At 68.8% G+C, this 57671-nt stretch carries 55 protein-coding genes and 1 pseudogene (2 of these 56 cut by a window edge); 33 read left to right on the plus strand and 23 right to left on the minus strand.

The features are described from left to right. From ACFT32_RS14910 to kstD, 4 genes are all read left to right on the plus strand, one after another. Window positions 1–194 carry the final stretch of an acetyl-CoA C-acetyltransferase gene (locus ACFT32_RS14910; protein ID WP_382489081.1) on the plus strand. It extends 1102 nt beyond the left edge of the window, so the window shows 194 of its 1296 coding nt (coding positions 1103–1296); its start codon lies beyond the left edge, outside the window; its stop codon occupies window positions 192–194. 232 nt (window positions 195–426) lie between these two features. Beyond that, entirely contained in the window at window positions 427–2346 is a 1920-nt protein-coding gene (locus ACFT32_RS14915) for an AMP-dependent synthetase/ligase (protein WP_382489083.1), read from the plus strand. 124 nt (window positions 2347–2470) lie between these two features. After that, the gene (locus tag ACFT32_RS14920; protein ID WP_382489085.1) at window positions 2471–3592 is read left to right on the plus strand and encodes a sugar ABC transporter substrate-binding protein; all 1122 of its coding nucleotides are present in this window, start codon (window positions 2471–2473) and stop codon (window positions 3590–3592) included. 163 nt (window positions 3593–3755) lie between these two features. Then, the gene (gene kstD / locus ACFT32_RS14925; protein WP_382489087.1) at window positions 3756–5474 is read left to right on the plus strand and encodes a 3-oxosteroid 1-dehydrogenase; all 1719 of its coding nucleotides are present in this window, start codon (window positions 3756–3758) and stop codon (window positions 5472–5474) included. 6 nt (window positions 5475–5480) lie between these two features. Here the strand turns inward: kstD and ACFT32_RS14930 are convergent, their stop codons facing one another. The 3 genes from ACFT32_RS14930 to ACFT32_RS14940 all read right to left on the minus strand — a co-directional run bounded on the left by ACFT32_RS14930 (window position 5481) and on the right by ACFT32_RS14940 (window position 7338). Next, a complete protein-coding gene (locus tag ACFT32_RS14930; protein WP_382489089.1) occupies window positions 5481–6140 on the minus strand; it encodes a class I SAM-dependent methyltransferase in 660 nt (219 codons plus the stop codon). A 541-nt stretch (window positions 6141–6681) separates the two neighbouring features. Beyond that, on the minus strand, window positions 6682–6948 hold the full coding sequence (locus ACFT32_RS14935) for a hypothetical protein (protein WP_382489091.1): 267 nt from the start codon (window positions 6946–6948) through the stop codon (window positions 6682–6684). A 186-nt stretch (window positions 6949–7134) separates the two neighbouring features. Continuing rightward, entirely contained in the window at window positions 7135–7338 is a 204-nt protein-coding gene (locus tag ACFT32_RS14940) for a cold-shock protein (RefSeq protein ID WP_003992177.1), read from the minus strand. Window positions 7339–7658: 320 nt separating this feature from the next. Here ACFT32_RS14940 and ACFT32_RS14945 point away from each other — a divergent pair, with 320 nt between their 5' ends. Then, a complete protein-coding gene (locus ACFT32_RS14945; RefSeq protein WP_382489093.1) occupies window positions 7659–8507 on the plus strand; it encodes a menaquinone biosynthetic enzyme MqnA/MqnD family protein in 849 nt (282 codons plus the stop codon). Window positions 8508–8598: 91 nt separating this feature from the next. Then, the gene (locus ACFT32_RS14950) at window positions 8599–10347 is read left to right on the plus strand and encodes a serine/threonine-protein kinase (RefSeq protein WP_382489094.1); all 1749 of its coding nucleotides are present in this window, start codon (window positions 8599–8601) and stop codon (window positions 10345–10347) included. On the opposite strand, the gene ACFT32_RS14955 is transcribed toward ACFT32_RS14950, so the two are convergent. Further along, window positions 10262–10930 carry a hypothetical protein gene (locus ACFT32_RS14955; RefSeq protein WP_382489096.1) on the minus strand — a complete coding sequence of 223 codons (669 nt, stop codon included), beginning with the start codon at window positions 10928–10930 and terminating at the stop codon, window positions 10262–10264. The two genes, ACFT32_RS14950 and ACFT32_RS14955, sit on opposite strands and share 86 nt — an antisense overlap. Before the next feature lies 1 nt (window position 10931). Then, window positions 10932–15587, minus strand: a complete 4656-nt coding sequence (locus ACFT32_RS14960) for an FtsK/SpoIIIE domain-containing protein (protein ID WP_382489097.1) — start codon at window positions 15585–15587, stop codon at window positions 10932–10934. 378 nt (window positions 15588–15965) lie between these two features. On the opposite strand from ACFT32_RS14960, the gene ACFT32_RS14965 reads away from it, so the two are divergent. After that, the gene (locus ACFT32_RS14965; RefSeq protein WP_328342166.1) at window positions 15966–16268 is read left to right on the plus strand and encodes a WXG100 family type VII secretion target; all 303 of its coding nucleotides are present in this window, start codon (window positions 15966–15968) and stop codon (window positions 16266–16268) included. A 76-nt stretch (window positions 16269–16344) separates the two neighbouring features. On the opposite strand, the gene ACFT32_RS14970 is transcribed toward ACFT32_RS14965, so the two are convergent. Next, window positions 16345–17025 carry a hypothetical protein gene (locus ACFT32_RS14970; protein ID WP_382489098.1) on the minus strand — a complete coding sequence of 227 codons (681 nt, stop codon included), beginning with the start codon at window positions 17023–17025 and terminating at the stop codon, window positions 16345–16347. Between the two features lie 75 nt (window positions 17026–17100). Between ACFT32_RS14970 and ACFT32_RS14975 the strand changes: the two genes are divergently transcribed. The 6 genes from ACFT32_RS14975 to ACFT32_RS15000 are packed head-to-tail and all read left to right on the plus strand — an operon-like array spanning window position 17101 to window position 21170. Next, window positions 17101–17481 carry a WXG100 family type VII secretion target gene (locus ACFT32_RS14975; protein WP_382489100.1) on the plus strand — a complete coding sequence of 127 codons (381 nt, stop codon included), beginning with the start codon at window positions 17101–17103 and terminating at the stop codon, window positions 17479–17481. Continuing rightward, a complete protein-coding gene (locus tag ACFT32_RS14980; protein WP_382489102.1) occupies window positions 17478–18728 on the plus strand; it encodes a putative T7SS-secreted protein in 1251 nt (416 codons plus the stop codon). The genes ACFT32_RS14975 and ACFT32_RS14980 overlap by 4 nt, the downstream gene beginning before the upstream one ends. Before the next feature lie 34 nt (window positions 18729–18762). Further along, on the plus strand, window positions 18763–19356 hold the full coding sequence (locus ACFT32_RS14985; RefSeq protein WP_382489103.1) for a hypothetical protein: 594 nt from the start codon (window positions 18763–18765) through the stop codon (window positions 19354–19356). Further along, entirely contained in the window at window positions 19346–20014 is a 669-nt protein-coding gene (locus ACFT32_RS14990; RefSeq protein ID WP_382489105.1) for a hypothetical protein, read from the plus strand. The genes ACFT32_RS14985 and ACFT32_RS14990 overlap by 11 nt, the downstream gene beginning before the upstream one ends. A gap of 32 nt (window positions 20015–20046) precedes the next feature. Further along, window positions 20047–20589, plus strand: coding sequence for a hypothetical protein (locus tag ACFT32_RS14995; protein WP_382489106.1), 543 nt, complete (start codon window positions 20047–20049; stop codon window positions 20587–20589). After that, a complete protein-coding gene (locus ACFT32_RS15000) occupies window positions 20586–21170 on the plus strand; it encodes a hypothetical protein (RefSeq protein ID WP_382489108.1) in 585 nt (194 codons plus the stop codon). The genes ACFT32_RS14995 and ACFT32_RS15000 overlap by 4 nt, the downstream gene beginning before the upstream one ends. A gap of 52 nt (window positions 21171–21222) precedes the next feature. On the opposite strand, the gene ACFT32_RS15005 is transcribed toward ACFT32_RS15000, so the two are convergent. From ACFT32_RS15005 to ACFT32_RS15055, 11 genes and pseudogenes are all read right to left on the minus strand, one after another. After that, complete coding sequence (locus ACFT32_RS15005; RefSeq protein WP_382489110.1) at window positions 21223–21732, minus strand: hypothetical protein; 510 nt, start codon at window positions 21730–21732, stop codon at window positions 21223–21225. A 474-nt stretch (window positions 21733–22206) separates the two neighbouring features. Then, complete coding sequence (locus ACFT32_RS15010; RefSeq protein ID WP_382489112.1) at window positions 22207–22803, minus strand: hypothetical protein; 597 nt, start codon at window positions 22801–22803, stop codon at window positions 22207–22209. Then, window positions 22800–23486, minus strand: coding sequence for a hypothetical protein (locus tag ACFT32_RS15015; protein ID WP_382489113.1), 687 nt, complete (start codon window positions 23484–23486; stop codon window positions 22800–22802). Before ACFT32_RS15015 ends, ACFT32_RS15010 begins: the two co-directional genes overlap by 4 nt. 2 nt (window positions 23487–23488) lie before the next feature. Next, the gene (locus ACFT32_RS15020) at window positions 23489–24367 is read right to left on the minus strand and encodes a hypothetical protein (RefSeq protein WP_382489115.1); all 879 of its coding nucleotides are present in this window, start codon (window positions 24365–24367) and stop codon (window positions 23489–23491) included. Between the two features lie 17 nt (window positions 24368–24384). Next, window positions 24385–25647: a putative T7SS-secreted protein gene (locus ACFT32_RS15025; RefSeq protein ID WP_382489117.1), complete on the minus strand. Its 1263-nt coding sequence runs from the start codon at window positions 25645–25647 to the stop codon at window positions 24385–24387. Continuing rightward, the gene (locus tag ACFT32_RS15030; RefSeq protein WP_382489118.1) at window positions 25644–25949 is read right to left on the minus strand and encodes a hypothetical protein; all 306 of its coding nucleotides are present in this window, start codon (window positions 25947–25949) and stop codon (window positions 25644–25646) included. The genes ACFT32_RS15025 and ACFT32_RS15030 overlap by 4 nt, the downstream gene beginning before the upstream one ends. Before the next feature lie 47 nt (window positions 25950–25996). Beyond that, a complete protein-coding gene (locus ACFT32_RS15035; protein WP_382490671.1) occupies window positions 25997–27040 on the minus strand; it encodes a hypothetical protein in 1044 nt (347 codons plus the stop codon). Further along, complete coding sequence (locus ACFT32_RS15040) at window positions 27028–27480, minus strand: hypothetical protein (protein ID WP_382489120.1); 453 nt, start codon at window positions 27478–27480, stop codon at window positions 27028–27030. The genes ACFT32_RS15035 and ACFT32_RS15040 overlap by 13 nt, the downstream gene beginning before the upstream one ends. A gap of 512 nt (window positions 27481–27992) precedes the next feature. Then, entirely contained in the window at window positions 27993–28964 is a 972-nt protein-coding gene (locus ACFT32_RS15045) for a hypothetical protein (RefSeq protein ID WP_382489122.1), read from the minus strand. Between the two features lie 109 nt (window positions 28965–29073). Continuing rightward, window positions 29074–29421, minus strand: a pseudogene (locus ACFT32_RS15050) (hypothetical protein); the annotation flags it as partial. 90 nt (window positions 29422–29511) lie between these two features. Beyond that, window positions 29512–30168, minus strand: a complete 657-nt coding sequence (locus ACFT32_RS15055; protein WP_382489124.1) for a hypothetical protein — start codon at window positions 30166–30168, stop codon at window positions 29512–29514. Between the two features lie 1020 nt (window positions 30169–31188). Here ACFT32_RS15055 and ACFT32_RS15060 point away from each other — a divergent pair. From ACFT32_RS15060 to ACFT32_RS15080, 5 genes are all read left to right on the plus strand, one after another. Continuing rightward, window positions 31189–31416 carry a GntR family transcriptional regulator gene (locus tag ACFT32_RS15060; RefSeq protein WP_033309133.1) on the plus strand — a complete coding sequence of 76 codons (228 nt, stop codon included), beginning with the start codon at window positions 31189–31191 and terminating at the stop codon, window positions 31414–31416. 183 nt (window positions 31417–31599) lie between these two features. Then, window positions 31600–32127 (plus strand): hypothetical protein, encoded by a 528-nt coding sequence (locus ACFT32_RS15065; protein ID WP_382489126.1) that lies wholly within the window; start codon window positions 31600–31602, stop codon window positions 32125–32127. Between the two features lie 226 nt (window positions 32128–32353). Beyond that, the gene (locus ACFT32_RS15070; protein WP_382489128.1) at window positions 32354–33016 is read left to right on the plus strand and encodes a hypothetical protein; all 663 of its coding nucleotides are present in this window, start codon (window positions 32354–32356) and stop codon (window positions 33014–33016) included. A 302-nt stretch (window positions 33017–33318) separates the two neighbouring features. Further along, on the plus strand, window positions 33319–34077 hold the full coding sequence (locus tag ACFT32_RS15075; protein ID WP_382489129.1) for a hypothetical protein: 759 nt from the start codon (window positions 33319–33321) through the stop codon (window positions 34075–34077). A 155-nt stretch (window positions 34078–34232) separates the two neighbouring features. After that, window positions 34233–34727, plus strand: coding sequence for a hypothetical protein (locus tag ACFT32_RS15080; RefSeq protein ID WP_382489131.1), 495 nt, complete (start codon window positions 34233–34235; stop codon window positions 34725–34727). 10 nt (window positions 34728–34737) lie between these two features. On the opposite strand, the gene ACFT32_RS15085 is transcribed toward ACFT32_RS15080, so the two are convergent. Next, window positions 34738–35616 carry a hypothetical protein gene (locus ACFT32_RS15085; RefSeq protein ID WP_382489132.1) on the minus strand — a complete coding sequence of 293 codons (879 nt, stop codon included), beginning with the start codon at window positions 35614–35616 and terminating at the stop codon, window positions 34738–34740. A gap of 460 nt (window positions 35617–36076) precedes the next feature. On the opposite strand from ACFT32_RS15085, the gene ACFT32_RS15090 reads away from it, so the two are divergent. Then, a complete protein-coding gene (locus ACFT32_RS15090; protein WP_382489134.1) occupies window positions 36077–38002 on the plus strand; it encodes a glycosyltransferase in 1926 nt (641 codons plus the stop codon). A 52-nt stretch (window positions 38003–38054) separates the two neighbouring features. After that, window positions 38055–39266: an LCP family protein gene (locus ACFT32_RS15095; protein ID WP_382489136.1), complete on the plus strand. Its 1212-nt coding sequence runs from the start codon at window positions 38055–38057 to the stop codon at window positions 39264–39266. Window positions 39267–39279: 13 nt separating this feature from the next. On the opposite strand, the gene ACFT32_RS15100 is transcribed toward ACFT32_RS15095, so the two are convergent. From ACFT32_RS15100 to ACFT32_RS15115, 4 genes are all read right to left on the minus strand, one after another. Next, window positions 39280–40476, minus strand: coding sequence for an acyl-CoA dehydrogenase family protein (locus ACFT32_RS15100; RefSeq protein ID WP_382489138.1), 1197 nt, complete (start codon window positions 40474–40476; stop codon window positions 39280–39282). 31 nt (window positions 40477–40507) lie between these two features. Then, a complete protein-coding gene (locus ACFT32_RS15105; protein ID WP_382489140.1) occupies window positions 40508–41773 on the minus strand; it encodes a hypothetical protein in 1266 nt (421 codons plus the stop codon). Next, window positions 41763–43745, minus strand: a complete 1983-nt coding sequence (locus ACFT32_RS15110; protein WP_382489142.1) for a hypothetical protein — start codon at window positions 43743–43745, stop codon at window positions 41763–41765. The genes ACFT32_RS15105 and ACFT32_RS15110 overlap by 11 nt, the downstream gene beginning before the upstream one ends. Before the next feature lie 205 nt (window positions 43746–43950). Continuing rightward, the gene (locus tag ACFT32_RS15115) at window positions 43951–44655 is read right to left on the minus strand and encodes a hypothetical protein (RefSeq protein WP_382489144.1); all 705 of its coding nucleotides are present in this window, start codon (window positions 44653–44655) and stop codon (window positions 43951–43953) included. Between the two features lie 252 nt (window positions 44656–44907). Between ACFT32_RS15115 and ACFT32_RS15120 the strand changes: the two genes are divergently transcribed. The 12 genes from ACFT32_RS15120 (at window position 44908) to ACFT32_RS15175 (ending at window position 53593) form a co-directional block, all read left to right on the plus strand. Beyond that, window positions 44908–45324, plus strand: a complete 417-nt coding sequence (locus ACFT32_RS15120; protein ID WP_382489146.1) for a hypothetical protein — start codon at window positions 44908–44910, stop codon at window positions 45322–45324. A gap of 388 nt (window positions 45325–45712) precedes the next feature. Further along, complete coding sequence (locus ACFT32_RS15125; protein WP_382489147.1) at window positions 45713–46450, plus strand: hypothetical protein; 738 nt, start codon at window positions 45713–45715, stop codon at window positions 46448–46450. A gap of 17 nt (window positions 46451–46467) precedes the next feature. Continuing rightward, window positions 46468–47352 carry a hypothetical protein gene (locus ACFT32_RS15130; RefSeq protein ID WP_382489149.1) on the plus strand — a complete coding sequence of 295 codons (885 nt, stop codon included), beginning with the start codon at window positions 46468–46470 and terminating at the stop codon, window positions 47350–47352. Then, window positions 47349–48656 (plus strand): CpaF family protein, encoded by a 1308-nt coding sequence (locus ACFT32_RS15135; protein WP_382489151.1) that lies wholly within the window; start codon window positions 47349–47351, stop codon window positions 48654–48656. Before ACFT32_RS15130 ends, ACFT32_RS15135 begins: the two co-directional genes overlap by 4 nt. A 44-nt stretch (window positions 48657–48700) precedes the next feature. Then, window positions 48701–49642: a type II secretion system F family protein gene (locus ACFT32_RS15140; protein WP_382490673.1), complete on the plus strand. Its 942-nt coding sequence runs from the start codon at window positions 48701–48703 to the stop codon at window positions 49640–49642. An 11-nt stretch (window positions 49643–49653) separates the two neighbouring features. Beyond that, a complete protein-coding gene (locus tag ACFT32_RS15145) occupies window positions 49654–50562 on the plus strand; it encodes a type II secretion system F family protein (RefSeq protein ID WP_382490676.1) in 909 nt (302 codons plus the stop codon). A 58-nt stretch (window positions 50563–50620) separates the two neighbouring features. Next, window positions 50621–50872 (plus strand): hypothetical protein, encoded by a 252-nt coding sequence (locus ACFT32_RS15150; protein WP_086600464.1) that lies wholly within the window; start codon window positions 50621–50623, stop codon window positions 50870–50872. Between the two features lie 53 nt (window positions 50873–50925). Further along, entirely contained in the window at window positions 50926–51363 is a 438-nt protein-coding gene (locus ACFT32_RS15155) for a TadE/TadG family type IV pilus assembly protein (protein WP_382490679.1), read from the plus strand. A 24-nt stretch (window positions 51364–51387) separates the two neighbouring features. After that, on the plus strand, window positions 51388–51828 hold the full coding sequence (locus ACFT32_RS15160; RefSeq protein WP_382490682.1) for a TadE/TadG family type IV pilus assembly protein: 441 nt from the start codon (window positions 51388–51390) through the stop codon (window positions 51826–51828). Window positions 51829–51833: 5 nt separating this feature from the next. Further along, a complete protein-coding gene (locus ACFT32_RS15165) occupies window positions 51834–52301 on the plus strand; it encodes a pilus assembly protein TadG-related protein (protein WP_382489153.1) in 468 nt (155 codons plus the stop codon). Between the two features lie 305 nt (window positions 52302–52606). After that, window positions 52607–52804, plus strand: a complete 198-nt coding sequence (locus ACFT32_RS15170) for a DUF6336 family protein (protein ID WP_382489154.1) — start codon at window positions 52607–52609, stop codon at window positions 52802–52804. A gap of 561 nt (window positions 52805–53365) precedes the next feature. Next, entirely contained in the window at window positions 53366–53593 is a 228-nt protein-coding gene (locus ACFT32_RS15175) for a hypothetical protein (RefSeq protein WP_382489156.1), read from the plus strand. Window positions 53594–53658: 65 nt separating this feature from the next. On the opposite strand, the gene ACFT32_RS15180 is transcribed toward ACFT32_RS15175, so the two are convergent. After that, window positions 53659–54021, minus strand: coding sequence for a hypothetical protein (locus ACFT32_RS15180; RefSeq protein WP_382489158.1), 363 nt, complete (start codon window positions 54019–54021; stop codon window positions 53659–53661). A 180-nt stretch (window positions 54022–54201) separates the two neighbouring features. Between ACFT32_RS15180 and ACFT32_RS15185 the strand changes: the two genes are divergently transcribed. Further along, window positions 54202–57671 carry the 5' portion of a DUF6531 domain-containing protein gene (locus tag ACFT32_RS15185; protein WP_382489160.1) on the plus strand. The gene runs 1042 nt beyond the window's last position, so only the first 3470 of its 4512 coding nucleotides appear in the window; its start codon is at window positions 54202–54204; its stop codon lies beyond the right edge, outside the window.

Raw genomic sequence — 57671 nt, forward strand, 5'->3', positions numbered from 1 at the left:
TGGACCGCGACCGGCTGAACGTCGCCGGCTCGTCCCTCGCGACCGGTCACCCCTTCGCCGCCACCGGCGCCCGGATCGTGGCCACGCTGGCCAAACTCCTGGCCGAAGCCGAACGGGACACGCCCGCACGCGGACTGATCTCGGTCTGCGCGGCGGGCGGGCAGGGAGTGACGGCCGTCCTGGAGCGGGCGTGAAGCCGGAGGCAGCACCAAAACTGAAGGTCCCTCACGTAACCCCCGAGATTGCACAGGCCCGGCTCCGGACCATCCCCGAACCCGCACAAACCCGCCACGTGAGGGCCGTACGATCCCGTTCCTACCGGCAGTAACCCCTTTCTGGGGGTTCAGCCGGTTGAGCGCCTCGGCGTGCGAGGCACGTACGTCCATGCAGCAAGCAGTTTTTCGCTGCACGCCCCAGGAGCCGCCCGTGTCCACTGCCTATCCCTCCTCCGCCTACGGCGACGTGTACGGAGGACCGGTCCTGGTCGAGCCCGAGACACGACGGCTGGACGGGGTGGTGCGGGAGGCCGCCGTACCGCCGCTGGCGCCGCCGTGGACGCACGGGTCGCTCGCCGACCTGCCGTTCGACAACGCGAGCGCGGAGCCGGACGCCGTGGTGCTCAGCCGCAAGGACGCCGAGGGGAACTGGAGCGACGTCACGGCGGCCGAGTTCGCCGCCCAGGTGCTCGCCGTGGCGAAGGGGCTGATCGCCGAGGGCCTGATGCCGGGCGACCGGGTCGCCGTGATGGCCCGCACGATCTACGAGTGGACGGTCCTGGACTTCGCGGCCTGGTCGGCCGGTCTGGTCACCGTCCCCATCTATCCCACGTCCTCCGTCTTCCAGGCCCGCTGGATCCTCCAGGACTCGGGCGCGGTCGCCCTGGTCACCGAGACCGCCGGGCAGGCCGCCGCCCTCGGCCCGGAGCGCGAACGCCTGCCGGACCTCCACCACATGTGGGTCGTCGAGAAGGGCCACGTGGACCGGCTCGCGGAAGCCGGGGCGCACCTGGCCGACCACGAGGTCGAGGTGCGGCGCGGCATGCTGGGCCCCGACACGCTCTCCACCCTCGTCTACACCTCGGGCACCACGGGCCGCCCCAAGGGCTGCGCCCTCACCCACGGCAACTTCTTCGCCGAGGTCGACAACGCCATCGAGCTCCTCTACCCCGTCTTCAAGACGAAGACCAGCGAAGAGGCCTCGGTCCTGCTGTTCCTGCCGATGTCCCACGTCTTCGGCCGCATGGTCGCGATCGCCTGCATCCGCGCCCGGGTACGGCTGGGCCACGCGCCGAGCATCAAGGCGGAGCACCTGCTGCCGGACCTGGCGAGCTTCCGGCCGACCTGTCTGCTGGCCATCCCGTACATGCTGGAGAAGGTCTTCAACTCGGCCCGCGCCAAAGCCGAGGCGGGCGGCCGGGTGACCTCGTTCGACCGCGCGGTGTCGGTGGCGCGGCGCTACGGCGAAGCGATGGAGGCCCGGCAGACCGGCACCGGCCCGGGCCCCTCCCGCGCCCTGAAAACCGCCCGGGTCTTCTACGACCCGCTGGTCTTCCGCCGTATCCGCAACGCCATGGGGGGCCGGGTCCGCTACGCGATCTGCGGCGGCTCACCGCTGGGCCGCCGACTCGCCGCCTTCTACGCCGGCGCCGGCATCGAGATCTTCGAGGGCTACGGCCTGACGGAGACCACCGGCGCCGCCACCGTCACCCCGCCCCTCAAGCCCCGCCTGGGCACGGTCGGCTGGCCGCTGCCCGGCACCCGCGTCCGGATCGCCGCCGACGGCGAGATCCTCCTCGCCGGCGACCATGTGCTGCGCGGCTACTGGGACCCCCAGGCCGGCGGCGTCGTCCCCGCCGCCCCCGACGGCTGGCTCGCCACCGGCGACCTCGGCGAACTGGACGACGAGGGCTATCTGACGATCACCGGCCGCAAGAAGGAACTGCTGATCACCGCGGGCGGCAAGAGCGTCGCCCCGGCCCCCCTGGAGAACTGGCTGCGCTCCCACCCGCTGATCTCCCAGTGCCTCGTCCTGGGCGACGGCCGCCCCTTCGTCTCGGCCCTGATCACCCTCGACCCGGACGGCATCACCCACTGGCGCCAGATGAACGGCAAACACCCCGTACCGCCCAAGCTCCTGGTCGACGACGAGGACCTGCGGGCCGTCCTCCAGCGCGCCGTCGACGAGGCCAACAAGATGGTGTCCCGCCCGGAGTCCATCCGCGCCTTCGCAATCCTCGCCGAGGACTTCACCGAGGAGGCGGGCCATCTGACCCCCTCGATGAAGCTCCGCCGCCAGGCGGTACTGCGCGCGTTCACGGAGGAAGTCGAGGGGCTGTACGCACGCTGAGGCGGACTGCCGTGAGGCGGCCTTTGCGATGTCTTCACACGAATTTCTTGACGCCGCACACCGTCTCCCCTTTGGCTTTCGAGCAATCCCGTCGCGATGCTCCCCCCATCGGAAGGCACCACCAGTGAAAGCGCGTAACACCCGTCGGACCGCTGGGCGCCCTGTCGCCATAGCCCTGGCGGTCTCCGTATCGGCCCTGTCCCTCACCGCGTGCGGCGACGACGGGAGTGACGAATCGGCCGTGCAGAAGGGCAACGACATCACTGTGGGCCTGCTGCTGCCCGACCGGGACACGGCTCGCTTCGAGAAGTTCGACTACCCCCTGATCAGGGACGAGGTCGCGTCCCTCACGGAGAACAAGGGCAAGGTCCAGTACGCCAACGCCGAGGCGAGCGTGTCCAGACAGAGCCAGCAGTTCCAGAAGATGATCGACGACAAGGTCGACGTCATCCTGGTGGACGCGCTGAACTCCAAGAAGATCGCCGCGGATGTGCGGAAGGCCAAGGACGCCGGCATCCCGGTCATCGCCTACGACCGGCTCGCCGAGGGCCCGATCGACGCCTACGTCTCCCACGACAACGAACTCGTCGGGCAGGTGCAGGGCCGCGCCATCATGAGCGAGCTCGGCGAGAAGTCCGAGAAGAGCAAGGTCGTCATGATGAACGGCGACCCCGGCGACCCCAACACGGCACGCTTCAAGGACGGCGCGCTGAGCGAGCTCCAGGGCCAGGTGGACATCGTCGAGCAGTTCGACACCAAGGAGTGGAAGCCCTCCATCGCCAAGGCGAACATGGAGAAGGCGATCCGGGCCGTCGGGCTGAACAACATCGCCGCCGTCTACTCGGCCAACGACGGCATGGCGGGTGCCGTCATCGAGGCGATGGAGGAGGCCGGCGCCACCAAGATGCCGCCGGTGACCGGGCAGGACGCCAACCTGGACGCGGTGCAGCGGGTCGTGTCGGGGGAGCAGTACATGACCGTCTACAAGTCCTTCCTGCTGGAGGCGACGAACGCCGCGAAGATCGCGGTGGCCAAGGTCCAGGGCCGTCAGATCGAGTTCGCCGCGCTGACCCGGGAGACCGTCGACAGCCCGACGGCGAAGAACGTCCCGGCGATGCTGGTGCCGGTGGTCGCCCTCACCAAGGACAACATCAAGGAGACGGTGATCACGGACGGCGTCTACACCGTGAAGGACATCTGCACCTCGAAGTACAAGGCGGACTGCGCGGCGATCGGCCTCGAGTAGGTCTGTCCGGCTCTTGACTTCGCGGGGTGCCCGCGCGACATTCCCCACCCCCTTCTGTCGCGCTGGAGCCGTCATGACCACTGACACGAACTCCGCACCACCCGCTGGTTCCCCATCCCGGGCTCCTTCGCGGGAGCCTTCGCGGGCGCCTTCCCGAAGACGAGTGCTGGCCGGAGCCGCCGGTGCCGGGCTCGCGGTCGCCGCCGGAGTGCAACAGGGCGCCCAGGCAGCCGACTTACCCCCGCTCGGCACGTACGACGTCGTCGTCATCGGCTCCGGCGCGGCCGGGATGACCGCCGCGCTGACCGCCGCCGGACAGGGGCTGAGCTGCGTCGTCCTGGAGAAGGCCCCGACCTTCGGCGGCTCGGCCGCCCGCTCCGGCGCCGGGATCTGGATCCCCAACAACCCGGTGCTCCAGGCGGCCGGTGTCCCGGACACGCCCGCGAAGGCCGCCGCCTACCTCGCCGCCGTCGTCGGCCCGGACGTCCCCGCCGACCGGCAGCGCGCCTTCCTCGCCCACGGACCGGCCACGATCTCCTACGTCATGGCCCACAGCCCCCTGCGCTTCCGCTGGATGGAGGGCTACAGCGACTACTACCCGGAGCTGCCCGGCGGCCTGCCGAACGGCCGCTCCATCGAGCCCGACCAGCTCGACGGGCGGATCCTGGGCCCGGAACTGGCCCGTCTGAACCCGCCGTACATGGACGTGCCCGCCGGGATGGTCGTCTTCAGCGCCGACTACAAGTGGGTCACGCTGGCCGCCGTGAGTGCCAAGGGCGCGGCCGTCGCGGCCCAGTGCCTGGCACGGGGCACGGCGGCGGCACTGCGCGGCGAGAAGCCGCTGACCATGGGCCAGTCGCTGGCGGCCGGGCTACGGGCGGGACTGAGGTCCGCCGGTGTGCCGGTGTGGCTGAACACGCCCCTGACCGACCTGCACGTCGAGAACGGCACGGTCACCGGAGCGGTCGTCACCCGCGACGGCACCCCCGGCCTGGTCCGCGCCCGCCGGGGCGTGATCGTCGGCTCCGGCGGCTTCGAGCACAACGCGGCGATGCGCGAGCGCTTCCAGCGCCAGCCCATCGGCACGGACTGGACCGTCGGCGCCAAGGAGAACACAGGCGACGGCATCCTGGCGGGGGAGCGGCTCGGGGCGGCCCTCGACCTGATGGACGACGCCTGGTGGGGCCCGGCGATCCCGGTCCCGGGCCAGCCGTACTTCTGTCTGGCCGAACGCACCCTCCCCGGCGGCCTCCTGGTCGACGGTTCGGGCAGACGCTTCGTCAACGAGGCCGCCCCCTACAGCGACGTCGTCCACACCATGTACGACGAGCGCGAGGCCATCCCGGCCTGGCTGATCACCGACCAGAACTACCGCAACCGGTACCTCTTCAAGGACGTCCTGCCCACCCTGCCCCTCCCCGGCGCCTGGTACGACTCGGGCGCCGCCCACAAGGCCTGGTCACTGGACGCGCTCGCGGCCTCGATCGGCGTCCCGGCGGCGGCCCTGCGCACGACCGTCGACCGTTTCAACTCCCAGGCACGGCGGGGAGAGGACCCCGACTTCCACCGCGGCGACAGCGCCTACGACCACTACTACACGGACCCGTCCGTCCTCCCGAACTCCTGCCTGGCCCCCCTGTGGCTGCCCCCGTACCACGCCTTCCGCATCGTCCCCGGCGACCTCGGCACCAAGGGCGGCCTGCTGACCGACGCTCGTGCCCGCGTCCTGCGGGAGGACGGCTCGGTCATCCCGGGCCTCTACGCCGCCGGCAACGCCAGCGCCGCGGTCATGGGCCACAGCTACGCGGGCGCGGGCTCGACCATCGGCCCGGCGATGACGTTCGGGTACATCGCGGCGAGGGACATCGCGGGGGTGCTCTGAGGACCCCTAAGAGGTGGGCCGCGAGGGCTTGCGGGCCACGAGGCACGCCTGGGCGACCGGCTCGCCGAGCTCCTCGTCGGCCTCCCGTACGGTCCGGGAGCGCAGGACGAATCCGGCGGCTTCGAGCAGGGGGACGATCTGCTCCGGCCGGCGCCGCCGGAAGTCCAGGGCCACCCGGTGTCCGAAGGCCTCCTCGTAACGGCGGGGCTCGTCCCCGGCCTGGAAGCCGAGCAGCAGGTGCCCGCCGGGCCGCAGCACGCGGTGGAACCCGGCGAATACGGCGGGCAGGTGGTCCAGGGGGGTGTGGATGATCGAGTACCAGGACACGACCCCGTCGAGCGAGTCGTCCGGCAGGTCCAGCTCCAGGATCGAGCCCTGCTCGAACCGGAGGCCGGGGTTCTCGCGGCGGGCGATCGCGAGCATCGACTCCGACAGGTCGAGGCCGAAGACCGACAGCCCCCGGTCCGCCAGAAACGCCGTCACCCGCCCGGGCCCGCACCCCAGGTCGGCGACCTCGCCCCCCTCACCCACGAGCCCCGCGAAACCGGCCAGCAGCCCCCGGTCCAGGGGCGTTGCCGCGAGGTAGTCGCCGAATTGGACGGCGTAGTCCTCGGCCACGGTGTCGTAGAAGGTACGGGTCTCGCGCACGAAGTCGGAGTCGGTCATGGCCCGAGACCCTACTGCGGGGGCTCGTTGGCTTGCCCGGGGTTTGCATGCCGGTCCCCTTGGCCTGGCGTAGCGCCGGGGCATCGCGGCTCGCTTGTCTGTGGGCCCTGTGGCTTGGCGTGTGCGGGGGTGGTGTGGCTCGCTTGTCGGTCGGTTCCTTGGTCTTGGCGTGTGCGGGGGCGGTGTGGCTCGCTTGTCGGTCGGCCCCTTGGTCTTGGCGTGTGTGCCAGGGCGGTGCGGCTCGCACCGCTGTTGGATCCGCTGGTCTCTGCGTTTCCGCTCGTCCCCGTGCGGCGCGCACGCCTGCTCGCCCCCGGCGGCCCGTCCCTCTGGCTTCTGCTCAGGGCCCGTGCGGCTCGCCTGTCTGCTCCGCTGCCTGCGTGCCCCGTCCTTCTGGCCTTGGCGGCGGGACTTCCGGCTCCGGCCCCTCGCCCGCAGGCTCTCCCCCTGGCTTCGGGTGCCTTCTCGGCACCCGCGCCATGGCCGGCCTTCTCGTGCTCACGTCGCCCCGGCCTGCCGGCTCTCCCCGGGGCCCATGCGCCTAGCTGGTCGGTTCGTCTCCCCGGCCTTCGGCTTGGCCCTCGGCCGCTCTCGTCGCTCCGGCGCCCGCCGCCGCTCCGATCGCCGTGCCCAGGCCCAGGCCCAGGGCCAGGCCCAGTCCGATGTTGTCGAAGACGGTCAGGCCCAGGGACAGCCCGAGGGCCGTGCCGAGCGACAGGCCGAGGGACACGCCGGTCGCCAGATGGTTGTGCGCGGGAGTTCCGCTTTCCCGCTCGTCGTTCTCGCCGTTCTCTTCATGTCCCTGCATCCGGACATCTTCTCCCGGCCGGTGCACGGGCAGTCCAGGCCCCCCGGTCCGCCCCGCCACAGCGGAGCGACCCGCAGAATTCGCCGGAAATTCATCGGCCTCTCCGGGAACGACAGAACCGGAAGAGGACGGGAAAAGGCAGGAGCCCCGTCGCCTGACGGCGCGGGGCTCCTTGGGTACTACTGATCAGACCGGGGTGACGTTCTCAGCCTGCGGACCCTTCGGGCCCTGCGTGACGTCGAAAGACACCTGCTGGTTCTCCTCGAGGGAGCGGAAGCCGCTCGCGTTGATCGCGGAGTAGTGGACGAAGACGTCGGGGCCGCCGCCCTCCTGGGCGATGAAACCAAAGCCCTTTTCGGCGTTGAACCACTTCACGGTTCCGGTAGCCATAAGCCCTCCTTGGGCCCAAAAGGGTTGCCCTGCTCCAGAACCAGCAAGTGTGAAGATGAATTCTGCACAACTGCATACGTCTGAGAATGACGAGAGCCCGCGGTCACATGCTCCGCAGGCTCTGTACTGCAAGGGAAACCAAACTGCAACTTGCGATGAGCCTAGCACGCAGGCCCCGGAATGCAATAGGGGTCAAGATCACGTCACCCGAATGTTTGAACATCCCGCCGCCGAGTGGCGGAGAGGGCCTCTGACGGCGATCACGAACCCACGGCGGGGCCGGACGCCGACCACTGGGCCGAGAGGGCTAGCCTCACGATGTGGACAATCCTCGCACCCGGCCGCGCGTCGGCCACATCCAGTTCCTGAACTGCCTGCCCCTGTACTGGGGGCTCGCCAGAACGGGCACGCTCCTCGACTTCGAGCTGACGAAGGACACCCCGGAGAAGCTCAGCGAGAAGCTGGTGCAGGGCGAACTCGACATCGCACCGATCACCCTGGTCGAGTTCCTCAAGCACGCGGACCAACTGGTCGCCTTCCCCGACATCGCCGTCGGCTGCGACGGCCCGGTGATGTCGTGCGTGATCGTCTCGCAGGTCCCCCTGGACCGGCTGGACGGCGCCCGCGTCGCCCTCGGGTCGACCTCCCGCACCTCCGTCCGCCTCGCCCAGCTGCTCCTCGCCGAGCGCTACGGCGTACACCCGGACTACTACACGTGCCCGCCCGACCTCAGCCTGATGATGCAGGAGGCCGACGCGGCCGTCCTCATCGGTGACGCGGCACTGCGCGCGAACATGCTCGACGGGCCGCGCTTCGGCCTGGCCGTGCACGACCTGGGCGCCCTGTGGAAGGAGTGGACGGGCCTGCCGTTCGTCTTCGCGGTCTGGGCGGCGCGCCGCGACTACCTGGAGCGCGAGCCGGTCCTCACGCGCAAGGTGCACGAGGCCTTCCTCGAGTCCCGCAACCTCTCCCTTGAGGAGGTCGCCAAGGTCGCCGAGCAGGCCGCCCGCTGGGAGGACTTCGACGAGGAGACCCTCGCCCAGTACTTCACGACGCTCGACTTCCGCTTCGGCGGCCCGCAGCTGGCGGCGGTCGCCGAGTTCGCCCGCCGCGTCGGCCCGACGACCGGGTTCCCGGCAGACGTGAAGGTGGACCTGCTTCAGCCGTGAGCGGGCGCTCCTCCCGCACTACTCTGCTGGGAGTGCAGGCGGACGGGGGCCCACCCGGGCTTCCGTACGCCTACGGGGGAGGGGTGACGCCATGCGGCCGCTCGATGTCGACGAACCCACCGTCGTGGGGCCCTACCGGCTGCTCGGCCGGCTGGGCTCCGGCGGGATGGGCCGGGTCTATCTGGGCCGCAGCGCCGGAGGCCGCACGGTCGCCGTGAAGATCGTGCACCCGCACTTCGCGCTGGACGAGGAGTTCCGGGCGCGTTTCCGGCGCGAGGTCCAGGCCGCGCGCCGGGTGGGCGGCGCGTGGACGGCGCCGGTCCTGGACGCGGACCCGGAGGCACGGGTGCCGTGGGTGGCGACGGCGTACGCGGCGGGCCCGTCGCTGTCCGCCGCGGTGGCGGACTTCGGCCCCTTGCCGGCCCACACCGTACGGGTCCTGGGCGCGGGGCTCGCCGAGGCGCTGGCGGCGGTGCACGAGCTGGGTCTGGTGCACCGGGACGTGAAGCCGTCGAACGTCCTGCTCACGCTCGACGGCCCCCTGCTGATCGACTTCGGGATCGCCCGGGCCACGGACGGTACGGCGTCCCTGACCTCCACGGGCGTCTCGATCGGCTCGCCCGGCTACATGTCGCCCGAGCAGATCCTGGGCAAGGGCGTCACGGGCGCGGCGGACGTCTTCTCGCTGGGCGCGGTCCTGGCGTACGCGGCGACCGGCGAACCGCCCTTCCCCGGTGACTCCTCGGCCGCCCTGCTCTACAAGGTCGTCCACGAGGAGCCGGAACTCGGCCTGCTGGACGGGGAGCTGCGGTCCCTGACGGCCGCCTGTCTGACGAAGGACCCGGGCGCACGGCCCGCCCCGGCGGAGGCGGCCCGACGGCTGGCTCCCGAGGGAGCGGCCCGGCTGATGACGGGCGGGTGGCTGCCCGGGGCGCTGGTGGAGCAGGTGAGCCGGAGCGCCGTGCGGCTGCTGAACCTGGAGACGGCGGGGCCGGGGGCCGGGGGGCCTTCGGGGCCGGTGGGGTTCAGTAGTCCTTCTGTGGGGGTGGTCGAGACGGGGGAGGGAGGGGAGACAGGGGAGGCTGCTGAGGCTGTTGGGGCTCGCGGGGCTGCCGAGCCCGGGGTCTTCGGGCCGCCGCCTGTCATGTCACCACCTGTCACGTCTACGCCTCCCACGGCCCCGCCCGTCGCCGCCGTACCCCCACCCCGTGACGCCGGCCCGCAGGACACGGCCCCGCCGTCCACCGGGCGCCGCCCCGGCAAGGTCACCGTCTCCGTGGCGGCGACGTCCACGCCGGAGGGCGGCGGGCGGGTGCGGAGGCTGAGCTGTTCGGTCGCCCTGGCGGTCGCGGGGGCGATGGCGGCCGTGACGATCGGGTCGGTGTTCGTGTTCGACCTGCTGCCGGGCCGGAGCGGCCAGGACGACGACGCGGACTCGGGCAGCGGGACCGACTCGCCTCCGGCGGCGACCGCGAGTTCCGTCCCCGGTGCGGTGCCCGCCGCCTACCTCGGCACCTGGGAGGGCCAGGGCACCGCCCTGGACGGCAATCTGCCCCTCGGCACGTTCCGGATCACGGTCGAACGGGCCGCCGTCGGCCAGGAGCTGGGACGGCTCCGCCAGACCGACCAGATCGGCGGCGTCTGTATCGACGTACTGACCCTGAAGCAGGTGACGAAGAAGGAGCTCGTCGCGACGTCCGTGGGCGCGAAGACCAACCACAGCGGCTGCAACCCGGCCGCCACCACCGTCCGTCTCAGCCCGGTGGGCGACGACCTCCAGTACCGCTCGGAGAGCGAGGAGTCGGGCCGGCCTCAGGCCCGGATGTCGAAGGTGCGGTAGGGGCCGACCGGCGGCTGAGCCTGACCAGCAGGGTGATCAGCAGTGCGGCCGACGCGAGGGTCGCGACCAGGCCGACGATCCACAGCCACGGATAGTGAACGTGCACCCAGCAGGGGCCGCCCTCGCTGTAGCAGTCGGCGTCCCAGCCGCGGCGCCGCTTGGGCCGTGCGGTGCTGCCGATCACCCCGGCGACCAGGTACCCCGCGGCCAGCCCGGGCAGGGAGGCGGACACCCAGGCCAGCGAACGCGCCTTGCTCTTCTTCCAGTTCATCCGGGTCACCGGCGCCGCCCAGGCCAGGAGGACCAGCGGCACCAGAGCGCCGACGGTGGCGGCGAAGGCGTATCCACCGCCGGGCCAGGCGGGAGCGAAGTCGCCCCAGAGTTCGTGGCCCCAGTACATGTCGAAGAAGACAAGCGGCATCAGTAGGACGACGAAGCCGGGGAGCACCACGCAGGCCCAGAGACAACCCCAGCCCCGCTTCTCCGGCTCGTCGGAGTGCGGCCGGCCCGGCCGGTGCTCGTACCGCAGCGCCGACCCTGCCGCCTTCCTCCGCTTCGGCTTCGCCGACCCCCCGCTCAGCACCTCACCCCGGGATGACGACGGTCCGCAGTTCCCCGTCCCCGAGGTGCAGCATGCCCTTGCCCGGGGCGACCTGGCCGCCGACCATGCCGCGGTTCAGGCGTACGCCGATGAGGTCGCCGCTGGAGGACTCCTGCGGGGAGAGCAGGATGCCGCGGCGGGCCTTCTTGGCGTCGACCTGCCAGCCGGAGAAGCCGCTGCACACGTCCTCCTCGTCACCGGCGATGACCATGGCGAGGCCGCGTTCGGCGCCGCGGGAGACCAGCTTCTTCATCTGGCTCTCGGCGTCGCAGTCCTCCAGGATCTCGCCGTCGTCGATGAGGACCGCGATCGGCTCCTCCAGGGACGCCTGGTCGATGAGCTCCTCGAACTCGTCCTCGTCGATGTCGTCTCCGGTGAAGACCTTCAGCACACCGTCCACGCCGTCGAGTTGACGAAGGGGCGACTGGCGCGGCGACGCGATCACCAGACGCGTGCCCTGCGCCAGGAACGAGTGCGCGAAGTTCAGCAGCACCGTCGAACGGCCCGACTTGGCCGGACCCGCGACGACGAACGCCGGCACGCCCTCCGCGAGGTCCGGTCCGAAGCCGACGATCTCGTCGCCGCCGATACCGACCAGGCCCCACAGACGCGAGCGGGACGCGTCCGGGTCGCGCATCTCCCAGGCCTCCGGGAAGGAGATACGGCTGGGCAGGCTGTCCACGCGGAACGGGCGCCGCGAGCGCGGGACGTCGGCGTCACGGGCCGTCGCCGCCTCGCCGATCGCCGCCAGCGCGGCCGCCTGACCCTGACCGGTCGTGTCCTCGGCGAGCAGCGCGAACTGCGTCTCCGTGCCGAACTCGTTGCGGAAGGCACGCCCCGGCGGGATCTCCTCGGGCACCTTGCGGGCCGGGATGCCGAGCGAGGAGAAGTCGCTGCGGTCGGCCAGCCGCAGACCGTACTTGTCCTCGGTGAGCGTCGCGATACGGCCGACCAGCAGGGTCCGGTCACCGGTGAGGACCAGGTGGATGCCGACGCTCGCGCCCTCGCGCATCATCGTCTGCAGCTCGTCCGTGAGCGAGCCGTGGTCGATCTCGCCGAGCGTGGGCACCCAGCCCTCCCAGCGGTCCAGCAGCACCACGATGTGCGGCAGCCGCTCGTCCTCGGCGACCGAGGACCGCTGCTCACCGATGTCCGCGAAGCCCTTGTCCGCCAGCAGGTCCTGGCGCCGGCCCATCTCGCCCTTGAGCCGGTTGACGAGCCGTACGACCCGCTCGGTCTGGTTACGGCCGACGACCGCACCGCAGTGCGGCAGCCGCGTCAGGGCGTTGAGCGCGCCGTTGCCGCAGTCGATGCCGTAGAGGTGCACATCGGCGATCGAGTGCGTACGGGCGATGGAGCCCGCGAGGGTGCGCAGCACCTGGGAGCGGCCGCTGCGCGGGGCACCGCCGATCATCAGATGGCCGAAGGAGGAGAAGTCCACGGCGACCGGGCGCCGGGCCTGGCTGGCGGGCAGGTCCTCGATGCCGTACGGGGCCGGCGGCAGCTTGCCGGGGCCGCCCGCGAACGCGGGGAGTTCGACGTCGTCCAGCAGCAGCGTCTCGTCGAGCGCGGGCAGCCAGGGGCTGTGCTGCGGCGGGATACCGAGCGAGCTGTTGGCGTCGCGGATCGTGTCGACGAGGACCTTCAGGTCGGTGATCTCCTCTTCCTCACGGGCCTCCGCCTTGGGCTTGACCAGCGCCGAACGGCCCAGGTCCTCCCAGGTCAGCGGGCCCACCCAGGGCATGAGTACCGCCGGGTCGGCCGCACCGGGCCGACGGCCGCCCACACGTCCGGACTGGAAGGGGACCAGGGAGGCGTGCCCGAGCCGGGCGTAGGCGCGGCCCGGGGTGTTCTTGGAGATGTGCCCGGCCTCGGGCGAGTCGATGACGTCGGACGACTCACCGCCGTCCGTCACGCGCAGCGCGATACGGAGGTTGGTGTTGGCGCGGATCTCGGGCGACACGACACCGGACGGCCGCTGGGTGGCCAGCAGCAGATGGATACCGAGCGAACGGCCTCGCTGGGCGATGTTCACGAGCCCGGTCACGAAGTCGGGCAGGTCACGCACCATGGACGCGAACTCGTCGATGACGATGAGCAGCCGGGGCACCGGCTGATGCGACGACGGATCCCGGCGCACCAGATCCTGGTAGTCCTCGATGTCCTTGGCGTCGGCGGCGGCCAGGATGTGCTCGCGCCGGTGCAGCTCGGCACCCAGCGACTCCAGGGCACGCTCCACCAGGTGCGCGTCGAGGTCGGTCACCATGCCGACGGTGTGCGGCAGATGCACACAGTCCTTGAAGGCCGCGCCACCCTTGTAGTCGACCAGCACGAAGGTCATGTTCTCGGGCGTGTTCGCCACGGCCAGCGCCGCCACGATGGTCTGCAGCAGCTCCGACTTACCGGAACCCGTCGTACCGGCGATGAGACCGTGCGGACCGTCCTTGCGGATGTCCAGCCCGAACGCCCCGTCGTACGACTCACCGATGACGGCCAGCGTCGACTGCCCGCCCATCCGCCACCGCGCCACGATCGCGTCACTCGTCGGCGGCTCCAGCTGAAGCACGTCCAGCAGCCGGCTCGAACCCGGCAGCGCCGAGTCCTCGGTCTCACCACTGATGTCCCGCAGCGGCGACAGCGACCGGGCCAGCCGCAGACACCAGGCGGCGGAGACGAAGTCGGGCCGTACGTCCTTCAGCCGCTCCGCACCGGCCTCCTCGACCCGCAGCCGCAACAGCTCGCTGCGCCCCGCCTGTTCGGGCTGCTGTGCGGTGGTGTGCCAGGCCTGGAAGGAGGGGAAACCACCGGCGACCTGCTGCTGGGACTGCTGCTGGACCTGCTGGGCGGGCTCGTACTCCTGCGCCTTCGGCTCGGCGACGACATACGCCTGGCACTCACCGGGCAGGAACCGCTCCTCCGCGTCCAGGCAGATGGCGAACATGGACACGGCGGGCCCCTCGCGCAGCAGCCGCACGACTCCGGGAAGGGACCGGAGCCTCCGGGACCCGTCCCACACCACGACGATGTCGGGATCGCCGAAGGACGACGCACCCTGCGACTTGTTCTCCTCGGCGGCCTTCTTGCGCGCGTCGAGGATCTGCGTCAGCTCGCCGATCCGGGCACCCACGGTCTCGGCGTCGGTCCCGATGAGCGCGTTCACGTCCTGCCCGCCGGACGGCCGGGAGTGCGGCAGCCAGCGCGTCCAGTCCCAGGACTCCTGCGCGGCGTTCTCGCTCAGCACGTAGAACTGCACATCCATCGGGCTGTGCAGCGCCGCGGTCTGCGCGACGGCCCACCGCCCGAGAGCACGGGCGGAGTCCCCGGGCCCGGCCATGCCGATCACACCGAGATTGCGCAGATGCAGCGCGACCGGGGCGTCCTCGATCTTCCAGGTCACCTGGCGACGGTGGTCGTCCTGCTCGGGGTCGTCGAGCACGACCTCGGAGGGCAGCTGCCCGGTCCCGAACCGCACGAGAAGATGATCACGGTCGGTACGCCGCCGCTCCCACAGCCGGGTCCGAGGCCCGGTCCCAAGGGCGAGGACAGTGGCGGGGTCGGGTATCGCATGCCGCCGGTCGGTCCGCTCCGCGACGAGCGCGTCCTGCGCGTCCTTCTCGATCCGCTCCTTCTGCTCCTCGTACTCCTCGACCTGCTTGGCGTGGGACTTACGCCCGTGCTTCTTGTCGTTGTAGTAGTTCGCGAAGAGCAGGATCGGAGCCAGGCCGGCCATGATCAGGTAGTACCAGCGCTGGAAGATCATCACCGATACGACGGCACCGACGAGCGGCGTCATCGCCATCAGCCAGGGCAGCGGCCGGGCCTCGTAGTCGCGGGGCGGCGACGGCAGCCGGAAGTTGGTCTGCCGCTCGGGCGGGCGCAGCCGCGGAGGACGGTTGTAGTCGAGGCCGACACCGTCGTCCGACCACTTGAGGGCGGCGTTCGGGGGTGTGTACCGGGTGAGTTCGAGGAGGGTGTTACCGAGCGCGATCTGACTGCCGAGGGGCCACTCGCCGGGCCCGCCCTTCTTCTTCTCGCCGCTGTCGTCCTTCTGCTTCTGCTTCTGCTTCTTCTTCTCGCTCTTCTTGTCGCTGGGCTCCTCCTTCTCGCTCTCGGCGAGGGACTTGCCGTCGAGGGTGACGTGCTCCTTGTCCATGTGCACGGCGACCCGGCAGGTGCCGTCGGTGGCGACGGAGAGGGTGAGGGCGCGGGCGTCGACCTCGGGATCGTCGATACGGACGTACGAGGCGGCCCCGCTGCCGATGTCGTAGCGCCCGACCCCGAGCCGGTGCACGAACCCGGCGGCGGGCCCGCCGACGACGCGCAGCTCGACGAGCCCGGTGGGCTCACCCGGCAGACACCCGGACGGATCCTGAAGGCTGACGACGGCACCCTCGCGCAGGGGCGACCCGACGACGGTGGCGCTGGGATCGACGGCATACCCGTCCACGTACACGAGGGGCGCGTTGTTGACCGGCGCGTGCCGGTGCTGCCCGAGCGGGATGACCTGCGCCCCGCTGTGCCCGACCTGCTTGGCCAGCTCCTGGGCGATGTCCCCCACGGTGGACTCAGGATCGGCATCGAGCACGACGTCGGCGGTGCCACCGCCGTACGGGTCGACGACGGTCAGAGTCAGGCGCACGACTAGTCCTCCCCGTGCCACTGGGCCGGTGTGGCCGCAGTGGTTGTGTGGCTGCTGCTGTCGACCGCCGCGCTGTCGCGCTGTCCGCTTCAGTCACGCGGGTCACAGCCGTAAGGGACGATATCCGTTCGGCACGGCGACGGGGCAATGGGGAGGCGCCGTGATGTTCCCGATGGCAACGTCGTACACGACTTCATGACGCCTCGTTCACAAGCCGGGGATGTGGCATCCCAGGCCCCACCCGTAAGCTGCAGACGCAAGAGCGGACGATCACACCGGTTGCCACGTGCGATCAGTAACTCGGCCTACGGGCCGATGAGTCCGCAAACAGGGAGCCACGGGGGTTGGCCCTGCGGCGTTGTGAAAGGGAGCGGCTTCATGGCCAAGGACCTTGATGTCACTTATCAGGACATGCGGGATGCTGCCAAGCATGTCGTGAAGGAGAAGGAAAAGCTCCAGGAGAAGCTCGAGGGCCTCCGCAAGTACATCAACAACCTCGTGCAGGGCGGCTACGTCACGAAGAGCTCGTCGAAGGCGTTCGACGAGAACTTCGACGAGTTCGTGCGCGGCACGAAGGACACGCTGGACGGTCTCGACGGCATGGGTGACTACCTGACCATGGCCGCGGACAAGTTCGAGCAGATCGATGACGAGCTGGCGAAGCAGGCTCGGAGCAAGTAGGGGCTGGAGCGGTTGCCCGGTGCGGGCGGCAGCGGATGCCGCTGGCACCGGGCAGGGCCTCGCTCGACGGGGTGTGTCAGCTGTCGTGGAGCGGCTGCCGGAGCAGGTACGTGTGAAGGTCGCTACGGGGCTCTTCCGTGTCGACGCGCAGCCAGGATCCGTCACGGAAGCGGATCAGCACGATCCTCGTCTCGAACTCCCCGGAGAACGGGTCGACGAGGATCGCATCGGTGGCGGGAAGACGGGCGACGACCTGCATGTGCTTCTCCCTGCCCACGGTGACGCGCTGCGGCGGAGCCGCAAGGACGATCCCGTCCTCGGTCGCCAGGACCAGCCGTTGATGGTGAGTGGAGTGGCTGTACCAACGCAGCAGAAACTGCCCGGCGTTGCCGTCCCAGTTCCCGTCGAAGACCTGGTCGAGCCCTTGCTGGGCTATGAGGGCATCCCGGCGCTTGTCGTCCTCGTCCTTGACCCGCAGCCGTTCCTTCTCGTCCTTCGTGGCAAGCGACCGCTTGATGGCCTCTTCCCCGTTGGACAGCAGGGTCAGCAACATGAGGACGGGCATGAACGGCACGGCGAGCACCGCACCGACCATGCCCAGCGGGCGCAGCCTGGCGGGACGGAACCGGGGATGGCCGGCAGCCTGGAGCACCTCCGCGGGTGGCTGCGGGATCTTGTCGATCGTGCACCATTCCGCCGCTTCGGCCTGGACGCCGAGGCGGTCCGCCAGCATGCGCTGCTTGCCCCTACGTGTCACGTCAAGAATCTCCTTGCCGGCGCGGAAACGGGATCGCTGTTCCGCGAGCGTATCCCGTACGGCACGTCATGAGGAGTGACGGCGTCCGCAACCCTGCCCGTGCTCGCCGGATCCACCGAGAACATCCATAGAGAGGCACAAAACATGGGGGACCACATCAAGGCGGATCTCGCCGCCATCAAGCAATGTTCACGGGATCTGGGAAAGATTCACGGTGAATTCGAGCGCAACGGCAATCCCGCCGACGAGTACGGCCAGGCTGTGGGGCACGGCGGCCTCAAGGATGCTTTCTCCGAATTCGGGGACACCTGGAAGAAGACGCGGAAGAAACTGATGAAGGAACTTGAGCAGCTGGCCGAGTTCACCTCGTCCGCCGCCAAGGCCTACGACGAGGTCGACCAGAAGCTGGCCCAGGCCATCCGGGATGCCAAGGCGAACAGCAAGGGGAAGAAGTGAGCAGGACGGACGCCGACTGGCCGCCTCTGTGGAACGACGACCCGACGCCGGGCGACCCGGAGGAAGTCGCCGAGCTGGGACGCAAGTTGCGCAAAATGGCCGACATGATCGACGAGCAGTCGAGGGTCATCAAGGAGCTTGCGTCCGTCGAGGGTTGGGACAGTGAGGCCGGCAAGGGCTTCCACGAGCTGGCCGGCGGTACGGCGGACAAGCTGAAGAAGTCATTCGAGCGCTACGACGAGGCGGCCAAAGCCGTCGGCGAAGATGTGCGCGAGGGGAGCTCGGACAAGTTCGCCAGTGAAATGCGCCGCGCCCAGCGGAAGGCGGACAAGGCGCTGAGCGACTACCGCGAGGCAGAGCGCGACCATGACCTCGCGGATCGCGAGGTGAAGAAATTCACCGACAAGTATCCCGCGCAGCCCATTCCCCCCGCTGAGAAGGACGAGTACGACCGCTGGGTCAAGAAGCGCACTGAGGCCATGCATCGCATCGGTGACGCGCGGAAGGCAGTGAAGGACGCCCGGGAGATCTACGACGATGCCGGGGACAAGGCCGCTCGTCACATCAAGAACGTCGTGCACCATGACGCGGTCAGGGATCCCGGCGGCTTCATGAACTTCCTCGCGGACTGGGCGGACATGCTGTCGAACATCTCCGCAGTCCTGTCCGTCCTTGCGGTGATCTGCGCCTTTGTTCCGCCGCTGCAGTTCCTGACTCCCATTTTTGCGACCCTGGCAGTACTGTCCAGCGCCGCCGCACTAGCGGGCCATGCGTACGACATGTCTGTACGCGGAGGGAAGGTCGACTGGTTGAAGCTGGGCACCGATGCGCTGGGAATCCTGCCCGGGATGGGGGCACTGAAGGGATTCAGGGCCCTCACCGGTCTCAAGGGACTGGCGAAAGTCAAGGCATTTGGAAGTCTGAAGACCTTCGGATCGTTCAGGGGCATGGCTGCAATGGACGGTATTGGCCACGCCTTCCTCAACGGGGTCGGTGTCACCCTGACCAACAAGGTCCTGGGCAGGGTAGCGCGCAACGAACTCGTTGACGGCAGGAAGGTCACGGGCCTGATCAAGGGTGCGGGTCTCGGGAGCGCCCTGCACAGGATGCTGAGCGGTGAGAACGGCGAAAGGACCGGCTACCAGGAGCCGGCAGAGGCCACAAAGCCCGCTCCCTCACCGTCGCCCTCACCCGGGCCCGCCCCGAGCGTCTCACCCACATCCTTCAACGCGGCCCTGGCGGCATAGGCCACCAACGGCCTGTTCAAGGAAGGCGGAAATCATGAACGACGAGCAAGAGCTGGGGCAGTGGGAGTTCATCGGACGCCGAGGCGGTGATGTCGTCACCTTGGTCAGCGGTTCGGTGATCGCCGCTGTCCCTGAGGCGAACCGGGCCGCGGAGGAGGCGCGACGCGAGCTACGGTTCGACTTCTTGGACGACCACGCCGTGCTGTCGCTGCTGCGTCGGCGTCACCTTGACGAACAGGACATGTTCCACGCAGGTCTCGTGCATGGAATGCCCTTGGCGCTCGTGGGTTCGGGGGCGGTGCTCTACTGGGGCGGTGTGGCGCTGTACTGGGAGAATTCCGCTGCGCGCACGGCCTATCTGGCGGTCGCTGCAGTCGTCCTGCTGACGCAGCTCTTCTTCTTCGTACGAAGTGCCCGGTCGCACTGGGGTGATCCGGTCCGGCAGAACCTGCGTGCGCGGGCGCGAAGCTACCGGGAGATCGCACACATCGCTCGAAGGGGCGGCGCCGATATCCCGGCTTTCTACCCGCACTACGGCCCCTACCCCTTCGCAGCGACATTCCGTCCCGAGGTGGACGACAACGAACAGCGCCATGTGCCCGAGAGTGAAGGTTCAGATGACCACTGACACCGTCGGCGAAGCCCAGCGCGGCCTCACGGGAAGCGACGGCGTAGAGGTTCGCTGGATCATGCCCGAAGGCTTCTTCGAGCTCCCCTTCGAGGCAGATGACCTGGATGAACTGGCCGACAAGCTGGTAGAGCTGGCCAAGAAGACGCTGCCTCGGGCCGACGAGGAAGTGCAGCTGCAGTGGGCTGCCATGTGCGCCGCGAACTACGACGAGTTCATCGAGGCGGGCGTCCAGTACGCCGGTTTTGTCACGACGGAGGTCGACGACGTCCGCTGTACGGCCACGGTGAACGTCAGCCTCATGGATCTGGACGAACGGGCGGGCAAGGACCCGGCGGGCTTCATCGCGACCACGTTGCGGCACCTGGAGCTAGGACAGGTCGGCGAAGTGCAGTTGCCCTGCGGTCCAGCGGTGACGTGCGTCGGCAATCGGCCGGGCAGCGTCGACGCCGGACTGACGCAGTCGGGCCGGGACGAGCCGATCTGGACGTCTTTCATACAGGTCCAGATTCCGCTGACCAACGGGACCGTTCTGCTGCTGGAGATGGGCACGCCGACGGTCGAAGGGTGGGACGTCTTCTCCGCCATGTTCGCCGGTGTCGTGAAGAGCGTCCGCTTCTTCGACGCCCACGGAGCCCCTTTGGTGATGCCGGGGTGAATGAGTCACCACAGGGAGACGCCTCACCACCGGTGGGTGTCCCACGGGACTACAAGCTGCTGGTTCCGCGGCAGTGGTTCCGCATCGACCTCATGCAGGACCGCTGGCGGGCTCAGCTCAAGACCTTCGTGGACCGGCAGGCAGAGGGCCGCAATGTTCCCGCGGAGCTCACACAGAACGTATGGGCCACGCTGCGCAACACCGCAGAGGCCGGCCGGGCCCGTGGCGCCATGGAGTTCTTCCTCCTGACCACCTCACGGGACGGCGGCCTTCCGGCGTCGCTCCTCGTATCCCTCGTGCCTTTGGGCGACACCCCCGCAGACCCGCAGAAGTACGCGGCGTGGCTCGAGGTACGAGAGCCTGAAGGACCTGCACGCCGGCAGGTGTCGGTGGTGGACCTCCCCGCGGGCAACGCCGTGCGGGTCCTGGGTGCCACGACACTGGACGTCCACACCTTGATGCCTGGCGGGGTGGGCTACTTGACGCTCTCCTTCTCGACACCGCTCGTAGGGATGTCCGGCCCGATGGAGCGGTTGTGCGATGCCATGGCCGGATCGCTGAGGTGGGTGCTGTGAGCGGACGGCAGGTGCGGAAGCCGGCCGAAGAGGCAGGAACCCACGTCCGTTTCAAGGTGCGAGACGGCTTCGGCATTGCTGGGGCGATGCTCTGCCTCGTGGTCGTCCTGGGCGCAATCCTGCTGGTCATGGGCCTGTGGAAGCGGTTCGCCCGCGAGACGGTGCCGACGCTGGTGGACCTGCCCGGCGGGTCTTGGGCGGTCGGTGGCGTCCTGGGCGTGATCACGGTCCTGGGAACAACAGGAGGTCTGCGGTGTGCGGCCGCAGCCTCGGGCCGCACACGTCTGGCGCGTGGCCTGAATGCCGCAGGCACGGCGCTCTGCTGCGCGGCCGCGTTCGGGCCGCTCTTCTATCTGCTGAGCGGACTGCCCAGCAAGAACTGCCGTTCGGAGGGCTGCGCCTACATCCCCGGTACCGGCAGCGCGTTTCTGGGCTACGCCATCAGCGCCGGTCTGGTGGGCTGGCTCGTCCACCGCTGGATTAGCGCCCGGGCCGAGGAAGAAGCGGCTCGGGAGCGGGAGCGGCTTCGGAGGCTCCGGAAGAAGGGGAAGGGGAAGAGCCGGGCGGGGCGTCAGCGGTAGCACGACCTCGCGGAGCGGCGGCGACGATGCGACGTCGGCCCGTGGTCTTCGTTCAGTCCCGAACCCGGCCGGACGGGGGCGTGGGCGCCCGCAGGCGTCGTCGCGTGGCGAGCCCTTCGGGTGACCAGTCCTCCAAGTGGTACTGCGACAGGTCGACCGTGTTACCGTCCGCGTCCATCACCAAGTCACGGGTGGAGTGCCCGAAGAAGGCATTGGTGGTACTCGGTGCCAGGACCTCGACGCGGAAACAGCCGCACTCGCTGCGCGTGACCACGGGAGGGCCTGCGTCCGGGGCATGAGCCGACGCGAAGGTCTCGGACGTCTTGCGCTGGGCCGGCGTGAGGAAATCCAACGGTACGAAGTCGAGCCGGTCGACGAGGTATCGCATGAGGCGATCCCTGGCAGAGGTGCGCAGCCTGCACCAGGAGCCGTCGGTGAAAACGACTTTGACGTCGTCGCCGTCTTTGAAGTCCCTGCGCTCGATGCCTCCGATGGTGGCGCGCGGGGTCTCCCAGAGCAGTGTGTCATCGACGCGCTCGTAGTCCCGTTTGGAGAAGGGCATGCCGACGATGACCAGGCGGCTGTCGGTGACGATCAGGTGCGTGCGGTAGTGCTTCTGCTTCGAGCGCGCCGGGTCCAGTTGCCTTCGGCAGGGTGCGGGCGATGGTGCCGGGCGCGGCCCACATGACGGGAAAGTCCTCGACTTCGTCGGCCGGGTCGTCGGACGAGCCGGAGCCCGAGTGGGACGACGGGCCGCTGAGATTGCCGCCGAAGGCGGAGAGAACCGCCATGAAGAGGACTCCGACGGTCAGTGCCGTACCTCTGAGGGCGCTTCCAGCAACCGAGCCACCCGTTGAACGGGCGGCGTGCGTCGGTCCTTCGGGCCAGCCGCTCAGCTCACGCTGTATGTCATTGCGCTCGGTGTCACGGAACCACCGCCTGCCCCTGACGCGCATCGCAGCACCGCTGGCGAAGGTGACGGGGACGCGGGCGAGGAGTGTTTCCCCTGGCCCCGGCTGCCAGACACTCATGCAGGTCACTCCGGGTTCGGGTTGAGCCAGATGCTGTGGGCGAAGTCGTCGAAGATGCCCATGTTCGCCGTCAGCCAGTCGAGTTCCGTCGACACCGTGCGCACGGTCGCGTAGACCTCATGCTCCTCCGACCACCAGCCGTAGTTGAGGGAGGCGTACACGCCGTTGTCACCGAAATAGCGAAGACAACGCAGTCCGCGCCCCAGACGGTCGGAATGAAACTCCGAGATATCGGGCCGGCGAACAGGGTGCTCACCCGTTGCCTGAACCATCATGCGGAGTTCCGTCTCCTGGTCCTTGCCCTCCGACTGCCCGGCGAGAGCGTAGAAAGGTTGCGGAACCCGGTCGGGGTCACCGCCGTAGACGAAGGCCTGGTGGGCTGGAACGTTCGGGATCGGATGTGCCTCGGCCAGTTGCAGAAAGTGATCGGCGATCGCAACCCGTTTGGGCCGCCGCCACCACCGCTTGTGGCGTTGATGGACGATCTCAGTGCACATGACGGCCCACTTCACCATCTCGTCCTGGTCCCGCTCGTTGTCCGTCCAGTGCAGGGGCAGAGGAAACCACTCGGCCGGGTCGGCTTCGAACTCGAAGAAGATCATGTGCGGTCAGGGGCCCGATCATTCGAATCGTCGGACGGAGTGCCGAAGGACACCGTTTCCAGGACGGAAGCCGTCATGTCGCAGATTTCCCCCCAGTACTCCATGGCGGCCGTATCCAGCGTGAAGACCGCTATGAAAGGGGCGTCCGGGAAGGAGAGGAAGACCTGGATCTGGCCGGTAAGGAGTTTCGCTTCTTCACCTGTCGAGGTGAGCTCCGCACCAACGGTGATCTCGCGAACACTGATATTCGACACGGCCGGACCACAGGGCAAGGTGATGCGACGGCTGTCGTTGCCCGGGTCCCGGCCGAGGGACTGCGCGATCGCGCCGGCGGCCTCTTCGGAGGTCGCATAGGGGGATTCGATGGCACCCACGGTGAAGGAGAAGTGCACGACGCCGCCGTTGTCGTCGCCGAATACACCCATGGCCGAATAGGCCAGACCGGAGTCCGCGAAGACTTCGGTGAGGCCGGCGTAGAAGGGCGCCGCCGACTCCCACAGATGGGCGTCGCCCTCGGGGAACAGTTCACGAGCGAACTCGGCAGCGGCGGATATTCGGGCGTCCGGGTCCGCGTCGACGGGCAGGGCGTGGAAGCCCTCCGGTGCCACGAACCACAGAGGAGGAATCGCCGAACCGTCGAGAACGGTCGGGATACCGGATGACTGCATGTTGTTGGTGCTCACGTTCACGCCTTGCTAGGTCCGATGTCTCCGGGTGCTGGGGTCGCGTCCCGGCCGGCCTCGTCCATGACGAAACCTCGTGACTCTGAGACGACGCCCTGTCCGCGGCCGGGGAGTGTGGAGTCGACTCGTACCAGTCCGCTGGGCAACCGCGTGATGACGGGTGGCGTGGCACCGGTGGGCAAGGACGTCGCAAAGCCGGAGAGTCGCTCGTGCTGCTCAGGCGAGAGGTCGGACTCGGACAGTCGTTGGTGGCTGCCGGTGAGCAATCCGACCAGCTCGGTGCTGTGATAGGAAACGCTCGTCGTCAGTCGTGCCCATGAACCATCCCGGAAGGTGATTCGGAAGTCCTTGCGGCCGATACTGAACTGTCTGATCGCCGCATCGGCCACATTCTCCCGCGGGGTTTCCCACAATGCCGTGCCGGACCCGACGAGGAGGAGCCGCTGTGAGGTGAGCACGACATCAGTGACGTGACCCTGCGGGCGCCGAGAAGGGTCGAGCTGCCAGGGCAGAGTACGGGCGGTGTCGTCGGCATCGGCCCACATCACGGGGAAGTCGTCTACTTCGTTCTCACGCTCCTCCACCTTCCCGCGACCCGGCTCGGGATTGATCGTGCTTCCACCGAGCAGGTCGGAGAGGATGCCGCCCACCACGGCGAAGACGCCGGAGACGGCCGTACGCCCATAGACGCCGATCCTGCCGGGGAGGCGGCGAACCGCAAAGCCGCGTCCGTCCGGCCAGTCGGGCAGATCGGCCTCGATGTCGTTGCGTCGGCGGTCGCGGAAAGAGCGCCGTCCGTCTACGGACGCGGCGGTTCCGGTCGCGAACGAGACCGGATAGCGCGCCAGGGTCTCTTCACCGGAGTTCGGGTGCCAGTCCACAGGGTTTTCCGTCCTCGTCAGGAGGCGACCGATTCCTGGAAGCGGTCGCCAGGATTGATGAGCTCGCCGACGTGAGTGGGGATCGACACCAGCTTAGGAGCGATCTTGAGGCCGGCGTCGATGCCACGTCCCAGGTTGCTCATGGGGTCGATGGCCCAGCGGCCGCGGCTTGCCAGGTCGAGTCCACGGGTTCCGAGCCACTGGCCGTTGTGGACGGTCTGCTCGGCGACCAGCGTCATCCGTCCCATCAGCCCCTCGGCCTTGATCAGACCGCCGTGCTTGAGGCCCCACAGACCGACGGTCTTGCCCTTGACGGTGAAGCTCGCGGCTCCCGCGACGTTGTCGCCGATGCCGACGATGTTCCGTCCGATCGTCGTGACGCCACGGAAGCCGCTGCCGAGCTGCGTCGCCCGTGCCGCTGCCACCGCGCCGTCCGCGACCTTGACTCCCTTGGCGAAGGCGGTGATACCCGGGATGGCTCCGAGTGCCTCGAGCCCCATGCTGAACCAACTGACGTCGGCGCCGCCTGCCTTGGCCAGGAGGTGGCTGATGAGCGCGATACCGCTGGTCACTGCGGCAGCGGTCGCGAAGATGGCTCCCAAGGGCGGGAACGGCATCGTGATGATGGCCAGCATGCCGAGGATGCCGCTCAGGTCTCCGACCAGGTCGCCGATCGTCTTGAGGAGATCCGCGTTGTCATGGAGCCAGCCCTTGGTGTCGTCCCAGAAGCTGTCCTCGATGGCGTCGTCGAGTTCGTCGCGGATCTTGTCCGCGTAGTGCGAGGCGCGCTCGTCCCGCTCGGAGGTGATCCGGTTGAGCTGTAGCCGATACTCAATGAGCGGGTCATGTTCCGTGCCGCTCGGTGACGGGCTCGGCTCGCCCGGACCCGGCTTGTTCGTGGAGGCCTTCTTCTTGTCGGCGTCAGCCTCATCCTGGGCCTTCTTCGCGTTGGCGAGAACCTTGTCGGCCTGGATCTGGAAGTCCTCCAGCTCGCCGGCCCAGCTGGTCAGATAGCCGTGTACGTTCTCGTAGCGTCCGGCTACCTCGCCAAGCTTCTTCTCCAGCCCTTCGGACTCGTCCCGCAGGGAGTTCGCGTACTTGCCCTTGAGCTCGTTGTCGTCGCCTATGCCACGAAGCAGGCGGGCCTGCTCACGCAGAGTGCTCGCAACGCCCTTCATGCGCTTGACTTCGGAGCGTATCTCCTCCGGATCTCCAGGGACGGGATCGGCCTCCGCGAGGGGGTGCCAGTCGCGGGGCCGGGCCTTGGGAGCCGTCGTCACTTCTTCTTTTCCTTCTTGCGCAGTTCCTTGGCGAGCTCGGCGTCCAGCCCTGTGAACCCGTCGACAGTAGCCTTGATCAGTTTTCCTACGGTGTCGATGTGTGTGAGCAGGCTTTCACGGTAGTCGTCCCAGTTGTCCACGAATTCGTCCATGGCACCTGTGACGTCACCGCTGCCCCAGTGCTCGCGCATGTCGTCACGATGGTTGCCGAGGTTCTTGAACTCTCTCTTGATTTTTCGGAGCCGGGACTCCGACTCCACAAGAAGGTCGACGTTCACCTTGAGATCTGAGTCGTTCGCCATGCTTGGTTCTCCGGCCGGGCTGGTGTGGTTCTGCTGGAGCTTGGCTCTCAGCGGTTCACTGCTTGGATCTCCTGGACGGTTACGTTCTGCTCCGTGCCGAAGGTTCCGTTGGGGAGGTCCCCGCCGGCCCCGCCCGTCCCGGTCCAGGTCACCTCCCACGTGATGGTTGCTCGCAGTTTGAACGCGCCGTCACCGGAAGAGCGCAGGTACCTGATTCCGCAAGGCGGGGTCTGGTCGGCTTTGCCCTTTGCGTACGGCTCACCGATGGAACCGTCGTCGTTGAAGGTGCACTCTCCCGAGGAGGGGTAGACCTCGGCATCCGACGTCCCCGGCTCCAGCTTGAGCGAGACGGGCTTGGCGGTGGTTGTGGCCTGGAGGTTCACACCGCCGACGTCAAGAGAGGCGGTGACTGAGACGTCCTGGAACTTGGCCCGGTCGAGCCAGGCCCAAGTGGGAAGGTTGACCTTGGTGGCGTTCGCCGGAGCGAGGGTCACCTCGGTGTCGGGTACGTTGATTCGGCTGTAGGCGAGATCGGCGAGAATCTTCGGGGTAACGGCGTTCTCGACCGTCGGCGTCTCGCCGTTCTCGACCCAGAATGTCTTCGTGTCGCAAGCGAAGGCGGCCGGGTCTCCCGATTCCTCCCGGCTCTTGTCCCGAACCGCGTCCCACCACATTCCCTTGCCCGTTTCGGACTTGTTGAAGTCCTTGTACGGGTGCCCGTCGACGTAGTGATCCTTGGACAAGTCACGTGCCTCTCCCACACCACTGGCGTGCGGGATGTCCCATTCTTTCTGCCACTCTTTGGAGAACTCGGCGGGAGTCCACTTCGGCTCGTACCAGCAAGCCGGTGGAGACCAGTCGCCTACGGGCGTGAACTGCCCGGATTCCTTGGCTCCGGCGTCACCGGTGGAACCGCGGAAGACGATGCGCGACTCGAGAGTCCTACCGCCGCCCGCCTCGTTGTTTCCCGAGACGTCGAACTGGGATCCGCCGGGATCCTTGGCGAGGGCTGCACTGGATGTCAGAAGTGTGCAGGCGACCACGAGCGTACCCACCGCGGCAACAGAGCCGGCCCTGGTCACTGAACGCATCCCTTGCTCCCGCGCACGGACGTCCCGCTGGTTGTCTGCCACACACCCTGCTTGTTCTTCTCCAAGCGAGTGTTGTACAGCACGTAGGAGTCGTCCGAGGCCGGAGACCTGTCGACCTTTTCCGTCTCTCGGTCCTTGTTGTACGCCTTGGTCTCGTCGGCGCAGAAGGAGACTCCGGCTGAGGCGTCGTCGAACAACTCGATCTTGGGGTTGTAGTAGCGAGTGGTGCCCGTGTACGTCAGTCCGGCGTCCACCCACTTCTGGACCCACTTCACGGACGTCGTGAGGGCCTCACCTTGGTAGTAGAAGGTGAGGCCCGGGGTGTCCGTCTTGCCCTTGAGGATGGCGTCGTTGATGGCGGTCTGTGCTCGCGCGGAGTCCGCCAGCGCCGCGTCCTTCGCGGCGTTGCCCGTCTTCCAGTTCTCGAAGACGTCTTCCACGCCGCCGGTCAGCTTGATGTCGGGTCGCTTGACGGAGTCCGCGGCGCTGGGGCTCGGAGTCGACTTCTCTGCCCCTGTGTCGGAGCCCGCGATCTTGTCGTTGCCCTTCGAGTCGGCGTCACTGCTGCCGCATGCGCTCAGCAGTAGGGCTGCGCATGCAGCAAGCGCGACAGCAACGGGCAAAGAGCGGCGCTTCACAGTGGACCCCCCGTGGGACATGAGATCAGTCGAGTGCACTGAAGCTATCGGGGAAGTTGCTGTTTTCGCCAGAGCGAACTCCATCTGAAACTGGGTGAATTCGGGTGAATGAACCCTATAGGTGCGCGGTTGTGTCCTACTCGTGTTCGGACGGGCGGCGTCCCTAAAGGCACCACGGCATCGAGGGCCGTCGTCGCTTGGCGGGCGCGCAGGTCGCGGGCTCGACCTCATCGCTGCCTTCGGGCACGGCTATTCAACAGTGCTGTCGAGACCGCCGCTGGTCTCCAACCCATTCGTTCCTGGGCTGCTCACTGTCAGGAACCCGACGGTTCCTTGTAGAGCCGTACGGTGGCGGCGATCTTCCGTACCGTCGCTTCCGGTACCTCGTCGGACACGCCCTTGGCGCCGAAGAACGACCAGGAGGCCAGGTCTCCTTGGGTGTTCTTGAAGGCGAAGGTCCATGCCTTGCCGTCCGTCGAACACTTCTGTGCCTTTTTCGCGCCCACGGACCAGGCGGCTCCCAGGCTCCCCTTGATGCCGGAGTTCGTGGTGAACGGCACCACCTCGCCCGGTCTCACCTTGGTCTTGTCGGGTTGGGCGAATTGCCCGTACACCCAGGTCTCGGGGTCGGAGCCGGCGATCTCCTCGGTACTCCGAGCGCCGTTGTTGCCCCTGGAACCTGCGACGGCCAGCGGCGTGTGCTCCACGGTGCCGTCCTTGTCCTCGTCCGAGGCGCACCATTGTTCCTTCAAGTGCGCGGGGGCGCGCATCCCGATCAGTGGAGTATCGTCCGGGTCGTCGTTCTCGGAGACATACGTGACCCAGTCAGGGGACTGGAGCGCCCACTGCGGCGGAACGTCGAACGCGATTCCCTGGTCGGGGTTCGTCACGACCTTCCAGCCCTTGACAGTGGGAGTCTCGGCGTCCGTGTCTGTACCCGGGGCCCGAGGGTTGCTCGGATTCGCCTGCGACGAGGACGACTTGGAGGGGTCATCACCTGTTTGGTCGTCCTCGCGGCCGCCGAGCAGGAGGAAGCCGGTCGCGGTCGCGGCTGCTACGACGGCTGTCGCCACGGTGACGGCGATGGTCGTGCTGCGGCTCCGACTGCCGCTCGACGACGGAGGAACCGGCATACCGGGCTGTTGCGAGGGCGCGTTCGTCGCCTGCGGCTGCTGGAAGGGGTCCGGCTGGTGGTATCCGGGCTCCAGGTACGGATTCGACGGCTGCCCGGCCGACGGCTGCTGAGGTCCTTGCCCGCCCTCAGGCGGCTGCTTTCCTGGCCACATGGGGCGTAACCATACGATGATCAGCGCCGGAGCGTGAACGGCCGCGAAGAGTCACTCCGAGCAGGGGGAAAGTTCCCCGCGGCCGAGCAGAACGAGGCATCCAGGGTTGTCACCTGTCGACGGACTGGATCTCCTGCACGGTGACGTCCTGGTCGTTGCCGAAGGGTGCCGATGGGGAGCTGTGTCGGGTTGGGGTTGCCGTCCCGCTCCAGGGATCTCCCAGGCGATGGTGGCTTGGAGCTTGAACGTGCCATTTCCGGAGGAGCGGAGGTACCCGACGCCGGAGGGCGGGGTCCGGTCGGCCTTGCCCTTGGCGTACGGCTCGCCGATCGATCCGTCGTCGTTGATCGTGCACTCGCCGGACGAGGGGGTAGGTCTCGGCGTCGGGCGTACCGGGCTCCAGTTTGAGGGAGACAGGCTTGGCGGTAGTGGTGGCCTGTATGTTCAGGCTTGCGGCATGTCCATCTCCCCGCTCCGCGAACGCTGTGCCGGGAGCCAGCGCCAGTGCAATGCCGTCCCCCCGCTAGGAGCCATGTCCTCCGAGACGTCACTGAGTGCACTTCGCGTTCCCCCTGTCCGAGAGCAGGCTCGTGGTCTGCCAGATGCCCTGCGCGTTCCTCTCGACGCGCGTGTTGTACGCGACGTACGAGTTCTTGGTCACGGCGTTCTTCTCGGCCTTGCTGGTCTTGCGGTCCTTGTCGAAGGCTTTGCTCTCGTCGGCGCAGTAGGCGAGGGCTGCCGTGTCCTTGTCGACCGTCACCAGATCGGGGTTGTAGAAGCGCACACTGCCCGTGATCGACTTGCCGTCGTCGACGTATCCCTGGACCCATTCGGCAGCTCCGGCGAGGGCCTCGCCCTTGTAGTAGAACTTGAGGGCCTCGGAGTTGGGGTCTGCGGCCGTGATGGCGGCATCGGTTGCGTTGATCCGTTCTTTGACGTCCGCCAAGATCGCGTCTTTGGTCTCGTCTCCGGTCTTCCAGGTCTCGAAGGAGTTCTTGACGTCACTCGGCAACGTGATCGTCGGACGCTTCACCGAGCCGGGAGCGCTGGCAGTCGGTGAGGCGGAATCCTTCTTGTCTCCCTGATCTGCGCCTGCGATCTCATCCGCGCCCTTCGACGAGTCGGCTTCGCTGCCACATGCCGTCAGTAGTAGAGCCGCGGTAGCGGCGAGCGCGGCAGCAACGGGCAAAGAGCGGCGCTTCACAGTGGACTCCCCGTGAGACAAAAGTTCAGTCAAGAGCACTGACGCTATCCGTGGGTTGCTGGTTTCGGCAGAGTGAACTTCCCCGAAAGTCGGGGCAATGCGGGGCGTATGGGTTCTCGTTTGTCCGGTCTGCTTTCCTGATCGTGCCCGGAGAGGGCGAGGCGCCGGACGCCGTGGGTGCGGGGCCGGCGCCGTCGCTGTTGTGGGCCGCTATCGCTATCGCAGAGGTCTGCATCTCGGGCATGCGCACGGCGGAAACGCCGACGTATACGGCACGGGATCGTCAGGTCCGCCGGCCAGGATCTCGGTCTCGCCGCGGTCGTCGGTCACCTTGCCCGCGGTGTCGATCCTGTAGACGCGGAGGGTGAGGCGGGAGCGGCGGTGTGGCGGTTCCAGGGATTCGAGCGGGTCCGTCGGGGGCGGGTAGTGGGTGGCGCAGTCGGGGCATGCGTACACGTTGAAGCCGGGGCCCGTCGGGGCATGGACCCTGTGCACCAGGACCGGTGCGTTCGTGGTGCGATCGCATCGGGCACACACGCGCACGGCTGGTCGCGTCATCGGGTGGCCGCCGGTACTCGTACGCCGCGATTCCGATTCGGACCTGCGCTGACGCCTGCGGTAGCGAGGTAGGCGGCTTGGTGACGTTCGCGTTGGCGGTGAAGTTCAGTCAGGTCCAGGACGTAGGGGCGTACGAGGCGGGATGCATTGCCGTCGAGGAGTTCGGTGAAGCGGGGCGGTGGGGGCGGGATGGGGGAGATGCGCAGAGGTGGCAGGGAACCGAGACGGTGACGGCCGCGAGGCCGTGGGGTGCACAGGCTCAGTGTCCATGCGAGGGCATGGACGATAAGGTCCAGCATGTCGACGCTCCTTGTTCAGCGTTGGCCACGCCCCGGGACGGTCACCATCCGTCGCCGGGGTTTGTCGTGAGAAACCGTAAGGCTGCCTGTACATGCCTGTCTACCCATATGGGCTGAGAGGGGCTTCTATGACTCTATGGAGGGTCGTACGTACAGTTCACCGGTGTTCGAATTTGACCCCACCAGGCCAAAGTGGCAGCAGATCGCCGAAGTGGTTCGGCAGCGCATCGCCAGTGGCGAGTACCCGGTACGAGGCTTGATCTCCGAGGTGAAACTGGAGCAGGAGTTCGGAGTTGCCCGCGAGACGGTTCGTAAGGCCACCGCGGCTTTGCGGGAAGAGGGGCTGATCGTCACCACCCGGGGCATGGGCTCCTTCGTTGCGGAGCGCTGAGCGGGCCTGGTGGTGCCTTTGGTGCTGCAGCCGCGCTGAACCTCGCCTGGTTACACAGGCCGTGCATGCTTGGAGCGGCGTCCGCCCCTCTCCAGAAGTTCAGTTAGAGCACTAACGGTACCCGTGGCGCATGCAGGCAGCCGGAACGGTTGCCATCGAGGCTCACTGCATAGGCTGCCGTCTATGGTCTTCATCTCCCCTCGTGCCCTTCAGGGAAGTCGCCGTCACCGTCTGGCGGTTGGCATCATCCTGCTGATTCCCTGGCTGGTCTTTGGGGTGGTCCTGACGGGCCTGGCCGTCGTCGGTCAAGGGCTGGAGTGGGCGGCGCGGGTTGGGTCCGGGGCTGGGGCCGTTTCCTCGTGGTTGCTTGTGTGGTGGTGTGCCCGGTACTGGTACGCGGCCTTCAGTGAAGGGCGGCGGGATGAGCCGGTAGCCGAGCCCGATCCTTGGCCCTGGTTGCCGCCGCCGCTGTTGCTCGCCGTCGCGATGGGGTTCGTCGGGGTGCGGCAGGTGGTCCGGGGGGACGGCAGCGGGTGGTTCGGGGTGGGGCTGGCCGTGGTGTTCGGCGGGCCTGCCGTGGTGATGGTCGTCGGGCTCGTGACGTCCTGGTTTTCCGACCGGCGGAGGCGGAACGAGCCGCCGCCTGCCGAGCCTGCCGCGCCGGTGGAACCGCCGCGTCCGCGGCGTGACTGGGGGGCCATCGGGAGGTGAGGGTAGGCCGGCTCAAGCACACCTACGAAGCAGTGACCGCGTAACGCGGCGACGTAGGTGGCCCAGCCTGAGGGTCGGCCTCGGTGATGGTCTGTCGCGCGGTGCGTGAAGGGGCCTTCACAATCGCTACGGGGTGCATCTGCCTCATGGGCTACTTCGTTCAGTGTCTCGTGCTCATGGGATCATCCGTTGTCACGCCGACCATCTACCTCTGAGGACGAGCGCCATGCTGACCACGCGCCGGAGGGTGGCTACGGCCTGCCTCCTTGTTGCTGTCACCTTCTCCGCGGCTGGTTGCAGCAGCGATTCGGACGGCGGATCGAGCAGCGACAAGATCGCGGGAGCGGGTTCGGGGGAGGAGGGGTCGCCGACGCCGTCCGCATCTGCCTCGGCTGAGGAGAATGCGCCGAACTTCGACTTCCCGTCAGACCTCACTGTGGCCGTCGAGCGCGAATCAACGAAGGACGCCACGAAGGACGCGATCCTGAGGGATACGGCGTACTCCGCCCAGGCGAACATCGAGGCCTTCGCCCAGGGGAACAGCCAGACCGCCAACCTGAACCGGTACTTCGCGGGGCCTGCCTTCGCCTACTGGACCAAGCAGGTCGCGGACTTCAAGAAGGACGGGCTCACGCTCACGGGTGAGTACCGCTACTACAAGTTCGAAGTGACGGACATCGCGAACGGCAAGACGGCGGCAATCCGTTATTGCGAGGACCAGAGCAAGGCGTACAGCAAGGAGATCAAGACGAAGAAGGTGTTGCGGACCAAGGTCAGCGACAAGAGCTTCGTCCTGTACACGCTCCAGGCTCAGAAGGACTCCGCCGGGGACTGGCAAGTCACGCAGCAGAACTGGAACAAGGGCGATGCCGCGTGCGTGCAGCGGTAGGGGGCAGGGCCACCCAGCCGGTTCTCAGGGCGACCATCGTGGCGGGGCTCCTCTTTGTGGTGGGGCAGGGCGTTCCTGCGCATGCGGATGACACCCGAGGTGATGGCGGCACAACAGGTGGAACCGGCCAACCGGCCGGTGGAACCGGCCAACCGAACGCCGACTCCGGCGCCGACTCGGCCAAGGGTGCCATCGGCGCGCACATCCGCATCAACCAGAGCACTCCTGCCTCCGGCGGCTCCACCGCATCCGCCACCTCGTCCGACACCAACTGGAAACCCCCCGTGTGCTGGTACGAGCCCATGTACACGCCGGAGGAGTACGAGAAGTTCATCAAGGGCGCGTACGGCGGCGCTCCGGCGGGAAGCCCGGCGGAGGATTACGAGAAGAAGCGGGAGAAGGAGAAGTACCACAAGGGTGACAAGGGTTTGTGGTGGCAGGTGCAGTTCCGGGATGACACCTACTCCGAGGCCTGCCCCGTCACCACTGACAACTGGGAGATCTGGGTCCCGCCTGCCGACCCGCAGCCGGACCCCAACAAGGTGACTCCCGAGATTCTCTCCGAACTGGCCTTCAACTCGACCAAGTTGCCTGCCCCGCCGGTGGAGTTGCAGCCGCGTGCGGACCGACTGCTCGTGAACCTCGGTACTCGGGTCGCGTTCAAGGGCGATCTCGACCGGGTGTGGACGACTGCCAGCCTCGACTACAAGGGCGTCCAGCTCGCCGCGACCACTGTCGCCACCCCCGTCGCCCTCAGGGTCGATGCCGGTACGGCCGACGCCGATCCGCAGAGCTGCACGTACGACCTGGTCAAGGGCAAGGACGGCTACACGGCCGACAGCGGGAGGGATGCCGGCTGCAACGTCACATACCTGCGCTCATCAGGCTCCGGCACCTACCCCTTCAAGGCGTCCATCACCTGGAAGGTGACGTGGACGGACTCGGCAGACCCGGACGGTCCGCCGCAGCAGCCGGGGCTGCCGGACGGGCTGTCGACGTTTGAGCAGGACGTGACGGTCAAGGAGGCCCAGGCCGTGAACCGCGCGAGTGGCGGAGAATGATAGGGGCCGGAGTTCGGGCTGGGCAGGCAAGTCAAGGCGCCTGGTGGCGAACCGCCTTGGCGCGGTGGTTCGTGTTCAGTCTCCTATGCGCTGGCGGGTCGCTGGGCCTCGCATTGCTCGGCCCTGTCGTGCCGCTGTGGAGTCCGGTGCGCGGGGTGGCTCTGCTTCTTGCCTGGCTCGTGCTGCCACTGGCGTCCGTGCTCGTGCCGGTGCTGATGATGCGCAGGGTTCCGCTCAGGCAGCGGAAACTGGCCTGGCAGCTCTGCGTTCCCGTCATCGCGGGGATCGCGCTGGGCGTATTCGGCAACGGGGCCGGTGATCAGGTCGCCTTGGCGGAGCGGGGCGAGTGGGCCGACGTCGTGGTCGTGCGCAAGGACAGCGCAAGCATCAACCACTGTGACCTCCGGATGGTCGGCGGGCGCGAGCTCTCTCGCTCGCTTTCGGAGGGGCATGGGTGCGAGGACTGGGTGGAGGCGGGTGACAAGCTGCGGGTGCGGTACGACCCCACAAACGTTGCCGGCCCGACCGCCGACGTGGACCGCAGCTCGAACGCCGGGTTCCTCGCGGCCGTCTTCGGTCTGGCGGTTGTGATGGGCACGTGGGGCGGTGTGCGGCAGAGTCGGATGGACAGGGCGTACACCGCGAGGTGAGCGGATCTGCTCAGTACAGAGCTTCCTTCCCCACCTCGATCTGCCTCCACTCCACCCACCGCCCCAGCCGCTCCCAACGACCTGCCAGTACCAACAGGACGAGCGGCGCCGGAATGCCGACCAGGGCGACCGCCCACGCCGGCAGCAGCCAGCCCAGTTGGGACACGCACAGGCAGCACGCCAGCAGGGTCGCGGATGTGCGGGCGTACGACCTCGCGCTGTCGGTCATCGTGCGGCGGCTGTCGGCGGAGTGGGGGAGGAGCGTGCCGAGGAGTGTGCCGAGGGCCGCGCCCGCCAGGAGGCCCCAGAGTGCGCCGCCCGGCAGGAACACGGCCGGGAAGCCGTCGCGCGGGTAGGTGAAGTTGCGGCCTGTGGCCAGGCCCGCGACCAGGCCGGTGAAAGTGCAGCAGAGCACCGTGACCGCTGTGACCTGGTCTCGGATCTGTGTGGAGAGCGCCCTGTCCGTTCCGCCTCGTACCTCACGGAACACACCCCCCGCCCCCACCACGAACACCGGCACTCCGAGCACCAGCAGGATCGCCGCACCGAACAGGCCACCGCTCTTGCCCGGGGCGTCCGCGGCGGGGAAGTACCCCTGTACCTGCCACGCCAGCGCCGCCATCAGAACCACGTACAGCCAGTAGCCCACGATCAGCGCCCACCCCGGGCCGATCCGGGCGCGTCGTGCCAGCGCCAGTGGGGTCTGGAGCAGGCCAGCCACCGGGATGGCGATCAGGGCCCAAGCGAAGATGAAGGCATCGGAGGCGCGGTCCTCGTCCCGGAGCCTCTCGAAGAGTTCGGGGGACGGAGACAGGCCGAAGCGTTCGGGCGCTGTCGTCAGCAGCAACGTCAGGGCCAGGGAGACGGCTCCCGCCGTGATCCCGGTCACGATGCGCGAAACCCTGGCACGGCGAGTCGGTGTCTCGCTCCCCGTGCTGCCCGTCCCCGCAGTCATCTGCCGGTGTCCTCTCCTGTGAAGCTCGCCGTTCCACCCCTACGGCCACCCCTCCGAAACTACACTCGCGCCCCATGCGTAACTCCCGCAGCGTGCAAGCCAAGTCAGCGCCCCCTTTGTGCGGAACGCTCCCCGGCACGCTCCGGAGAAGACCGCTCGCCGGAGGCGGGGTGTGGTCCGTGCCCGGGGGCGGTGACACCCCCTGAGCCCCGCCAAGTCCAAGCCCCCCGCCAAACCCAAAGCCCGCGCCCGTCACAAACAATCCCGCGACCCCCGAGCCCACTGGCTGCTCCTCGCCCTCACCCTCCCCCTCGTCTTCGCCTTTCTGATCTTCGAAGGCTGGACCCAGCACGAGGTAGACGCCGCGAAGACGCGGACCCCCTGTGCCTCGCCCGTGCCCGATGCCGTGGCGAAGGGCGGGCCCGTGATCGGGATCAACCGGGACGGGATACGGACCGGGGGGATGCCCGCCCGGACCGTCGCGCTCACCTTCGACGGCGGGCCGGACCCCGTGTGGACCCCGCGGCTGCTGGATCTGCTCCGCAGGAACAACGCGCGGGCCACCTTCTTCGTGCACGGGGCACAGGCCGCCCGGCACCCCGAACTCGTACGGCGGATCCGGGCCGAGGGACATGAGGTCGGGTCCAACACGTACACCGGGGCCGTGCTGGGGGAGTCGTCCGCGCCCCGTTTCGAGGCCGAGCTGGAGCTGACACAGAGTGCGCTGGCCGGGACCACCGGGCAGCGGACCAATCTGCTGCGGATGCCGCGGACGACGACCCCCGAGACGCTCTGCGGTCGGGAGTGGGACGCCGCGCGGCGGGCCACCGGGTACGGGTACGTGCTCGTCTCCGCCGACAAGGGGGCGCGGAAGCCGGCGCAGGGGATCGTCCGGCAGCTGAGCCAGACGGAGAGCGCGTACGCGGAGGCGAGCCGGCTGCTGAAGAACCGGGGCGTCGACCGGTTCACCACCGTGTCCGACGGGCTCGGGCTCGTCCCGTACAAGTCCGCCTCCTTCGTCGAGCGGTGGTCGGGGGAGGGGCTGATCTGGATCACGCGGATCGGGCAGGTCTTCTCCACCGCCATGATCTGGATCCTCGGTGTCGCCGGCGGGCTCGGCATACTGCGGCTGCTGCTACTGGCCCTGTTCGCGCGGGCGCATGTGCGCCGGCTGGAGCGGTTCCGGACCGGGGCGCCCTGGATGCGCGACGCGTCCGGGCCGGTGACCGTGCTCGTCCCGGCGTACAACGAGGAGGCCGGGATCGGGTCGACCCTGCGGTCGCTGCTCGACTCCAGCCATCGGGAGCTCCAGGTCGTCGTGATCGACGACGGGTCGAGCGACCGGACCGCCGACATCGCCGAGAACATGGGGGACGCGAGGGTGGAGGTGGTGCGGCAGCCCAACTCCGGCAAGGCGGCAGCCCTCAACACGGGGCTCGCGCACGCCCGGTACGACATCGTCGTGATGGTCGACGCCGACACCGTCTTCGAGCCCGACGCCATCGAGCGGATCGTCCAGCCGCTCGCGCATCCCGCCGTGGGCGCCGTCAGCGGCAATACCAAGGTCGGCAACCGGCGCACCCTGCTGGGCCGATGGCAGCACCTGGAGTACGTCTTCGGCTTCAACCTCGACCGGCGCATGTTCGAGGTGCTGGAGTGCATGCCGACCGTCCCGGGCGCCATCGGGGCGTTCCGCCGGGACGCGGTGATCGGCGTCGGCGGGGTCAGCGAGGACACCCTCGCCGAGGACACCGACCTGACGATGGCGCTGTGGCGGGCGGGCTGGCGGGTGCTGTACGAGGAGTCGGCCGTCGCCTGGACCGAAGTGCCCACCAGTGTCAGGCAGTTGTGGCGGCAGCGGTACCGGTGGTGCTACGGCACGCTCCAGGCGATGTGGAAGCACCGCGGGGCGCTCTTCGGCCGCGGGCCCGCCGGGCGGTTCGGGCGGCGCGGGCTGACCTACCTCGCGCTCTTCCAGGTCGCCCTGCCGCTGCTCGCGCCCGTCATCGACGTCTACGCCCTGTACGGCGTGCTGTTCCGCGACCCGGTGGAGTCGGCCGGGGTGTGGTTCGCCTTCTTCGGTGTGCAGATCGTCTGCTCCGGCTACGCGCTCAGACTCGACGGCGAGCCGGTGCGCGCCCTGTGGTCGATGCCGTTCCAGATCGTCGTCTACCGGCAGTTGATGTATCTCGTGGTGATCCAGTCGCTGGTCGCGCTGCTGGTCGGCAGCCGGCTCAGGTGGCAGCGGATGCAGCGCTCGGGCACGGCCGCTGAACAGATCGGTGGGCCCGTCCCGTATAAGAGCGTGCCTATGCGTTGAACCGACAGCGCCCCCCCACAGCATCGCCGAGGTGAACCAGCGGAATGGGCCGATGAGCGACTGGACCGACCCCGCGGGAGACCACCGGGCCGGGCGGGACCCGAGAAGGGTCCCGTCCGCGTCCCCCCTGGTGCCCCCGCCCTCGATCCGTACCGCCCCCTTGCCCGGCATGTCCTCGTCGGCCGCGCCCGGCCGCTACGACAGCAACGTCGAGGAGCCCGGCCGAAGAAGGGACCGCGGACACCCGGGTGGCAGAAACCCCGGCAGCAGAACCCCCCGGCGCCGGGCCGGACGCAGCCGCCGGTTCGTGCGTACGGCCGCCGTCCTGTCGGCCGTCCTGACGCTCGCCGGCGCCGGTACGTACGTCTGGGCCGACACCCGGCTCAACCAGGAGGTCGATCTCGGCGCGCTCGGCGGCCGGGTGCCGCCCGGCCAGGGCACCAACTACCTGGTCGTGGGCTCCGACAGCCGCGACGGCCTCTCGGAGAAGGACAAGAAGGACCTCAACACCGGCTCGACCGACGGCCGCCGTACCGACTCGGTGATCCTGCTGCACACCGGGGCGAACGGCACCACGATGCTCAGCCTGCCGCGCGACTCCTGGGTGACCCTCCCGCCCTACGTCGATCCCGACACCGGCAGGAGCTACCGGGCCACGCCGAACAAACTGAACGCGGCGTTCTCGCTGGGCGGCCCCGACCTGCTCGTGCAGACCGTGGAACGCAACACCGGCGTGCGCATCGACCACTACGCGGAGATCGGCTTCGCCGGCTTCGTGGGGGTCGTGGACGCGGTCGGCGGCGTCGACATGTGCCTGGACAAGGCCGTACGGGACAAGGACTCCGGAGCCGATCTGCAGGCCGGCTGCCAGACCCTCGACGGCTCCGAGGCACTGGCCTTCGTACGGCAGCGCAAGCAGGAGGCCCAGGGCGACCTGGGGCGCACCCGCAACCAGCAGAAGTTCCTGGCCGCCCTGGCCGACAAGGCGGCCACCCCGTCCACCCTCGCCGACCCGTCCAAGTCCTTCCCGACTCTGAACGCCGGCCTCGAGACGCTCATCGTGGACGAGGGCACGGAACTGCCCGACCTCATGAAGCTGTTCGAGGCGATGAAGAAGGCCACGGCCGGCGGAGGCAGCCAGCTCAACGTGCCCGTGGCCGACCCCGACCTGCGGACCTCCAAGGGCAGCGCGGTGAAGTGGGACGACCGGCGGGCCCGCGCCCTGTTCGCGGCGATACAGGAGGACCGGCCGCCCGGCACATAAGGCAGGCGGAGGGCTAGACGAAGGGCGTCCCCGGCTCCAGCCCCGCCAGCACCCTGCCGTACAGCTCCAGATTGGTCGCCGGATGGACGAACGCGTGCAGGTTCAGCGCCCGCAGATCGCGCACGGCCCGCTGGATCGGCACCTCCTCGTGGAGGGAGGAGGCGCCCGAGGCCGAGCCCAGCAGGTCGGCGGCCTCCAGACAGAGCCGCGCCACATAGCCGCTGCGCGCCCGGACCCCGGCCCGTTCCTCGGTCGTGTACGGCTCCCCGCTCGCCGCCCGCGTCTGGAGCAGCGTGACGATCTCGTCGGTCAGATGCTCGGCGCAGGAGATCTTCAACGCCGCCTCGGCCGTCTGCAGATGCGTGACGGGCGCCTCGTTCTGACGCTCGTAGAAGGTGTACGTGATGCCCCGCCGGTGGATCCGCTCGCGGAACTCCGCCAGTGCCGAGCGGGCGAGGCCGAGGGCGTTCGGGGTCGCCCAGGCGCAGAACATCAGCAGCACCGGCACCCGGTAGAACGGGTCGTCGGCGTTGGCCTTCGACGCGAACTCACCGCCGAGCAGCGGGGCGACCGGCAGCACGCGATGGGCCGGTACGACGACATCGCGCGCCACGACACTGTTGCTGCCGCTGCCCGCAAGACCCGACACCCGCCAGTCGTCGAGGATCTCCAGCTCGGCCACGGGGACGGCCGTCCACACCGACTCGGGCCGCCCCTCGATTCGGGCGGTCAGCAGATGCCAGTCGGCGTCCCGGCAGCCGGTGGCGAAGGGGGAGGTCCCGTTGACGACATAGCCGCCGTCGCCGGTCGGGACCGCGATCGCGCTCGGCACCAGGCTGCCGCCGACGCGCACGTCGGGGCTGGTGAAGATCTCGTCCTGCGCCTCGTCCGGGAAGAGCGCGGCGACGTAGGCGCATCCGGCCTGGATCAGCGTCATGAAACCGGCCGAACCGCACGCGGCGGACAGCTCCGCCAGCGCGTCGACCTGGGTCCGCAGGCCGCTCTGGTAACCGCCGTACCGCCGGGGCACGTTCATCCGCTGGATCCCGGTCCCGGTCAGCGCCTCCACGACCTCCCGCGTCACCCGCCGCTCCCGCTCGGTCCGCAGGGCGTGCCCGCGGACGAGGGGCGCGAGCTCGCGGACGCGCTCGACCAGGCCGGTGTCGGTGGGAGGTACAGGCAGAACGGTGTCTCGCGTGCCCGAAGTCATGGCTGCACCGTGACCTCCCACCGGCCCGGTGTCAACGGGCCCTGATCCTCCGGGAGTTGATCCCGGCCAGCGGCGCCCGCAGCGAGCCGTACCCCGTCGCGGCCCATACGCTCCGCTCGGCCGGCAGTTCGAAGTAGGGGACGGTACGGCCGTCCTCGTCCTTGTCGGTGAGCACCTCCGGGGCGCGGCGGTCCCGCAGGGCGTCCGCGCACTCCCGGCACACCGCGACGTCCAGCCGGTCCCGGCGGCCGAGCGGACGCCAGCCGGTGCGCTGGGCGGCGCGGCCGTGCAGGGGGTGGAAGAAGCAGAGGGGCAGGGCCGTGTCCGTACCGGTCAGGGCGTCCTGGCCCTCCTGGGCCAGGGCCAGGACGCCCGCCAGGTCCGGCAGGCCCCGGGCATCGTCGAGGATCGTGCCGGCGGCGGCGTACGCGTCGAGGGCGTGCTGGAGCCCCGGTGTCGTGGAGAGGTCGGCGGCCCGGGTGGCCTCGCCGAGCGCGAGGACCTCCGCCTCCGCCCGGCGTCGCAGCTCCGCCTCGTCGGCCTCCCGGGCCGTCGCGAACACCAGCTGCGGCACGGCCGGAGCCGTCTTGCGGGAACGGATGCCGCCCCGGGCCGCGAGGGCCGCCGCCAGGGCCAGGACCGGTACGCCGACGAGCAGCCACCAGGCGGAGCCGCCCGAGTACGACGCGGCCGAGGACGCCGCCGAGTCGTCCGGGTCCGACGGGGCGGAGGGCGATGCCGAGCCGTCCAGGTCCTTCATCGCCTCCTCGTACCGCTGTGTGCCCTTCCCCTCCGCCACCAGCTCCACGGCCTTGCCGGTCAGGTCGGCGAGTCCCGCGTCCCGTGTCTCGTCCAGGAAGCCGGCGGCGGCCACGGCGTCCCGCGTCTGGTGGGTGTCGGCGGGCCACTCGTGGCCGTCCAGGGAGTCCGCGAAGTCGCCGTCCGTCGTGATGAGGACGAGCTCGCGCTGCTCCGGAAGCCGGTCGCGGACCGTCGCGGCCAGGACGCCGGAGTCGCCGTCGAAGGCGTCGCCCCTGGCGAGGGGCGTGAGCACGACCTTGATCGGCAGCCCCGTCCGGCGGATCTGCTGCGCCAGCTCCCGCTGCCGGGACGGCGGTACGGCATCGGCGTAGGCCTCGTCGACGTAGACCGGGGAGGTGCGCAACGCGTCCGCGATGCGCTGCCCGGCGCTCGGACTGTCGCCGTCCGCCGCGGCTGCGGGACTCGCCGTGGTGGTCAGCGCCGCCAGCAGCAGCGCCGTGAGGACGATGGTCACGCGCTTGACGTCAGTGGACACCTGCGGTCTCCCTCACCTTGTCGATCAGCCGGGCGATTCCGTCGGGTACGGCGGTCAGCGGGCCGTCGGTCGCGTCGTAGTAGGGCACGCGGCTGTTGCCGAGGGAGGGGTCGGGCAGCTTCATCAGCCTGCCCGGGATGCCTCCCGGTTCGGCGATGGCCGTGTCGCGGCAGGGATCGCAGACCGGGAGCAGTCGTCTGCTGTTGCCCTGCGCCGCCACGCGGACGTGATGGCGGCTGACGGCGGGGCCGTGCAGGGGATTGACGCCGCAGCACAGGTCGTCCGGGTCGCCGGCGAGCGCGGCACGGCCCGCCCGCGCCAGCACGGTGACGGCGACCAGGGTCGCGGGATCCGTGCCCGCCGCCCGGGCGCGGTCGGGGTCGCCGTCGACCAGGAGCATCGCCGCGTCGAGGTGGTCCCAGGCGCGGGTGCGGTCGTCCGGGTCGGTGAACTCGCCGGTGAGCGTGGTGAGTTCGGTGTAAGCGGTGCGCCGGAGGTAGGAGGCCGAGGGCTCGGTCGGGGCCGTGAAGGGCAGGAGGTGCGTGGCCTCGGGCGCGGGATCGCGGCGCCGCAGCAGACGGCCGGCGGTCCACATCACGCCCGCCACCACACCGGACAGCAGGAGCGCCGCGAAGGCGCCCACGAACAGGCCGGGCCAGAAGTCGGTGGCGAACAGGGGCGGAAGGGCGTACTCCTCGTCGGCCTTCGGGGCGGCGGCCGGAGTGGATTCGAATCCCGGACGGTCCGTGCGCGGTGCCTTGTCGAGGAAGGTCATGAGCGTGTCGAGGCGCTCGCCGAGGAGATGGTCGTCGGCTTTGTCCGCCCTGCTGTCGCCGAGCGTGACCGCGTCCGGCAGGTCCAAGGACAGGCTGTCGGCGAGGCGCAGGCCATAGTTGTAGACGTCGATCGTGCCGTCGTCCGGGTCGGCCACGACGTACAGCCCGTCCTGGCGCGACGCGGCGTGCACGGCGGCGGCGAACAGCCAAGAGTCGCCGGCCGACTCGCTCGCGGGTGTCTGCGGCACGAGGGCGACGTACACCGGGCCGCCGCCGTCGGAACGCCGGAAGTCCCGGATCCGGTCGTGCAGGCGGTCCAGTCGGCGGGAGTCGAGGACCCGTGGGCTCTCCGGGTCGGCGTAGACGGGGTCCTTCTTCAGGCCCGCCGCGACGCGGTCGACCCGGGCGGACAGGTCGGCGGGGGAGGGCGGCTGCGCCGCGCTCGACCTGGTCTGGTCGAAGACGAGAGGGGCGGTGAGGGCGATGGCGGCGGCGGTGAGGACGGCCGCGCCGGGGACGACCCAGCGGGGAACGCGCCGGCCGGCCCCGGAGCGACGGCGGCGGCGCCGCGCGAAGCCGGCCACCAGGAGGATCAGCAGGGGTACGCCGGTGAGCAGGATGCCCGTGAGGAACGACTGGTTGCGGCGGTCGGACGGGCCGATGTACATCTCGGCGGGCTCGTCGTCCCGGTATGTCTCACGCGCCGCCGCGGCCCGTGCCGTGGCCTTCTCGCCGCCCTGGGCGATGACGTCGATGAAACGCTCGAAGCTTCGCAACGGGCCTGCGTCGTAGGGCAGTTCGTACATGGCCACGGTCGAGGCGGCCTCGGCCGGTACACGCACACCGTAGGCCGTGGCCTCCGCTACCGCGCTGTCGTCGACCAGGACGTACAACCCGTCCCGCCCGAGCCGGTCGTGCACCGCGCCCAGCAGCTGCTTGCCGTCCGTGCTGCTCTGGGAGGGCAGAACCAGGACGTAGGTCGGCACGCCCGTCTTCTTCGCGAGCCTGGCGAAGTCCGGGGCGGTGGAGCGGGAGACCTCGCGGGGGAGCTGGTCGGTGACGTGGACCGGGTTCTCGCGGAGGCGCTCTGCGAGGTAGGCGGCCTGGGTGACCGGGGCGGCGTCCGCTGCCTGGGCCGGGGTGGCGGTTGCGAAGATTCCCGCTACGGCACAGAGGGCGAGCAGCAGCCTCAGCACTCGAAGCCGGTCACTACTCAACTCCGGTATACGCACTGCGTATGCCCTGTATGTCGTGACTGCTCTCACCGGTGCGGCCCCCCGTGTTCCGATCGCTGTCCGGGCGGCACTCTACTCGGGGCTTCGCGAGTGCTACAGGTCGCCGGGTTGGTGATCGGCGGGTTCGCCGGCCTGGGCCCGCAGGGTGTGGTCGCGGTTCTGGGACTCACTTCGCGAGCTTGGAGTTCTGCGCCTTCACCACGTTCGCGGGCATCTTGGCGTCGCTGGGCCGCGTGCTGTCGGCGATGGCGAACCCGTTCACCGAGAAGTAGACGGCGAGCACATCGCCGCTGCGGACGGCTTCGGTGTGCAGAGTGTGGGTGACACCCCGGAACGTCATCGTCGACCGGAAGGCGACGGCACCAGTCGTCGTGCCCTTCTCGGCGGTGACCGAGTCGTAGGCCGAGGTGTTCTTGCCCGCCTTCGCGGTGAACCCGTCGCCGCACTTCGGCACGGCCTTCGCCAGTCCGGCCAGCGCCGACTCGGCCTTGGCCGCCGGCTCGTACATGGCGAGAGTGATGTACGTCGATGCCTTGCCGTAGCCCGCCCCGGCGCTGTGTGTGAGGTCGGCCTGCGGTTCACCGAGCGGGAGTTGGTTCATGGCATAGGCCAGCGGGGCGCAGCCCGGCTTGTCGAGCGTGACCTCGTCCGAGGACTTGGCGAAGGCGTACTCGGCTTCCGGCTTGGACACGTTGTAGTCGGGCAGGTCCGCCTTCGTCACCATGGCCTTCGCCAGCCGCTGCCCCGGAGTGACCTGGTTGGCCTTCGGCGCGGACGGCGAACCGGCGGGGGCTTCCTCGCTGCCGGAGCAGGCGGTCAGTGCGGAGGCCAGGGCCAGAACGGAGACGGCGGCCAGGGTGGCGCGCTGCATGGGGGCTCCTCGGTCGCGGATCGAGCGAAGATCATGGCATGGCGGGCCGAGGCGTTCGTGAGCGAGTTGTGCGGACGCGATGGCAGGTGTGTGACGACACCCTTCATGCGGCTCAGGCCCAGGTGGCGTGGGGCCACTTGCAGCGCGGCCGGCGGTCGGCCGGCGTGATAGGAAGATCGCCGACCAGGGGGCCTTGCGACCGCAACCGCAGGTCAGGCTCCCACGAGAATGATGAAGCGGGGAGAGCACGACGTGTACCTGAAGAAGTCCCTTGCCCGCCTGGGTGCTACGACCGTGACGGCCCTGGCCCTCACCCTCACTGGCATCGGAACGGCCTCCGCCGCCGCCAAGCCCAACACGATCGACTACTTCTCCTCGGGCGGCAAGAAGCGCGCCATGGTGGTCTTCCAGCCGCGCGATTCCTCAAGGGAGGCCGAGCGCGTCACCGTCGACGACCTGAGCAAGGACGGCCACTACATCTGGACCGAGATCTACGACGTCACTGCCCAGAAGAAGAAGGGCGAGTGCCAGACCAGTTCCTACAAGAACTGCGTCTTCCAGATCCCGGAGGGGCACAAGGTCCGGATCAACGTGTACCGGATGAACTCGAAGAACGTTGACTTCATGGATGAAGTCAAGACGAAGAGCGGCAAGTTGCCGACGGCGTAGCCCCTTGACCGCGCCGCCGCCCGCCGTGCTGAGTGTGTGAACCGTGCAGGCCTCATGGCCGGCACGTGATGAACGCTTTGAGGCGGGCAGGGCCTCGTGAGGCGCCGGTTCACTGTCGCACACCGCATCGACGGCGAATCGGCCCCTTCGGCCGGGTGTTCAGCTGGGTTTCACGCGCACTCAGTTGCAGATGAATAACGGTGTTCTCGTCGCTGCCCGTGAGGTCGGACGCGCCTTGAGGGGCTTATGTGCGGCTGATACGGTGCCATGGCTTGACACTCACTTCGGCGCTGGCTATTCCGCCAGCTCAGGCACCGCTTCAGCGGGCCGAGAAGTGTGAAGTGTCCTATTTGGTCGATAACTTCTTGGGTGTACGGGGAGCGGTTGCGTGAAGATCCAAGAGCGTACGGGGGCGGGCGCCGGTCGTTCCGCCGCTCCGGCTCAGCCGTCGGTCGGCGACCGCCTTCCCACACCACCTCGCGAGCGCAAACCAGCACTTGCAGCCCTCGCCGTGCTGCTGATCCTGGTGGGCGCGCTGGGCGCGACGATGCTCGTGCTGCAGGCCGGTGACCGGATAGAGGTCGTGAAGGTCACCAAGCCGATCCCGCCGGGCGGCTCGGCCAACTCATCGAACACGACCTCCGTGATGGTCGCCGAGGACGCCGACATCCACTACGTCCTGTGGAACCAGCGGGACGAGCTCAAGAAGCTGAAGGCCGTCAGCACCATCCCCGCCGGAGTCGTCGCGGTCGGCGAGATGTTCGGTGACAAGGCCGGTGTCGAGGCGGGCAAGGCCACGGTCGGCCTGTCCCTCAAGGCGGGCCAGTACCCGACCGGCATGAAGCAGGGCGACACCGTAGCCGCCTATCGTGTCACCGCCGACGCACCCAGCTCCGGCGAAGGCGCGAGCGGCTCTTCCTCGTCGGCATCCGGCAACGCCGTCATCGTCGACCAGGCCCGAGTCACCTACGTACCGCCCGCGGACACCGGCTCCGACCAGATCGTCAGCAGCACCAACCTGGCGGTCACCCTGACCGTCGACAGCGACAAGGCCGCCGATCTGGCGCAGGCCGCCTCCAACAGCGAGGTCGCTCTCGTCCTCGTCTCCGGTAACTCCGGCAACTAGAAGGCGGCACCCACCCCATGGCGCTCATCGCTCTCGCCGCCGACAAGGGTTCCCCCGGCGTCACCACCGCGGCCGTCGCTCTCTCGGCGGTCTGGCCGCGGCGTGTCCTGCTCGCCGAGGCGGACCCGGCGGGCGGTGACCTCGTCTACCGCAGTGCCGCCGCACACGGCGGTCCGCTCAACCCCAACACCGGCATGCTGTCCATCGCCGCCACCGCGCGCCGCGGACTCGTGCCGGACCAGCTCTGGGACCACGTCCAGCCGTTGAGCGGCGGCCTCGAGGTGCTCGTCGGGCTCGGCATCGCCGAACAGGCGGCCGGCCTCGCGGGGCTGTGGCCGACCCTCGGGCACGCCTTCGCCTCCCTCGCCGACTCCCCGAACGCCGCCGCCGACGTCATCGCCGACTGCGGACGCGTCAGCGGGGACACCCCCGCCGTCGAACTGTTCCCGCACGCCTCGCTCGTGCTGCTCATCTCGCGCACCGAGCCCGAGGCCATCGCCCGGGTCCGCGACCGCGCCGCCGCCCTCGCCGGCAAGCTGCACGGCGGATCGCGCGGCGCCGCGAGCCTCGGCACCCCGATGATCGGCGTCGTCCTGATCGCCGACACGGGCACGGCGGCCAAGCTCGCCTCCCAGGTCAACGACATGCTCGTGCACGCCCAGACCGGCGCCCGCGTGGTCGGCACCATCGCCGACGACCCGGCCGGCGCCGACCAGCTGGCGGGCCGCAGGCGCGGCCGGCTCGACAAGTCGCTGCTGATCCGCTCGGCCCGCAAGGTCTCGGCCGACATCTACCAGCAGTACGGCGCCGCCTGGGCCGCCTCCGCCCAGGCGAACCAGGCCCACCAGGCCCAGCACCACCACCCGGGCCAGATGCAGGGCCACGCGGGGGCCGGCGCATGACCGCTGTCGACCACCAGTTGGTCAAGCGGTTCCGCCAGGACGCCGGCGACCGTATCGCCGAGCAGCGCCGACAGGACCAGGTCAACAACGTCACTCCGATGTCCACGGAGGACGAGCGGCAGTACGCGCGTGCCGTCATAGCCCAGATACTGGAGGAGTACGCCCGCGCCGAGATCAACGCGGGCCGTACGCCGCTGGACGCCGAAACCGAGGAGCAGTACGCGTCCGCCGTGCACGCCGCGCTGTTCGGCGTCGGCCGGCTCCAGCCGCTGCTGGACAACCCCGACGTCGAGAACATCGACATCAACGGCTACGACCAGGTGTTCGTCGGATACGCCGACGGCCGTGAGGTGACGGGCGACCCGGTCGCCGAGACCGACGAGGAGCTCATCGAGCTCATCCAGGTCCTGGGCGCGTACTCGGGTCTGTCCTCCCGCCCCTTCGACTCGGCCAACCCACAGCTCGACCTCCGGCTCCCCGACGGTTCGCGTCTGTCGGCCGTCATGGACGTCACCCGGCGCCCCGCCCTGTCCATCCGCCGCGCGCGCATGGGCAAGGTGTTCATCTCCGACCTCGTCGGCAACGGCACGGTGACGCCCGAGGTCGCCCACTTCATGGCCTGTGCGGTCCGCGCCCGCAAGAACATCATGATCGCGGGCGCCACCAACGCCGGAAAGACCACGCTCCTGCGGGCCCTCGCCAACGAGATCCCCCCGAACGAGCGCCTCATCACCGTCGAGCGGGCCCTGGAGCTCGGCCTCGACACCTTCGCCGACCTGCACCCCAACGTCGTCGCCTTCGAGGAACGCCTGCCCAACTCCGAGGGCCAGGGCATGATCTCGATGGCGGAGCTGGTGCGACGCTCGCTGCGTATGAACCCCTCACGCGTCATCGTCGGTGAGGTCCTCGGCGACGAGATCGTCACGATGCTCAACGCCATGTCGCAGGGCAACGACGGCTCGCTGTCCACGATCCACGCCAACAGCTCCCACGAGGTCTTCAACCGTATCTCCACCTACGCGTTGCAGGCCTCCGAGCGGCTGCCCATCGAGGCCAGCCAGATGCTGATCGCGGGCGCGGTGAACTTCGTCGTCTTCATCCAGCGGCGCAACAACTACGGCAACGGCGGCCGCCTCCAGCGCATGGTCACCTCCGTCCGAGAGGTCAACGGCGTCGACGGACGTGTCCTGTCCAGCGAGGTGTTCGCGGAGGCTCCCGACGGCCGGGTCGTGCCGCACGCCCCCATCGCCTGCCTGGAGGAACTGATGGCACACGGCTACCGGCCGACCGGGACCTGGGGGTGACGGGGATGAACACGACTCTCGCCGCACTCGGCTCGCTCGGCTCCATGGGCGGCCTGTTCTCCACCACCGTCCTGTACTCGATAGGCAGCGGCGTCGCCGTCGGCGGCGGCATCGCGCTCCTGCTCGTCGCCGTACGCGGCCTGCCCGCCAAGCCCGACCACGAGAAGCAGAAGGCCGCCGAGCGGGCGAGCGAACTCATCCGCTTCGCCGGACAGCGCGGCTCGCTCGCGGCCATCGTCGGCCTCGTCGTCCTTCTCCTCACCCGCTGGGCGGTCGCGGGCATCGCCGCCGGTGTCCTCGTCTTCTTCTGGGACCGCCTGTTCGGCGGCGCCGGCGAGGAACGGGCCGCCATGCGCCGCGTGGAGGCCCTGGCCTCCTGGACGGAGTCCCTGCGCGACACCATCGCCGGCGCGGTGGGCCTCGAACAGGCCATCCCGGCCTCCGCCCGCGCCGCCGCCCCGGTCCTGCGCCCCCACCTCGACGCCCTCGTCGACCGGCTGCGCTCCCGCACCCCGCTGCCCGAGGCGCTCCAGCAGCTCGCCGACGAGATCGACGACGCCTCCGCCGACATCATCGTCGCGGCCCTCATCCTCAACGCCCGCCTGCGCGGCCCCGGTCTTCGCCAGGTGCTCGGCGCCCTCGCCAAGTCGGCCCGCGAGGAGGTCGACATGCGGCAGCGCGTGATGGCGCAGCGGTCGTCCACGCGGCGGTCGGTGCAGATCGTCGTAGCGGTCTCGGTCGCCTTCGTCCTCGGCCTGTCGATCTTCAACCGTGAGTTCGTCGAACCGTACGGCTCCCCGCTCGGCCAGGTCGTCCTCGCCGGCGTCTGCGCCCTGTTCGCGCTTGGCTTCTGGTGGCTGCGCAAGCTGTCGACCATCGAGACGCCCGAGCGCTTCCTCGTCCGGGACACGTCGTCGGTCCAGTTCGTCCGGCCCCGCACGCCCGAGCAGCAGCCGCTCCAGCCGGAAGAGGGGGTACGACGGTGAACGACCTGACGATGCCGATCGTGGTCGGTGCGGTCATCGGCCTGGGCATCTACGTCCTCGTACGCGCCCTGATGCCGTCGAAGCGCAGCGCGCTCTCGCAGGTCGCGCGGATCGACGCGATGCGGGCGCGTGGCTCGGTGTACGAGTCCGCGCGGACGCAGGCGGACACAAGCCGGCTGGGCTCGCTACGGGGCGAAGTCGGCCAGCGTGTCGCCGAGTTCTACCTGCAGCAGGGATGGGAGCAGCGCTCGCTGCGCGCGGACCTGGCCGTCCTGGACCGCAGCTGGGAGAAGTTCCTGGCGACGAAGGTGCTGCTTGGTGTGGCGGGCCTGTTCTTCGGTCCGTTCCTCTTCGCGATCGTCTGGACGCTGGCCATCGCCGACAGCCCCATCATCCCGGTGTGGCTGGCGCTGCTGTTCGCGGCGGTCTTCTTCTTCCTGCCGGATCTTGAGGTCCGTCGGGACGCGGCCGAGAAGCGGCGCGACCTGCGGCGTGTGATCGGCGCGTACCTGGACCTGGTGTCGATGAGCCTGGCCGGCGGCCGAGGCCTCCCCGAGGCATTGATGGCGGCGGCCGAGATCTCCGACGGCTGGGCCAACCAGCGCATCCGCAACGCCCTCTCCGACGCCCGTATCACCGGCATCAGCCAGTGGCAGGCGCTCGGCCAGCTCGGCGAGGAACTGGGCGTCGAGGAGCTCAAGGACCTCTCCGCCTCCCTGGCCCTCGTCGCGGACGACGGTGCCAAGGTGCGTGAGTCCCTCGCGTCCCGTGCCGAGACCATGCGGCATCGCGAACTCGCCGACATCGAGGGCAGCGCGGGTGAGAAGTCCCAGTCGATGCTTGTGGCCCAGCTGCTGCTGTGTGCCGGCTTCCTGGTGTTCCTGATCTACCCGGCGGCGATGCGGGTGTTCCAGGTGTGAAAGCTGCTTGCCCAACCGACTGCCCACAGAATCAGCTGAGTTGAGAGGACTACCTCCCATGAACGGACGCAACTTCCACACGGGCATCCCGGCGGTGGATTTCCTGGTCGTCTTCCTGCAGGGCCGCGTGGAGCGTGCCCGGTCCGGCGAACTCGACCGCGGTGCCTCCGCGGTCGAGTGGGTCATCATCTCCGCCGTCGTGGTGGCGATCGTCGGCGTCGTTGCCGCGATCATCAACCGTGCGCTGGAGGGTGGTGCCGAGAAGGTCGAGAACTGCATCAACGGCGCCAACCAGAGCGGCACCTGCTGAGAGTCGTACGGACAACGGGGTTGACGGGATTGCGCGTGAGCGTGGGCAGATGGATGCGCCGCAGGCTGGAGGCCGCACGGAAGCCGGCGGCCGCCCGCGGCGACTCCGGCATGACCGCGATCGAGTTCGTGCTGCTCACCCCGGTCCTCTTCTTCATGATCTTCGCCACGGTGCAGTTCGCGCTGTACTTCTTCGCCGACCACGTGGCCCAGGCAGCGGCCCAGGCCGGAGCCCGCAAGGCCCGTGCCACAGCCGACGAACAGCCGGGGGCATGGCGGGGGGAGGCGCGGGACGTGGTGGACAGCTATATCAGTCAGCTGGGCCCGAGCCTGGTGCTGTCGCCTGATGTGGCCTTGGTCCAGCCGGAGCAGAACACGGTGGGCGTGGAGATCACTGCTCAGGTGCCGTCCGTCTTTCCCGGGCTGGACCTGACCGTGCACGCGCAGTCCATCGGGCCCGTGGAGCGGTTCGTGCGGGACGAGGGGAACTAGGTGGACGTCTCTTCCCTGCGGGACCTGCGGGACCGCTGGTCGAGCATTCGGGGCCGCCGGCCGGCTCACCACGACGACCGCGGCCTGTCCACGGTGGAGGTCGTGATCCTCGCCCCGGTGATGATCCTCTTCATCCTCGTCCTGGTGGCCTTCGGCCAGATGGTCGAGGGACGCGGAGCGATCGACGGCGCCGCTCGGGACGCGGCCCGGGCCGGATCGCTCCAGTGGGACGTCGGAAACGCCATGGCGGAAGCGCGCAAGGCGGCCGAGGCCAACCTCACGGACGTCTGCACAGGCCCGGTGACCGTGACCAAGACCAGCGCGGGCTTCGCCGACGCCGACCTCTTCACGGTCGAGGTGAGCTGCCAGGTGCGTGGTCTGGCGTTGGTCGGCCTGGACATCAAAACCAGTATGTCCGGCTCCTTCACGGCACCGCTGGATCCGTTCAAGAGGAAGGCGGGCTGAGGGAGTTGAGAAGGCTCTCCACGATCCGTGCCTGGCTGTCGCGTCGCCGGGATCGCCTGGACGACCGCGGCTCGGGCGCCGGTGCGGTCATCATCTTCGCGCTCGTCTTCATCTCGCTCTCGGCCTTCGTCATCGACGGCGGCCTGTCCATCTCCAAGCGCGAGCGCGCCGCCGACATCGCGGAACAGGCTGCCCGTTACGCCGCACAGGACATCGACCGCGATGCCCTCTACGAGAACGAGGGCGGCCCTGCCCCCATCAACTTCGAGAACTGCGACGCCCGCGTGAAGGCCTTCGCCCGCGAGATGGACATGACGGGCGCGGACACCGCGGCGACCCGCTGCGTGGCGGCCGACGCCCAGCAGGTGCAGGTCGAGGTGCAGCTCACCTATTCCCCGGTGTTCACGGGGATGTTCTACGGCGGGGCCGTGGTCGTACACGGGCAGGCGGTGGCGGAGAACGAGGTCGGCTGAGCGGCCACCACTGCGGGTGAACCCACGGCCGGTACCGTTGCGGTCGGTGTCCCCCGCCGTTGGTCCCGCCATGAAGCGTTGATCAACTCCGCCCTCGTAACCGCGTTCACGGGATCACTGATCCTCACCGCACTGCCCGCCGCCGAACAGCCCTGTGGACGACTACGTCCACAGGGGGGGGGACCGACTCCGTAGCTGCGTCTTGACGTTCAACCGGGGGGAACCGCAGTACCGCGCCTGCGGGCGGTGGGGGAGGGACTGGTACATCGTCCGGGGTGGTCAGATCCCGGCGACGTGCGTAAAGCGTGCTTGATCGCACCGCGTCTCGGACCAGGAGGTTGCAGGGGCGGGGCTCGCAGGGTCCGGCCGGCCTCTTCGGTGCGATCTTCCTTGTGGTCGGTGGCGGCTTTTGGTGGGCCGGCGCGGCGGACGTCCGCCGCCTGCGGGACTGGCACACCATCACGGGACAGGCCGCCTCGGTGACCTACTCGGGCTTCCACTGAGTGGCAGTCGCTACGTACGTACGAAAGACCATGCCCATGCCGCCCTCGCCCAGCCGCGCCCTGAGTCGGTAACCGGCTGTCTCGTGGGCGTCGTTGGGCGACAGTGCGTCTATGGGAGCAGTCCTTCCGGATCTTGTGAGGGCTACGTCATGTTACGGAAGAGGTGTGAGCGGGTGATGGTGCGGCCTGAGCGCGACCATCCAGCCCGGCGTCCGGAGTGTGATCGTTCCGGAAAATCCAGCGGACCTGCACAGAGTTCACCGACGGGTCGTACGGAGAACAGGCGCAAGAGGACCCTTCGTGACGCCTGCCGCGCGCGGGCTGCATCCCGGCACGGCAGACCTGTTGTTTGTGTGAAGGAACTCGACCTTTTGGTGAGCGCATTGCCACACTGATGAAATCGACGGTCGAGAGTTGCCGAGCACGAGCATCGTGTGACTGGTCGCTTTATCCCCTGCGTGCTTTGATCGGTGGGCGCAGATCGCCGGTCATCAGTCCCGCTTGCGGGATTCAGGTGAACTCCGCCATTGCGAATTGCTGTTACGAAGGGAAATGCGCGCCATGAACCTCGCTCCTCAGGTCGAAACGGCCGAAATCTCCGACGTCGACCTGGACGCCATCGCCGGTGGCCAGGCCGGTGCCGCCGCGGGTGCCGGCGCCGCGGCCGGTCTCTACGTCGAGACCTCGGCCGCCGGCCTCAACGCCGGCCTCGGCGGCGGCGCGGGCCTCGCCGTCTCGCCCCAGGGCATCGCGGCGGACCTGCACCTCAACGCCGCGGTCGCTTCCTGACGAAGGCACGCGAAAGGCCCCGGATCTCCGGATCCGGGGCCTTTTCATGTCTCTCGGACAGCGGGCTACTTACCCCCGCCATCCCCCTTGCCGCCTTTACCGCCCTTACCGCCCCGCTTGTCCTCGGTCTTCATCGCGTCGTTCGCCTTCTTGGCGAGCTCGTCGTCAAGCTTCTTGAACTCGCGAACAACGGCATCGGACATACTCGCCAACGCATCGAGCTGCTGAGTGATGTCCTCGCGCCCGTCTTCCCAGTTGGACTCGAAATCCCCGAGCGCGTCATTGACACTGCCGTCGCCGATGTCGTCCTTGTACGACTCGAAAAGCTTCTTGGTGTGATTCAGACGGGTCTTGAGGGAACGCAGCCGGCGCCCGTAGCCCTCCAACTCGGTCAGCGGGAGCGCGAGGTCGCTCTTGCCCTTGCCCATGTGGCAGTCCCCCAACGTCCGGCACTCTGATCCCACCTGAACCGTACCGCGAGCCGATCTTTCCGTCGAACGGTTGTGCCTTGTAAGTTCACGTGTGCATACGGTTGTTGACGTTGATGTGCGCGTGACGGGGGTTGCGGTATGGCGGGGCACAGGCCGGCGGACTGGCATGTCCTGGACTTGGACAAGGACCCGACCCCGGGCGATCCGCAGCGGGTGCGCACGCTTGCGAAGCAGTTGCATGACTTCGCCGACGATGTCTCCGACGCGTTGCGTCTGGTCAAGGGCATGGCGGGGGAGGGCACGCTCCTGGAGTGGGCGGGCAAGTCCGCGGATGTCTTCAAGGAGGACTTCGCGGATGTCCCGAAGAACCTCAAGAAGCTGAAGAAGTCGTATGAGATGTGCGGTGATGCGCTCTCTGATTTCTGGCCGAAGCTGGAGCGGGCCCAGTCCCTGGCCGACAAGGCGCTGGTCAAGGGCCGTGAGGCCCGCGACAGCCTCTCCTCGGCCCAGTCGAAGCTGACCTCGGCCGACTCCTGGGTCACCCGGGCGGGCAAGGAAGCGGACAAGTACAAGGACGACCCGACCGGCAGCAAGTCGGATGCCGACAAGCCGGACGAGGCCAAGGTCCGCGCCGCCACCCGGGATGTGCAGCACGCCAAGTCGGCCCAGTCCAAGGCCCAGTCGGACGTTTCCGACGCCCAGGACGCGCTCGCGGCGGCGAAGAAGATGGCCGCGGACGCGCGCACGATGCGTGATGAGGCCGCTCGTGAGGCGAAGTCGAAGATCGACGAGGCCTCGGATGCCGGGATCCAGAACCGGTCGTGGTGGGAGGAGGTCGGCGACTGGTTCGTCGACAACTGGGACACCATCGTCGCGGTGTGCAAGGTCGTGGTCGCTGTTGTCGGGATCGTGGCGATGATCATTGGCGGGCCGATCCTGGGCGCGATCGTGTTGATCGCCGCCGCTGTCGTCCTCGCCGACACGCTCTATAAGTACTCAAAGGGGCAAGCGTCCCTGTGGGACGTGGGACTCGCGGCTCTGGACTGCATACCGGGTATGAAGGGCCTGACCACCCTCGGCGGCCTGGCCAAGGGCCTCAAGGGCGGAATGGCCGCGATGAAGGGTCTCAGGGGTGGTCTGAAGGGCATGGGGCTCGCCGTGCGCGGCCTGGGCAAGAACGCCAAAACAGCCGTGGCCGAAGGTGCCAAGGGTGCATACAGCCGTCTCCGAAGCAAGATCCGAGGTTGCGGTGACCCCGTGGATGTGGCCACGGGCGAGATGTTCCTGACGGAAACCGACGTCACACTCCCCGGCACCTTGCCCCTGGCATTCACGAGGCGTGTCGCGTCGGATTACCGTTGCGGCTGGTGGTTCGGGCCCACTTGGGCTTCGACTCTCGACCAGCGTCTCGAGATCGGTGAGGACGAGATCGTCTTCGTCACGGAAGACGGGATGCTGCTCGTCTACCCTCATCAGCGCTCTGCTCAGGAGCCGTGGCTGCCCGAATCGGGCCCGGGCATGCCGCTCATCCACCTGGACGACGGCACGTACCGTATCGACGATCCGCTTACAGGCATCGCTCGACACTTCACTCCCCGGTCCGACGGGACAGCGCATATCACCACTGTCACCGACCGCAATGCCAACGCCATCAGCTTTGAATACGACGAAGTCGGTACCCCGTCGGCCATCCGCCATTCCGGCGGTTACCACCTCGTCCTAGCCACCCAGGACGGCCGCGTCACTGCGCTGAGCCTGCGCGGCGCGGCCGAGGAAGGGCGAGACGCCGACATCAGGCGCTACGGCTACACCGACGGCAACCTCACGGAAATCGTCAACTCCTCGGGCCAGGCTCTCACCTTCACCTACGACGAGCGTCTGCGCGTCTCCTCGTGGACCGACCGAAACCAGCGGCGCTATGCGTACGCCTATGACGAGCAGGACCGATGCGTCTCCCAGGGAGGCGAGGCCGGGCACGTCACAGGCGCGTTCACTTACGACGGGTCCGACCCTGCCTGGTCCGGTTGCCACATCACCACGCACACCAGGGCCGACGGAGCCATCACCCGGTTCGTCGTCTCGGGTAACAGCCAGGTGGTCGCCGAGATCGATCCGCTCGGCTCCATCACACGCGCCGAGTACGACGCCAACCATCACTTGTTGTCGCGCACGGATGCGCTCGGCGCCACGACCCGCTACGAGAACGACGCCCTCGGCAAGCCGACGCGGATTACGTTGCCGGACAACGGAGTCGTCACCGTGGAGTACAACTCGCTCCACCTGCCGACCCGCATCGCTCAGCCGGACGGGGCCGTTTGGGAGCACTCCTACGACGAACGCGGCAACCGGGTCCGCTCCACTGCTCCGGACGGTGCCCTCACCCGGTTCACCTACGACCACCGTGGGGGCCTCGAGTCGGTCACCGATCCACTCGGTGCCACGACGACAGTGCGATGCGATCGTGCCGGCTTGCGGACAGAGACAGTGAGTGCGCTGGGTGAGCGCTCGACTCGGACGTACGACTCGTTCGGGAGGCCCAGCAGTGTCATGGATCCACTGGGGCACACGACGAGGCTGTGGTGGACGGTCGAAGGCGGGATATCCCGTGTGATCGGCCCCGACGGGCCGGAGGAGACCTGGACCTATGACGGCGAGGGAAACTGCACGACTCACACGGAACCAGGAGGTGCCCGGACGACCTTCGAGTATGGGCCCTTCGACCTGCTCACGGCGCAGACCGGGCCGGACGGCGCCCGGTACGAGTTCGCTTACGACGCCGCTCTGCGTCTCCGGCAAGTCAGCAACCCGATGGGTCTCGTCTGGCGATACACCTACGACCTGGCCGGCCACCTCGTGGCGGAGACGGACTTCGACGATCAGCGGACGGTGTACGAACACGACGCGACGGGTCGCCTCCGGAATCGGTTGAATCCAGCGGGCCAGAGTGTCGACTACACCTACGACGCGATGGGGCGGCTCCTCAGTAAGACCGTCGACGACCAGACCACTGCCTACGGCTATGACGCGGCAGGCAGGCTGATCCACGCCTCCGGGCCCGGTTGTGATCTCCAGTTGGACCGTGATCGCACAGGGCGGACCGTCGCAGAGCGGATCAACGGCCGCACACTGGCCTCGGTCTACGACGCCATGGGGCGGCGCATCGAGCGGGTCACACCGTCGGGTGTGCGGGCTCGGTACGACCATGACGCCGTCGGACGGACGATTCGCCTGAACAGCTCGGGCCATACGGTCGACTTCGTACATGACGCGGCGGGGCAGGAGATCGAGCGATCCTTCGATGGCTCGCTGCACTTCACACAAGCGCGGGACCCACTCGGCCGCCCCGTCGAGCAGCAGTGGACAGTGGGGGACAGGCGGGTCCAGCACCGCACCTACGGCTGGGCCGCGAACCGCCACCTCGAGCGACTCACGGACGCCTTGGACGGTCCGGCGGACCTGGACGTCGACGCGACGGGCCGCATCCGAGCGCTCCAAGGCGACGGCAGGAGGGAGAGCTACAGCTACGACGCCGCCGGGCACGTGACCTCCGCGTCCTGGTCCGGCTACCCGGGCATCGAGGAGGCATCAGGGGAGCGGTCGTACGCCGGCGCCCGCCTCCGCCGGGCCGGCGCCGTGCGGCATATCTA

The organism is Streptomyces sp. NPDC057002, from assembly GCF_042673825.1.
In the GTDB taxonomy this organism is placed as follows: domain Bacteria; phylum Actinomycetota; class Actinomycetes; order Streptomycetales; family Streptomycetaceae; genus Streptomyces.

What these genes read in the sequence shown, in the direction of transcription:
- ACFT32_RS14930 (WP_382489089.1), bottom strand. Translation starts at nt 6,140, where the DNA reads ATGACCGACTCCGACTTCGTGCGCGAGACCCGTACCTTCTACGACACC.
- ACFT32_RS14935 (WP_382489091.1), bottom strand. Translation starts at nt 6,948, where the DNA reads ATGCAGGGACATGAAGAGAACGGCGAGAACGACGAGCGGGAAAGCGGA.
- ACFT32_RS14940 (WP_003992177.1), bottom strand. Translation starts at nt 7,338, where the DNA reads ATGGCTACCGGAACCGTGAAGTGGTTCAACGCCGAAAAGGGCTTTGGT.
- ACFT32_RS14950 (WP_382489094.1), top strand. Translation starts at nt 8,599, where the DNA reads ATGCGGCCGCTCGATGTCGACGAACCCACCGTCGTGGGGCCCTACCGG.
- ACFT32_RS14965 (WP_328342166.1), top strand. Translation starts at nt 15,966, where the DNA reads ATGGCCAAGGACCTTGATGTCACTTATCAGGACATGCGGGATGCTGCC.
- ACFT32_RS14985 (WP_382489103.1), top strand. Translation starts at nt 18,763, where the DNA reads ATGAACGACGAGCAAGAGCTGGGGCAGTGGGAGTTCATCGGACGCCGA.
- ACFT32_RS14990 (WP_382489105.1), top strand. Translation starts at nt 19,346, where the DNA reads ATGACCACTGACACCGTCGGCGAAGCCCAGCGCGGCCTCACGGGAAGC.
- ACFT32_RS15005 (WP_382489110.1), bottom strand. Translation starts at nt 21,732, where the DNA reads ATGCCCTTCTCCAAACGGGACTACGAGCGCGTCGATGACACACTGCTC.
- ACFT32_RS15010 (WP_382489112.1), bottom strand. Translation starts at nt 22,803, where the DNA reads ATGATCTTCTTCGAGTTCGAAGCCGACCCGGCCGAGTGGTTTCCTCTG.
- ACFT32_RS15030 (WP_382489118.1), bottom strand. Translation starts at nt 25,949, where the DNA reads ATGGCGAACGACTCAGATCTCAAGGTGAACGTCGACCTTCTTGTGGAG.
- ACFT32_RS15035 (WP_382490671.1), bottom strand. Translation starts at nt 27,040, where the DNA reads ATGCGTTCAGTGACCAGGGCCGGCTCTGTTGCCGCGGTGGGTACGCTC.
- ACFT32_RS15045 (WP_382489122.1), bottom strand. Translation starts at nt 28,964, where the DNA reads ATGTGGCCAGGAAAGCAGCCGCCTGAGGGCGGGCAAGGACCTCAGCAG.
- ACFT32_RS15065 (WP_382489126.1), top strand. Translation starts at nt 31,600, where the DNA reads ATGGTCTTCATCTCCCCTCGTGCCCTTCAGGGAAGTCGCCGTCACCGT.
- ACFT32_RS15070 (WP_382489128.1), top strand. Translation starts at nt 32,354, where the DNA reads ATGCTGACCACGCGCCGGAGGGTGGCTACGGCCTGCCTCCTTGTTGCT.
- ACFT32_RS15075 (WP_382489129.1), top strand. Translation starts at nt 33,319, where the DNA reads ATGTACACGCCGGAGGAGTACGAGAAGTTCATCAAGGGCGCGTACGGC.
- ACFT32_RS15095 (WP_382489136.1), top strand. Translation starts at nt 38,055, where the DNA reads ATGAGCGACTGGACCGACCCCGCGGGAGACCACCGGGCCGGGCGGGAC.
- ACFT32_RS15100 (WP_382489138.1), bottom strand. Translation starts at nt 40,476, where the DNA reads ATGACTTCGGGCACGCGAGACACCGTTCTGCCTGTACCTCCCACCGAC.
- ACFT32_RS15115 (WP_382489144.1), bottom strand. Translation starts at nt 44,655, where the DNA reads ATGCAGCGCGCCACCCTGGCCGCCGTCTCCGTTCTGGCCCTGGCCTCC.
- ACFT32_RS15130 (WP_382489149.1), top strand. Translation starts at nt 46,468, where the DNA reads ATGGCGCTCATCGCTCTCGCCGCCGACAAGGGTTCCCCCGGCGTCACC.
- ACFT32_RS15135 (WP_382489151.1), top strand. Translation starts at nt 47,349, where the DNA reads ATGACCGCTGTCGACCACCAGTTGGTCAAGCGGTTCCGCCAGGACGCC.
- ACFT32_RS15140 (WP_382490673.1), top strand. Translation starts at nt 48,701, where the DNA reads ATGGGCGGCCTGTTCTCCACCACCGTCCTGTACTCGATAGGCAGCGGC.
- ACFT32_RS15145 (WP_382490676.1), top strand. Translation starts at nt 49,654, where the DNA reads ATGCCGATCGTGGTCGGTGCGGTCATCGGCCTGGGCATCTACGTCCTC.
- ACFT32_RS15150 (WP_086600464.1), top strand. Translation starts at nt 50,621, where the DNA reads ATGAACGGACGCAACTTCCACACGGGCATCCCGGCGGTGGATTTCCTG.
- ACFT32_RS15155 (WP_382490679.1), top strand. Translation starts at nt 50,926, where the DNA reads ATGCGCCGCAGGCTGGAGGCCGCACGGAAGCCGGCGGCCGCCCGCGGC.
- ACFT32_RS15175 (WP_382489156.1), top strand. Translation starts at nt 53,366, where the DNA reads ATGAACCTCGCTCCTCAGGTCGAAACGGCCGAAATCTCCGACGTCGAC.
- ACFT32_RS15180 (WP_382489158.1), bottom strand. Translation starts at nt 54,021, where the DNA reads ATGGGCAAGGGCAAGAGCGACCTCGCGCTCCCGCTGACCGAGTTGGAG.